Annotated in this window: 52 protein-coding genes and 1 pseudogene (2 of these 53 cut by a window edge); 14 read left to right on the forward strand and 39 right to left on the reverse strand. The window is 71.2% G+C overall.

Annotated elements, in window-relative coordinates:
• The 3 genes in view from QFZ58_RS13080 to QFZ58_RS13090 are tightly spaced (at most 43 nt apart) and all read left to right on the forward strand, a layout consistent with a single transcriptional unit that may run on beyond the window.
• A protein-coding gene (locus QFZ58_RS13080; protein WP_307125097.1) for a magnesium transporter MgtE N-terminal domain-containing protein crosses the window boundary here: on the forward strand, positions 1–437 show its 3' end. Its footprint begins 838 nt before the window's first position; only the last 437 of its 1,275 coding nucleotides appear in the window; its start codon lies off the left edge, out of view; the stop codon is at positions 435–437.
• Entirely contained in the window at positions 427–987 is a 561-nt protein-coding gene (locus QFZ58_RS13085; protein ID WP_307125098.1) for a DUF1003 domain-containing protein, read from the forward strand. The genes QFZ58_RS13080 and QFZ58_RS13085 overlap by 11 nt, the downstream gene beginning before the upstream one ends.
• 43 nt (positions 988–1,030) lie before the next feature.
• Positions 1,031–2,164 carry an Mrp/NBP35 family ATP-binding protein gene (locus QFZ58_RS13090; RefSeq protein ID WP_307125099.1) on the forward strand — a complete coding sequence of 378 codons (1,134 nt, stop codon included), beginning with the start codon at positions 1,031–1,033 and terminating at the stop codon, positions 2,162–2,164.
• Between the two features lie 121 nt (positions 2,165–2,285).
• On the opposite strand, the gene QFZ58_RS13095 is transcribed toward QFZ58_RS13090, so the two are convergent.
• From QFZ58_RS13095 to sigE, 5 genes are all read right to left on the reverse strand, one after another.
• A complete protein-coding gene (locus QFZ58_RS13095; protein WP_307125100.1) occupies positions 2,286–2,966 on the reverse strand; it encodes a hypothetical protein in 681 nt (226 codons plus the stop codon).
• Positions 2,967–3,123: 157 nt separating this feature from the next.
• The gene (locus QFZ58_RS13100) at positions 3,124–3,567 is read right to left on the reverse strand and encodes a sec-independent translocase (protein WP_307125101.1); all 444 of its coding nucleotides are present in this window, start codon (positions 3,565–3,567) and stop codon (positions 3,124–3,126) included.
• A gap of 128 nt (positions 3,568–3,695) precedes the next feature.
• Positions 3,696–5,627, reverse strand: a complete 1,932-nt coding sequence (locus QFZ58_RS13105) for a trypsin-like peptidase domain-containing protein (RefSeq protein ID WP_307125102.1) — start codon at positions 5,625–5,627, stop codon at positions 3,696–3,698.
• A 93-nt stretch (positions 5,628–5,720) separates the two neighbouring features.
• Positions 5,721–6,680, reverse strand: coding sequence for an anti-sigma factor (locus QFZ58_RS13110; protein ID WP_307125103.1), 960 nt, complete (start codon positions 6,678–6,680; stop codon positions 5,721–5,723).
• Positions 6,677–7,438, reverse strand: a complete 762-nt coding sequence (gene sigE / locus QFZ58_RS13115; RefSeq protein ID WP_307125104.1) for an RNA polymerase sigma factor SigE — start codon at positions 7,436–7,438, stop codon at positions 6,677–6,679. Before sigE ends, QFZ58_RS13110 begins: the two co-directional genes overlap by 4 nt.
• A 179-nt stretch (positions 7,439–7,617) precedes the next feature.
• Between sigE and QFZ58_RS13120 the strand changes: the two genes are divergently transcribed.
• Positions 7,618–8,283, forward strand: coding sequence for an O-methyltransferase (locus QFZ58_RS13120; protein WP_056793956.1), 666 nt, complete (start codon positions 7,618–7,620; stop codon positions 8,281–8,283).
• 114 nt (positions 8,284–8,397) lie between these two features.
• Here the strand turns inward: QFZ58_RS13120 and QFZ58_RS13125 are convergent, their stop codons facing one another.
• Positions 8,398–8,565, reverse strand: coding sequence for a DUF3117 domain-containing protein (locus QFZ58_RS13125; protein WP_003966491.1), 168 nt, complete (start codon positions 8,563–8,565; stop codon positions 8,398–8,400).
• 335 nt (positions 8,566–8,900) lie between these two features.
• On the opposite strand from QFZ58_RS13125, the gene QFZ58_RS13130 reads away from it, so the two are divergent.
• Entirely contained in the window at positions 8,901–9,701 is an 801-nt protein-coding gene (locus QFZ58_RS13130; protein ID WP_307128848.1) for an enoyl-CoA hydratase/isomerase family protein, read from the forward strand.
• Positions 9,702–9,725: 24 nt separating this feature from the next.
• Here QFZ58_RS13130 and QFZ58_RS13135 read toward each other — a convergent pair whose 3' ends face one another.
• Together QFZ58_RS13135 and QFZ58_RS13140 are read right to left on the reverse strand one after the other, a co-directional pair.
• Positions 9,726–10,307: a DNA-3-methyladenine glycosylase I gene (locus QFZ58_RS13135; RefSeq protein ID WP_307125105.1), complete on the reverse strand. Its 582-nt coding sequence runs from the start codon at positions 10,305–10,307 to the stop codon at positions 9,726–9,728.
• Positions 10,304–10,696 carry a cell division protein DivIVA gene (locus tag QFZ58_RS13140; RefSeq protein ID WP_307125106.1) on the reverse strand — a complete coding sequence of 131 codons (393 nt, stop codon included), beginning with the start codon at positions 10,694–10,696 and terminating at the stop codon, positions 10,304–10,306. The genes QFZ58_RS13135 and QFZ58_RS13140 overlap by 4 nt, the downstream gene beginning before the upstream one ends.
• 167 nt (positions 10,697–10,863) lie before the next feature.
• Here QFZ58_RS13140 and folP point away from each other — a divergent pair, with 167 nt between their 5' ends.
• Positions 10,864–11,736 carry a dihydropteroate synthase gene (gene folP / locus QFZ58_RS13145; RefSeq protein ID WP_307125107.1) on the forward strand — a complete coding sequence of 291 codons (873 nt, stop codon included), beginning with the start codon at positions 10,864–10,866 and terminating at the stop codon, positions 11,734–11,736.
• Between the two features lie 515 nt (positions 11,737–12,251).
• On the opposite strand, the gene QFZ58_RS13150 is transcribed toward folP, so the two are convergent.
• The gene (locus tag QFZ58_RS13150) at positions 12,252–13,037 is read right to left on the reverse strand and encodes a TIGR00730 family Rossman fold protein (RefSeq protein WP_307125108.1); all 786 of its coding nucleotides are present in this window, start codon (positions 13,035–13,037) and stop codon (positions 12,252–12,254) included.
• Between the two features lie 85 nt (positions 13,038–13,122).
• Positions 13,123–14,202, reverse strand: a complete 1,080-nt coding sequence (gene dapE / locus QFZ58_RS13155) for a succinyl-diaminopimelate desuccinylase (protein WP_307125109.1) — start codon at positions 14,200–14,202, stop codon at positions 13,123–13,125.
• A gap of 62 nt (positions 14,203–14,264) precedes the next feature.
• Here dapE and QFZ58_RS13160 point away from each other — a divergent pair, with 62 nt between their 5' ends.
• Positions 14,265–15,170: a hypothetical protein gene (locus tag QFZ58_RS13160; RefSeq protein ID WP_307125110.1), complete on the forward strand. Its 906-nt coding sequence runs from the start codon at positions 14,265–14,267 to the stop codon at positions 15,168–15,170.
• A 308-nt stretch (positions 15,171–15,478) separates the two neighbouring features.
• On the forward strand, positions 15,479–15,853 hold the full coding sequence (locus tag QFZ58_RS13165) for an ATP-binding protein (RefSeq protein ID WP_307125111.1): 375 nt from the start codon (positions 15,479–15,481) through the stop codon (positions 15,851–15,853).
• Positions 15,854–16,057: 204 nt separating this feature from the next.
• Here the strand turns inward: QFZ58_RS13165 and QFZ58_RS13170 are convergent, their stop codons facing one another.
• Together QFZ58_RS13170 and fdxA are read right to left on the reverse strand one after the other, a co-directional pair.
• Positions 16,058–17,161, reverse strand: coding sequence for a bifunctional succinyldiaminopimelate transaminase/glutamate-prephenate aminotransferase (locus tag QFZ58_RS13170; protein ID WP_307125112.1), 1,104 nt, complete (start codon positions 17,159–17,161; stop codon positions 16,058–16,060).
• A 110-nt stretch (positions 17,162–17,271) separates the two neighbouring features.
• Entirely contained in the window at positions 17,272–17,592 is a 321-nt protein-coding gene (fdxA, locus tag QFZ58_RS13175) for a ferredoxin (protein WP_018956287.1), read from the reverse strand.
• Between the two features lie 117 nt (positions 17,593–17,709).
• On the opposite strand from fdxA, the gene QFZ58_RS13180 reads away from it, so the two are divergent.
• Positions 17,710–18,723 (forward strand): GNAT family N-acetyltransferase, encoded by a 1,014-nt coding sequence (locus tag QFZ58_RS13180; RefSeq protein ID WP_307125113.1) that lies wholly within the window; start codon positions 17,710–17,712, stop codon positions 18,721–18,723.
• 28 nt (positions 18,724–18,751) lie between these two features.
• On the forward strand, positions 18,752–19,606 hold the full coding sequence (locus tag QFZ58_RS13185; RefSeq protein WP_307125114.1) for a transglutaminase-like domain-containing protein: 855 nt from the start codon (positions 18,752–18,754) through the stop codon (positions 19,604–19,606).
• 52 nt (positions 19,607–19,658) lie between these two features.
• Here the strand turns inward: QFZ58_RS13185 and QFZ58_RS13190 are convergent, their stop codons facing one another.
• From QFZ58_RS13190 to QFZ58_RS13215, 6 genes and pseudogenes are all read right to left on the reverse strand, one after another.
• The gene (locus QFZ58_RS13190; RefSeq protein ID WP_307125115.1) at positions 19,659–20,096 is read right to left on the reverse strand and encodes a VOC family protein; all 438 of its coding nucleotides are present in this window, start codon (positions 20,094–20,096) and stop codon (positions 19,659–19,661) included.
• A 3-nt stretch (positions 20,097–20,099) separates the two neighbouring features.
• Positions 20,100–20,221: pseudogene (locus QFZ58_RS13195) on the reverse strand (DNA-binding response regulator); the annotation flags it as partial.
• 68 nt (positions 20,222–20,289) lie between these two features.
• Positions 20,290–22,155 (reverse strand): hypothetical protein, encoded by a 1,866-nt coding sequence (locus tag QFZ58_RS13200; protein WP_307125116.1) that lies wholly within the window; start codon positions 22,153–22,155, stop codon positions 20,290–20,292.
• Positions 22,156–22,585: 430 nt separating this feature from the next.
• Complete coding sequence (locus tag QFZ58_RS13205) at positions 22,586–23,047, reverse strand: DUF6113 family protein (RefSeq protein ID WP_307125117.1); 462 nt, start codon at positions 23,045–23,047, stop codon at positions 22,586–22,588.
• Positions 23,044–23,961, reverse strand: coding sequence for an N-acetyl-1-D-myo-inositol-2-amino-2-deoxy-alpha-D-glucopyranoside deacetylase (gene mshB, locus QFZ58_RS13210; RefSeq protein ID WP_307125118.1), 918 nt, complete (start codon positions 23,959–23,961; stop codon positions 23,044–23,046). Before mshB ends, QFZ58_RS13205 begins: the two co-directional genes overlap by 4 nt.
• An 86-nt stretch (positions 23,962–24,047) precedes the next feature.
• Positions 24,048–24,242 carry a hypothetical protein gene (locus QFZ58_RS13215; protein WP_014154257.1) on the reverse strand — a complete coding sequence of 65 codons (195 nt, stop codon included), beginning with the start codon at positions 24,240–24,242 and terminating at the stop codon, positions 24,048–24,050.
• Positions 24,243–24,408: 166 nt separating this feature from the next.
• Here QFZ58_RS13215 and QFZ58_RS13220 point away from each other — a divergent pair, with 166 nt between their 5' ends.
• Complete coding sequence (locus tag QFZ58_RS13220; RefSeq protein ID WP_307125119.1) at positions 24,409–26,535, forward strand: alpha/beta fold hydrolase; 2,127 nt, start codon at positions 24,409–24,411, stop codon at positions 26,533–26,535.
• 7 nt (positions 26,536–26,542) lie between these two features.
• On the opposite strand, the gene QFZ58_RS13225 is transcribed toward QFZ58_RS13220, so the two are convergent.
• The 16 genes from QFZ58_RS13225 to QFZ58_RS13300 form a co-directional block, all read right to left on the reverse strand.
• A complete protein-coding gene (locus QFZ58_RS13225) occupies positions 26,543–27,679 on the reverse strand; it encodes a hypothetical protein (protein WP_307125120.1) in 1,137 nt (378 codons plus the stop codon).
• 206 nt (positions 27,680–27,885) lie between these two features.
• Entirely contained in the window at positions 27,886–29,079 is a 1,194-nt protein-coding gene (locus QFZ58_RS13230; protein ID WP_307125121.1) for an ABC transporter ATP-binding protein, read from the reverse strand.
• On the reverse strand, positions 29,069–30,046 hold the full coding sequence (locus tag QFZ58_RS13235; RefSeq protein WP_307125122.1) for an ABC transporter ATP-binding protein: 978 nt from the start codon (positions 30,044–30,046) through the stop codon (positions 29,069–29,071). Before QFZ58_RS13235 ends, QFZ58_RS13230 begins: the two co-directional genes overlap by 11 nt.
• A 13-nt stretch (positions 30,047–30,059) precedes the next feature.
• Complete coding sequence (locus QFZ58_RS13240) at positions 30,060–31,052, reverse strand: ABC transporter permease (protein ID WP_307125123.1); 993 nt, start codon at positions 31,050–31,052, stop codon at positions 30,060–30,062.
• A complete protein-coding gene (locus QFZ58_RS13245) occupies positions 31,045–31,968 on the reverse strand; it encodes an ABC transporter permease (RefSeq protein WP_307125124.1) in 924 nt (307 codons plus the stop codon). The genes QFZ58_RS13240 and QFZ58_RS13245 overlap by 8 nt, the downstream gene beginning before the upstream one ends.
• Before the next feature lie 92 nt (positions 31,969–32,060).
• The gene (locus tag QFZ58_RS13250; RefSeq protein ID WP_307125125.1) at positions 32,061–33,689 is read right to left on the reverse strand and encodes an ABC transporter substrate-binding protein; all 1,629 of its coding nucleotides are present in this window, start codon (positions 33,687–33,689) and stop codon (positions 32,061–32,063) included.
• A gap of 178 nt (positions 33,690–33,867) precedes the next feature.
• Positions 33,868–35,007, reverse strand: coding sequence for an ABC transporter ATP-binding protein (locus tag QFZ58_RS13255; protein ID WP_307125126.1), 1,140 nt, complete (start codon positions 35,005–35,007; stop codon positions 33,868–33,870).
• On the reverse strand, positions 35,000–36,058 hold the full coding sequence (locus QFZ58_RS13260; protein ID WP_307125127.1) for an ABC transporter ATP-binding protein: 1,059 nt from the start codon (positions 36,056–36,058) through the stop codon (positions 35,000–35,002). The genes QFZ58_RS13255 and QFZ58_RS13260 overlap by 8 nt, the downstream gene beginning before the upstream one ends.
• An 11-nt stretch (positions 36,059–36,069) precedes the next feature.
• Entirely contained in the window at positions 36,070–37,023 is a 954-nt protein-coding gene (locus tag QFZ58_RS13265; RefSeq protein ID WP_307125128.1) for an ABC transporter permease, read from the reverse strand.
• Positions 37,016–37,945, reverse strand: a complete 930-nt coding sequence (locus QFZ58_RS13270; RefSeq protein WP_307125129.1) for an ABC transporter permease — start codon at positions 37,943–37,945, stop codon at positions 37,016–37,018. The genes QFZ58_RS13265 and QFZ58_RS13270 overlap by 8 nt, the downstream gene beginning before the upstream one ends.
• A gap of 120 nt (positions 37,946–38,065) precedes the next feature.
• Positions 38,066–39,685, reverse strand: a complete 1,620-nt coding sequence (locus QFZ58_RS13275) for an ABC transporter substrate-binding protein (RefSeq protein WP_307125130.1) — start codon at positions 39,683–39,685, stop codon at positions 38,066–38,068.
• 436 nt (positions 39,686–40,121) lie between these two features.
• A complete protein-coding gene (gene typA, locus QFZ58_RS13280) occupies positions 40,122–41,996 on the reverse strand; it encodes a translational GTPase TypA (protein WP_307125131.1) in 1,875 nt (624 codons plus the stop codon).
• A 369-nt stretch (positions 41,997–42,365) separates the two neighbouring features.
• The gene (locus QFZ58_RS13285) at positions 42,366–44,609 is read right to left on the reverse strand and encodes an ABC transporter family substrate-binding protein (protein WP_307125132.1); all 2,244 of its coding nucleotides are present in this window, start codon (positions 44,607–44,609) and stop codon (positions 42,366–42,368) included.
• Between the two features lie 217 nt (positions 44,610–44,826).
• The gene (locus tag QFZ58_RS13290; RefSeq protein ID WP_307125133.1) at positions 44,827–45,378 is read right to left on the reverse strand and encodes an isochorismatase family protein; all 552 of its coding nucleotides are present in this window, start codon (positions 45,376–45,378) and stop codon (positions 44,827–44,829) included.
• 50 nt (positions 45,379–45,428) lie between these two features.
• Positions 45,429–46,835 (reverse strand): MFS transporter, encoded by a 1,407-nt coding sequence (locus QFZ58_RS13295; RefSeq protein WP_373428659.1) that lies wholly within the window; start codon positions 46,833–46,835, stop codon positions 45,429–45,431.
• A gap of 113 nt (positions 46,836–46,948) precedes the next feature.
• A complete protein-coding gene (locus tag QFZ58_RS13300; protein WP_307125134.1) occupies positions 46,949–47,416 on the reverse strand; it encodes a MarR family winged helix-turn-helix transcriptional regulator in 468 nt (155 codons plus the stop codon).
• Positions 47,417–47,625: 209 nt separating this feature from the next.
• Between QFZ58_RS13300 and QFZ58_RS13305 the strand changes: the two genes are divergently transcribed.
• A complete protein-coding gene (locus QFZ58_RS13305) occupies positions 47,626–49,386 on the forward strand; it encodes a TPM domain-containing protein (protein WP_307125135.1) in 1,761 nt (586 codons plus the stop codon).
• 45 nt (positions 49,387–49,431) lie between these two features.
• Positions 49,432–50,142, forward strand: a complete 711-nt coding sequence (locus QFZ58_RS13310) for a PspA/IM30 family protein (protein WP_307125136.1) — start codon at positions 49,432–49,434, stop codon at positions 50,140–50,142.
• Between the two features lie 58 nt (positions 50,143–50,200).
• Here QFZ58_RS13310 and QFZ58_RS13315 read toward each other — a convergent pair whose 3' ends face one another.
• The 5 genes from QFZ58_RS13315 to QFZ58_RS13335 all read right to left on the reverse strand — a co-directional run bounded on the left by QFZ58_RS13315 (position 50,201) and on the right by QFZ58_RS13335 (position 55,635).
• On the reverse strand, positions 50,201–52,777 hold the full coding sequence (locus tag QFZ58_RS13315) for a SpoIIE family protein phosphatase (protein ID WP_307128850.1): 2,577 nt from the start codon (positions 52,775–52,777) through the stop codon (positions 50,201–50,203).
• 191 nt (positions 52,778–52,968) lie between these two features.
• On the reverse strand, positions 52,969–53,454 hold the full coding sequence (locus tag QFZ58_RS13320; protein ID WP_307128851.1) for an ATP-binding protein: 486 nt from the start codon (positions 53,452–53,454) through the stop codon (positions 52,969–52,971).
• A gap of 139 nt (positions 53,455–53,593) precedes the next feature.
• On the reverse strand, positions 53,594–53,998 hold the full coding sequence (locus QFZ58_RS13325; RefSeq protein WP_307125137.1) for a (deoxy)nucleoside triphosphate pyrophosphohydrolase: 405 nt from the start codon (positions 53,996–53,998) through the stop codon (positions 53,594–53,596).
• A 98-nt stretch (positions 53,999–54,096) separates the two neighbouring features.
• Complete coding sequence (locus QFZ58_RS13330; protein WP_307125138.1) at positions 54,097–54,279, reverse strand: SPOR domain-containing protein; 183 nt, start codon at positions 54,277–54,279, stop codon at positions 54,097–54,099.
• Positions 54,280–54,882: 603 nt separating this feature from the next.
• Positions 54,883–55,635: a GntR family transcriptional regulator gene (locus tag QFZ58_RS13335; RefSeq protein WP_307125139.1), complete on the reverse strand. Its 753-nt coding sequence runs from the start codon at positions 55,633–55,635 to the stop codon at positions 54,883–54,885.
• 232 nt (positions 55,636–55,867) lie between these two features.
• Here QFZ58_RS13335 and QFZ58_RS13340 point away from each other — a divergent pair, with 232 nt between their 5' ends.
• Positions 55,868–56,387 carry the 5' end (the start) of a glycoside hydrolase family 18 protein gene (locus tag QFZ58_RS13340; protein WP_307125140.1) on the forward strand. Its footprint extends 839 nt past the window's final position, so 520 of the gene's 1,359 nt are visible here — the first part of the coding sequence; the start codon lies at positions 55,868–55,870; the stop codon falls past the right edge of the window.

Here is a 56,387-nt window from a genome sequence, read left to right on the forward strand (position 1 = left end):
CGGCGGGCGGGCTGATGACGACCGAGCCGATCATCCTGCGGCCCGACGCGACCGTGGCGGACGCGCTGGCCCGGGTCCGCCAGCAGGACCTGTCCCCCGCGCTGGCCGCCCAGGTGTACGTCTGCCGGTCACCCGACGAGACCCCGACCGGCAAGTACCTGGGCACGGTGCATTTCCAGCGGCTCCTGCGCGATCCGCCGTACACGCTGGTCAGCTCGATCGTCGACAGCGATCTCGTGCCGCTGGCCCCGGACACCCCGCTGCCCGCCGTGACCAGCCATCTGGCCGCCTACAACATGGTCTCGGTGCCCGTGGTCGACGAGAGCGGCTCGCTGCTCGGCGCGGTGACCGTCGACGACGTGCTGGACCACCTGCTGCCGGACGACTGGCGGGAGACCGACTTCCAGGGCGAGGAGGGGATCGCGGGTGGCCGCTGAGGACCGTGCCAAGGCCGGACCGTCGGGTGCCTCGGGCATCGTGCGTCCTCCCCGCCCCCGGCTCGACCAGCCGAAGGCCCCGCGGCGCCGGCTGCTGCCGGAGTACGACCCCGAGGCGTTCGGCCGGTTCTCGGAGCGGATCGCCCGCTTCCTGGGCACCGGACGGTTCATCGTCTGGATGACCCTGATCATCATCCTGTGGGTGGTGTGGAACATCTTCGCCCCGGAACACCTCCGGTTCGACGAGTACCCGTTCATCTTCCTGACCCTGATGCTCTCCCTCCAGGCCTCGTACGCGGCACCGTTGATCCTGCTCGCGCAGAACCGCCAGGACGACCGGGACCGCGTCACCCACGAGCAGGACCGGAAGCAGAACGAGCGCTCGATCGCGGACACCGAATACCTCTCACGGGAGATCGCGGCGCTGCGGATGGGCCTCGGGGAGGTCGCCACCCGGGACTGGATCCGCTCGGAACTGGAGGCGATGATGAAGGACATGGAGGAGCGCCGGGTCCTCTTCCCGGTGGAGAGTGACGAAGGCGACCGCTGAAGGGCTACCCACGCGTAGGCACCGGCGCCGTACCATCGTCGGTATGGCTACGGAAGACGCGGTGCGTGAAGCACTGGCGACAGTGAACGACCCGGAGATCCACCGACCGATCACCGAACTGGGCATGGTGAAATCGGTCGAGATCGATCCTGACGGTGTAGTCGCTGTCACCGTGTATCTCACGGTCTCCGGCTGCCCGATGCGCGAGACGATCACCAAGAACGTGACCGACGCGGTGGCCCGTGTCGAGGGCGTGTCACGGGTCGAGGTCACCCTCGACGTGATGAGTGACGAACAGCGCAAGGACCTCGCCTCCTCGTTGCGCGGTGGCACGGCGGAGCGCGAGGTGCCGTTCGCCAAGCCCGGCTCGCTGACCCGGGTCTACGCGGTCGCGTCCGGCAAGGGCGGCGTCGGCAAGTCCTCGGTGACCGTGAACCTGGCGGCGGCGATGGCGGCCGACGGACTCAAGGTCGGTGTGGTGGACGCGGACATCTACGGGCACAGCGTTCCCCGGATGCTCGGCGCGGACGGCAAGCCCACCCAGGTCGAGAACATGATCATGCCGCCGTCCGCGCACGGCGTGAAGGTCATCTCGATCGGCATGTTCACCCCGGGCAACGCCCCGGTGGTGTGGCGCGGACCCATGCTGCACCGCGCGCTGCAGCAGTTCCTCGCCGATGTGTACTGGGGTGACCTGGACGTCCTCCTGCTCGACCTGCCGCCGGGCACCGGTGACATCGCGATCTCCGTCGCACAGCTCGTGCCCAACGCCGAGATCCTGGTCGTCACGACGCCCCAGCAGGCCGCGGCGGAGGTCGCCGAGCGGGCCGGATCCATCGCCGTGCAGACGCACCAGAAGATCGTCGGTGTCGTCGAGAACATGTCGGGCATGCCGTGCCCGCACTGTGACGAGATGGTCGACGTGTTCGGCTCGGGCGGCGGGCAGCGGGTCGCCGACGGACTGACGAAGACGGTCGGCGCCGAGGTGCCGGTCCTGGGCTCGATCCCGATCGACGTACGCCTGCGTGAGGGCGGCGACGAGGGCAAGCCCGTCGTCCTGTCCGACCCCGACTCCCCCGCCGGCGCGGCACTGCGGTCCATCGCCGAGCGGCTGGGAGGCCGTCAGCGCGGCCTGTCCGGCATGTCGTTGGGGCTCACGCCGCGCAACAAGTTCTGAGAGCGGTGCACACGGGAAGGGGCGGTCTCCGCGGAGACCGCCCCTTCCCGTGTGCGCGAGGCGCGTCGCCCGGTCGCGCCGTCGCCCGGCCGCCGTACGACGCCCGGCCGCCGTACGACGCTCAGTGGCCGTACGACGCCCGGTCGCCGTACGACGCGATGTCGCCGATCACCGAGAAGCCCAGGCCGTAGGCGCTCATGCCGCGCCCGTACGCGCCGATGTACACCCCGTCCGGGGCCGAGCCCGCGAGCACCCAGCCGAACTCCGACTCGCGGTAGTGGAAGTCCACCGGCACGCCGTCCACCGGGAGCGACAGCGACGACCAGGGTGCCTGACCCAGGTCGTCGGCGAGCTCGAAGGCGGTCTCGGTCTGCTGGTCCAGCCATTCGCCGCGCAGGATGTGGTCCATCTGAGGGGGCCAGGTGTAGGCCAGCAGGGACGAGCCGGCCAGCCACGCCGCGGAGGAGACCGTGGTGGCCTCCAGCACTCCCGTACCGTCCCCGCTGTGCCGCACCGGGCTGTTGCCCACGGTCACGACCACCGCGAAACGCGACCTCTCCGCGCCCGCGTCGGCCCGCACCACGGGCTCCTCGCCGTGCCCGGTGGATCCGTGCTGCACCGTGCCGTCCGCCGCGGCGGCGACGCTCATGAGCCAGCGCGGGCCGGTGTAGGCCTCGTCCAGCCCGTACCAGGGGAACGGCGCCTTGAGATAGCCGTCGACATCACGCCGGGCCGTCGGCGCTCCCTTCGCGGTGACTGCGCGGGACGCACCGTCCGTCCCTACCCGACTCGTCGTCTCCACTGCCCGGCCGCCTCCTCGATCTGTCGATGATCCGGAGCGGGCCGCCCGCTGGGACGTGGGCGACCTCGGTACCGGACAGATGGAGAATAGCCATACCGTCCGCACGAGCCGGGATTGACCGGCCCCGGGTGGGCGGACGAGTCGGGACGGACGGGCCTCAGGTGGCGTCTGCGTCGAAGGGCGGCCGCTCGTCCCCGGCCGGCTGCGCGGGCTTCTTGAGGAGGTCGGGCGTGGCGCCCGCGGACGCCACGCCGTCAGCCGACGGCGCACTCTCGCGGCCGTTCACCGCATCGGTGACCTCCGCCATTTCCTTGCGCAGGTCGAAGCTCTCGCGGATCTCCCTGAGACCGAGGTCGTCGTTGCCGTCCGAGAGCTGCTTGCGGATGAACGTCTTCGGGTTGAGGTCCTCGAACTCGAAGTCCTTGAACTGCGGACCGAGCTCGGAACGGATGTCCTCCTTGGCGCTGTCCGAGAACTCACGGATCTTCCGGATGGTGCGCGTGACGTCCTGGATCACCTTCGGCAGCTTCTCGGGGCCGAAGACGAGCACGGCAAGAACCACGAGCGTCAGCAGCTCGAGTGCGCCTATGTCGTTGAACACCTTGCTGCTCCTCGTGTCCTCTGCGTGTTCCCTGCGTTCTCGCGGTTCTCCGCCGCCAGGTCGTCAAGGGCCCGGACCGGCTCCACGGTACCCGGCCGAGCTGTCCCGGCGGTACCTTCCGGTGTCCGTCAGGTGCCGCTCGCCGAGCCCAGCGTCAACGTCATGGACAGCTCTTCGCCGTCGCGGGTCAGCCGGAGGGCCAGCCGGTCGCCCGGCCGGTGGGCCCGGATCTTGACGATGAGCTCCTCGCCGCTGTGCACGCGCCGGCCTTCCACCTCGGTGATGACGTCGCCCGCCCGGATGCCCGCGTCGTCGGCGGCCCCGCCCTCGGTGACCGCGGCGCCGCCCTCCGCTCCCTTGCCGCCGACCTTGGCTCCGTCGCCGGTGTACTCCATGTCGAGCGTGACGCCGATCACCGGGTGGGTGGCCTTGCCCGTGTTGATCAGCTCCTCGGCGACCCGCTTGCCCTGGTTGATCGGTATCGCGAAGCCGAGGCCGATGGAGCCCGACTGGCCGCCGTCGGGACCGGAGCCGCTGTCGGCGGCGCGGATGGCGCTGTTGATGCCGATGACCCGGGCGTCGGCGTCGACGAGCGGGCCCCCTGAGTTGCCGGGGTTGATCGGGGCGTCGGTCTGCAGGGCGTCGACGTAGCTGACGTCGGTGCCGTCGCCCTTCTCACCGCCCGCGGTGATGGGGCGCTGTTTGGCGCTGATGATGCCCGAGGTGACCGTGTTGGACAGGTCGAAGGGTGCGCCGATGGCCACGACGGGGTCACCCACCTGCACGTTGTCGGAGTTGCCGAGTGGCAGGGGCTTGAGCCCGGAGACTCCTCTCACCTTGACGACGGCCAGGTCGTAACCGCTGTCCTTGCCGACGACCTCGGCGGGGGCGGTCTCTCCCCCGCTGAAGGTGACGGTGATGTCGCCGGAGGAGCCGGCCGGGGCGACCACGTGGTTGTTGGTGAGGATGTGGCCCTTGTCGTCGAGGACGAAGCCGGTGCCGGTGCCGGACTCCGCGGAGCCACTGACGTGCAGGGTGACGACGCTGGGCAGCGCGCTGGAGGCGATGCCCGCGACGCTGTCGGGCGCGCGGTCGCCGTTGTCGCGGTCGGCCTGGGGCAGTTCGACGGTGGTCAGCCCGCCGTTGCGCTCGACGTAGGAACCGATCCCTCCGCCGATCCCGCCCGCGACGAGAGCGAGCAGGACGGCACCGGCCAGCGCGGAGCCCCGGCGGCTCCGGCGAGGCCGGATCGCGGTCCCGGGAGGCGGGCCGGAGTGGCGCAGCGGCTGCTGGGGCGCGCCCCACGGGTCGTAGCGCACCCACTGCGAGGGGGCCTGCGGCTGCCCCTGGGGCTGCTGGTACCCGCTGGGCCGGGGCAGGTGTTGCTGAAGCGGGTGCGGCTGCGCCGACGGCGTGGAGCCCGGGGCCGCGAACGCCTCACCAGGTATGTGGGCCGCGTACGCCTCACCGGGTATCTGTGCGGCGTACGCCTCACCGGGCGCCGGGACGGCGGTTTCCGGGGCGGGCGGGGGCGCCGTCGGCGGGTGGCCGTTCGCCCCCGGGTAGGACGGGGGCACGGGGGTGCCGTGGGCGGGGGTGGGCACCGGGCGCTGCACGGGCGGTGCCGGGGCCCAGGGGCCCGGGCCGCCGTAGGGCGGGGTGCTGTATTCGTCGGGCGCGTGCCGCGGCTGCCGTCCCGAGCCAGGCACCGGCGGCTCCCCGGCCGAGGGAGCGGGGACCAGCGGCCCCCCGGCCGGGTGCGCGGGGAGGGACGACTGCGCGGCGGAGTGCGAGGCGGGCGGGAGCGACTCCCCGGGGCGGTCCGGGAATGCGAGCGGCTCCTCGGCCCGCAGCGGCGCGGGGATCTCCTCGGCCGGCAGCGGCGCGAGCACCTCGTCGGCGGCCTCGGCGGCCGCTCGTGGTTCCGCCGCCATGTCATGGACGGCGGCGCTCTCCTGCGCGACGGGTTCCGCGTCCGCACGTTCGGCGGGGCGGTTCCGTCCTGCGGGGGGACGGCTCCACCACTTCGCCTTCGGCCCGCTGGGCTTCCCGTCGTCCATGCTCTCCCCGCCACTGGCCTCTGCACGCCCCCACAGGGGCGTTCCTGCCGCGAATTCAATCAGGTTCGCGAATCCGCGCGCAGGCGTCCCCGGTCAGCGCAGAGGGGAAAGCGGTATCACCCGGTCGCGGGGCGCCTGCGAGGCGGAGGCCGTCGCGGAGGGCACGGCCGGTCTCGGGTCCGCGCCTCCGCCGAGGGCTGCCGTGAACAGCGGGCCGGCGTCGGTGGGACGTATCAGCGGCGGAACCGACACGTTCAGCACGGGAAAGGCGAGGGTGTGGCCGGTGAGGGCCGTGGTGCTCAGCAGGGAAGGCGCGGCGGCGAGCACCGGCCCGGTGGGCGGGGACGACGCGCCCGGACCGCCACCGGCCGAGAGTGAGCCGCCGCCGCTCCGGCTGGCCACGGCGCCGGCACGCCCGGTGCGTGCGTCGGCGTCGAGCGGGGTCACGCTGGTGCCGGCGCCTTCCGCGCTGAGCGGTGCCTCGGGGCCGTAGTCGAGCGGCAGGGTGCCACCGAGCGCGATGGCCGCAAGGGAGACGGCACCGGCCGCGGCGAACGCGAAGCGCCGGGCACGCCAGGGGGAACGGTCGGCTTCGCGGCCGACCCCGTGGACACGGAAGACGGAATCCGGCGGGCCGCCGGGCAGCACGGCGGTCGAGGCGTGAGCGGTGGGGAGGTAGCCCAGGCCCTTCAGGGGCGAGGATCCCGCGCCCAACTCCGCACGCCCGCCGGGGTGCTGCAGGACGGGGAAGACCCCGTCCCCGAAACGCCTGCCGCCCGCGAAGGGGTCGCCCCGGTCGTCGTCGCTACCGCCTGTGCCCCCGGGAAGGCCCTGCAGGCGGGCGAGGAAGCCCTCGGAGGGGGAGGGAGGCGCCGCGGTGGCGAAGGCGCTCTTCAGCCGTCGCTGGGCGTCGGCCTCCGCCTTGCACCTGGAACAGGTCGCCAGATGGGCGAGGACCCGCTCCCGGGCATCGTGTTTGAGCTCACCGTCGACGAGCGCGGCGAGCCGGTCCCCCAGGTGCTGCTCCGCGGGGGTCGGACCTGTGCCACTCACGCCGATCCGCCCTCCCCTGCCAGGACCGCGTCCGCCAGGGAACGCTGCTCGGCGCGGGCCTCGGGCGAACGGTGCTGCAGTGCCTTGCGCAGGTGGGAGCGGCCGCGGTGGATGCGGCTGCGCACCGTACCGAGCTTGACGCCGAGCGTGGCGGCGATCTCCTCGTACGAGAGACCCTCGATGTCGCAGAGCACGACCGCGGCACGGAACTCGGGCGCGAGGGTGTCCAGCGCCTGCTGCACGTCCGCGTCGAAGTGCGTGTCGTTGAAGACCTGCTGGGGGGAGGGCTCGCGGCTCGGCAGACGCTCCGCCGCGTCGTCGCCGAGCGAGTCGAAGCGGATCCGCTGCTTGCGGCGGACCATGTCCAGGAAGAGATTCGTCGTGATCCTGTGCAGCCAGCCCTCGAAGGTGCCGGGCGTGTACGTCGACAGCGAACGGAAGACGCGGACGAAGACCTCCTGCGTGAGGTCCTCGGCGTCGTGCTGATTACCCGTCAGTCTGTAGGCGAGGCGGTACACGCGACCGCTGTGGGTGCTGACGATCTCTTCCCATGAGGGCGGGGTCCACGCCTGAGAATCCGCATCAGAGGCGAAGGTCGCGGTCGGTGCGGAAACGTCGGAAGAACGGTCAGCAATGTTGGTCACGGATTTCGGCTCACCCGCCGACCTGAGAAAGCGCCGCAGCACTCCTCCCCGATCCACAGGCGCAGCCGCACCTCCCCTATCGGCTCTGGTGGTGTCCAGTGGAGCCCCTACCATAGCCACCTCGCCCGTTAGCTCCGGATAAGCCTTTATTCCCTGCTGGTGCCCGGTCTCCCGGGGGCCGAGGGGCACCTTCCCGTCCCCGGTCACGGGGCCCGGTCCAGGTGTTTTCCCTCGCTCCTTCCTAACGCCCGGTCCCATCTGCGGGTTCCCGGGTCCAGCCGATACAGTCACCGTTGCGCCAACTACGGGGACAGGAGAGGGTCATTACCGCCAACCGGCAGACGAGCTGGGCGTTCGCCGACGCCTTTGTCGCCGAGGAAGAAGCTCTGCTCTGGGCCCGGGACCGGGCTCACGAGACAGGGCTCCGTTCGGTGTCCCCGGGCACCGGCGCCGCTCTGCGCCTGCTCGCGGCGACCGCGGACGCCAAAGCGGTGGCCGAGATCGGCACGGGGACGGGCGTGTCGGGCATCTACCTGCTCCAGGGGATGCGCCCGGACGGCGTACTGACCACCGTCGACCCGGAACCGGAGCGTCAGCAGTTCGCCCGCGAGGCGTTCCGGGCGGCCGGCTTCGCCACGAACCGCTCCCGGTTCATTCCGGGGCGTGCCCTCGACGTCCTGCCTCGGCTCGCGGACGGCGGGTACGACCTCGTCTTCTGCGACGGCGACCGGCTCGAGAGCATGGACTGCCTCGCTGAATCGTTGCGCCTGCTGCGGCCGGGCGGTCTGGTCTGTTTCGAGGGCGTCTTCGCGGACGGCCGCACGATCGACTCCGCCGCACAGCCGGCCGAGGTGCTGCGCCTGCGCGAACTGCTGCGGGCCGTGCGGGAGAGCCAGGAACTCATGGCGACGCTGCTCCCGGTGGGCGACGGGCTGCTGTGTGCGGTACGGCGCGGCTGAGGCCCGGGTGCCCGCCGCCCCGCCGGGGAGCGGCGGACCGTCCGGCTCCGGACGCACCACTGCCCCGGCACGGGATCCGTGCCGGGGCAGTGGTGAAGTGTGGGCGCCTCCGCCTCAGCCGACGACCTTCTTCAAGGCGTCGCCGAGTGCATCGGCCTCGTCCGGAGTCAGCTCGACGACAAGCCGACCGCCGCCTTCGAGCGGAACGCGCATGACGATGCCCCGCCCCTCCTTTGTCACCTCGAGCGGGCCGTCGCCCGTCCGCGGCTTCATGGCCGCCATGCTCGTTCCCCTTCCTGAAACCAGCTCATCGCAACCGGCGGCTCCATGACAGGCGCTGCCTCACCGGCGTCGAACACAATGCTTCCTCCGCATTATCCCGCATCGAAGACCCCGATGACCAACATCGGTCGGCATCGCTTGCGCAACGCGCTCTGCCAAAACCACCCAATTCGGCGATCCGGCTGCGATACTGCGCCGCCTCCGCCCCTCAGCCGAGAGCCAATCGTTAGACGCAGGTCACATATACCGTCCCGCCGGCGTCGGCCATGCTTGCGTGGACAGGCACAATGCCGGAGCCGTAAGGAGACCCAGCGATGGCCGACCTGGCCGACACCATGGCTGACGCCGTGCTCACCGACGTGAGCGACGGGCTCGCGACGATCACGATCAACCGCCCCGACGCGATGAACGCCATGAACACCGCGGCCAAGGTCGCGCTCCGCGACGCGCTGCGGGCCGTCGCGGACGACACCGCCGTACGGGCGGTTCTGCTGACCGCGACCGGGCGCGCCTTCTGCGTGGGCCAGGACCTGAAGGAACACGTCTCCAAGCTCGCCGAGTCACGCGGAGCGGAGGGCGGCAACGCCCTGAGCACCGTGCGCGAGCACTACAACCCGATCGTGCGGGCGATCACCGAGATGGAGAAGCCCGTGGTCGCGGGCGTCAACGGGGTCGCGGCGGGAGCCGGTTTCGGATTCGCCCTCGCCGCCGACTACCGCGTGGTCGCCGACACCGCGGCCTTCAACACGTCCTTCGCGGGCGTGGCACTGACCGCCGACTCGGGCGTCTCCTGGACCCTGCCTCGCCTGATCGGCGCGAGCCGCGCCGCCGACCTGCTGTTCTTCCCTCGTTCGATCTCCGCACAGGAGGCGTACGAACTGGGCATCGCGAACAAGGTCGTCCCGGCGGCCGACCTGGCCGGCGAGGCCCTGGCGGTGGCCCGCGCGCTGGCGGAAGGGCCGACGGTGGCCTATGCGGCGCTCAAGGCCTCCATGGCCTACGGCGCGGGACACACGCTGGCCGAGTCGCTGGAGAAGGAGGACGAGCTCCAGACCCGTGCTGGGGCGTCGCAGGACCACACGATCGCGGTCGAGGCCTTCCTCGCCAAGCGGCGGCCGAAGTACCTCGGCGCGTGACGGCGGCGTGGCCCGGGGCAGCCGCTACCGGCCGCCCCGGGCCACGCAGTCGGCCAGATGGTCGTCGACCAGGCCGCACGCCTGCATCAGGGCGTACGCGGTCGTGGGGCCGACGAACCGGATGGACCGCTTCTTGAGCTCCTTGGCCAGCGCCGTGGACTCCGGGGTGACGGCCGGAACGTCTTCGAGGGTGCGCGGAGCGACCCGGCCGGCCGGGTCGGGGGCGTACGACCAGACGAGTGCGTCGAGCTCTCCCTCGCCCCAGCCGGCCAGCACCCTGGCGTTGGCGAGCGTCGCGTCGATCTTCGCGCGGTTGCGGATGATGCCGGCGTCGGCGAGGAGCCGCTCCTTGTCGGCGTCGGTGAACTCGGCCACCGCGGAGATCTTGAATCCGGCGAAGGCGCTGCGGAAGCCCTCGCGGCGGCGCAGGATCGTCAGCCACGAGAGTCCGGACTGGAAGGCCTCCAGGCAGAGGCGCTCGAAGAGGGCGTCGTCGCCGTGTACGGGGCGGCCCCACTCGGTGTCGTGGTAGGCGAGGTAGTCCTCCGTGGACAGGCCCCAGGGGCAGCGCAGACCGCCGTCCGGTGCGGGCCGGGAGTCGCTCATCGCTCGTCCTCCTCGGCCTGCCGGCCGTTCTCACCCCTGAGGGGCTCTCCCGGCCGTTTGAACAGATCGGGACCGCCCGTCGCGGTCGCCTGAGCCCCGGCGAGGGCGGACTCCAGCTCGGCGATGCGGGCGTCCCGCTCGGCGAGCTCGGCGCCGAGCCTGCCCAGCGCCTCGTCCACGTCCGTCATGCGGTAGCCGCGCACCGCCATGGGGAGCCGCAGGGTTTCGACGTCGGCGCGGCCGACCGGGCGGTTCGTCGGCAGCGGGTCGGTGAGCCGCTCGGGCTCGACGTCCTGCAGCACCGCACTTCCGCCTCCGCCGACCACCGCCAGTGTCACCGCGGCCACCACCACGGCCATCGTGAGCAGCAAGAACCAGAACACGTGCATCTCCCCGGGAGCGGAAACCTGTCCGGTCAGATCGTGCCATGCGCCACTGACGGTTAGGGTCGTTCGTTCGGGTCGGGCCGGGCGGGGCCTGCGTGGTCCCGCCCGGGCCGGGCACGGTCCGGACGACGGCCTAAGGTCGCAGGCGACCTACCTAGGAGGAACAAGGCATGCCAAGCGGGGCGCTCAGGCTGGGGCGGCGGGAGTTCGGGCCGCACGAACCGGTGATCATGGCCATCGTGAACCGGACCCCCGACTCCTTCTACGACCAGGGGGCGACGTTCCACGACGAGCCCGCGCTCTCCCGGGTCGAGGAGGCCGTCGCGGAAGGCGCCGCGATCATCGACATCGGCGGGGTGAAGGCCGGTCCCGGCGAGGAGGTGTCGGCCCAGGAGGAGGCCCGCCGGACGGTGGGCTTCGTCGCGGAGGTGCGCCGCCGCCACCCGGACGTGGTCATCAGTGTCGACACATGGCGGCACGACGTGGGCGAGGCCGTCTGCGAGGCCGGGGCGGACGTGCTGAACGACGCGTGGGGCGGTGTCGACCCGAAGCTGGCGGAGGTCGCCGCGCGGTACGGAGCGGGCCTCGTGTGCACGCACGCGGGCGGCGCACAGCCGCGTACCCGGCCGCACCGGGTGACGTACGACGACGTGATGGCGGACATCCTGCGGGTGACCGTGGGCCTTGCCGAGCGGGCCGTGGCGCTCGGCGTCAGGCCGGACGGGATCATGATCGACCCCGGTCACGACTTCGGTAAGAACACCCGGCACTCGCTGGAGGCGACGCGCCGGCTCGACGAGATGACGGCCACGGGCTGGCCGGTGCTGGTCTCGCTCTCCAACAAGGACTTCGTCGGGGAGTCGCTGGACAGGCCGGTGAAGGAACGGGTGATCGGGACGCTCGCGACGACGGCCGTGTCGGCGTGGCTGGGCGCCCAGGTGTACCGGGTGCACGAGGTGGCGGAGACCCGGCAGGTTCTGGACATGGTGGCGTCCATCGCGGGCCACCGGCCCCCCGCGGTGGCACGGCGGGGGCTGGCGTAGGCCCGGACGGGCGAAGAGGGGCCGGAGCGGGGCAGGGGTGGCGGACGCGGAACGTGGCGCGGGGTCACGGACGCCTGCCCCCACCGCCTCCGTACCGGCGCCCCGCCCCGGCCCCGGCCGGGCGGACCGGCCCCCGGCCTCCCGCCCGGATCACGCCGGACGCGTGCCCCGGCGCCGCACCCGCTGGATCAACAGTCGCCTGCCGTGAACAGTCAGCCGGGCATTACGGTGAGACACGAAGACCTCCGGTGCGGTGCAGTCCTAGACAGCTCCACCACACCGGAGGTCTTCGCCTTTGATCAAGACCCCCGTGTCAACAACGCTCGTGATCAATACACCTAGGGCGTGTTTCGAAAGGAGCGTCGTCTGCCCGAAGGGCAGGCCCGGGGGCGTCTGGTGCGTGCGATCGCAAGGCGGAGGGTCGCCCCGATACCGGGTGTATCGGGGTGATCCCGACAACGCGGCGAGCGTGCGTGCCAGACGCCCCCGGGCAGGCGGGACTTTCGAAACACGCCCTAGCGCCCGACTTCCTTCGTCACGAGCCGGACCGCCTCGTCCACGTCGTCCGTCACGTGGAACAGCATCAGGTCCGTGTCGGACGCCTTGCCGCCCGCGACCACCGTGTCCCGCAGCCAGTCCACCAGTCCGCTCCAGTACGCCGTACCGAACAGCACGATCGGGAAACGCGTCACCTTGCCCGTCTGCACGAGCGTCAGCGCCTCGAAGAGCTCGTCCAGCGTGCCGAGGCCGCCCGGCAGGACGACGAAGCCCTGGGCGTACTTGACGAACATCGTCTTGCGGACGAAGAAGTAGCGGAAGTTGACGCCGATGTCGACATGTGGATTCAGGCCGGACTCGAACGGCAGCTCGATACCGAGACCGACGGATACGCCCTTGGCTTCTCTCGCCCCCTTGTTCGCCGCCTCCATGGCCCCGGGACCACCGCCCGTGATGACCGCGAACCCGGCTTCGACCAGCGCCCTGCCGATCCGCACGCCCGCCTCGTACTCCGGTCCGCCGGCCGGTGTGCGGGCGGAGCCGAAGACGCTGATGGCGCTCGGCAGCTCGGCCAGCGCGCCGAAGCCCTCCACGAACTCCGACTGGATCCGCATGACCCGCCACGGGTCGGTGTGCACCCACTCGGAGTCGCCCTCGGAGTCCAGCAGCCGCTGGTCGGTCGTGCCCGGCTGCACCTGGTCCCTGCGGCGCAGAACCGGGCCCATCCGCTGTTCCTCGGGCTGTACCGCGCCCTCAGGGACCTGCGCGCCCTCGGGGATCCGTGCGTCCTCCGGGTTGCCCATGACCTGCTCCCTCCGCCGACCTGCGATGTGCGTGTGTCGCCTCAGCGTAGAGCGGCGGAGGTTACACGCAGGGGAATGCCGTGCGTCAGCTGGTGAGCCAGGAGCGGAGGCGCTCCTCGCAGTGCGTGATCCGCTCGACGGCCACGTGCTCGTCCCGCTTGTGCGCGTAGATCGGGTCGCCGGGGCCGTAATTGACCGCGGGGATGCCGAGCGCCCCGAACCGGGAGACGTCCGTCCAGCCGAACTTGGGCCGTGCCGTGCCGCCGACCGCCTCCATGAACGCCTTGGCCGCGGGGTGCGAGAGGCCGGGCATCGCCGCGCCGGAGTGGTCGTCGACGGTGAACTCGGCGACGCCGCAGTCCGCGAAGACCTCCTGGACGTGGGCCTCGGCCTGTTCGGGCGTGAGGTCGGGAGCGTAGCGGTAGTTGACCACGACGGTGCAGGCGTCCGGGATGACGTTGGTGGCGACGCCGCCCTCGATGCCCACGGCGTTGAGTCCCTCGCGGTACTCCAGGCCGTCGACGACCGGGCGGCGCGGCTCGTAGGCGGCCAGCCGGGCCAGCACCGGCGCCGCCGCGTGGATGGCGTTGGACCCCATCCAGCCGCGTGCGGAGTGCGCCCGCTCCCCCTCCAGCCGCAGGTGCATCCGGAGCGTGCCCTGGCAGCCTCCCTCGACCTCTCCGTCGGACGGCTCCAGGAGGACGGCGAAGTCTCCGTCCAGCCAGTCCGGGTGCGCGTCGGCGACGTGGCCGAGGCCGTTGAGGTGGGCGGCGACCTCTTCGTTGTCGTAGAAGATGAAGGTCAGATCGCGGTTGGGCTCCGGCACCGTCGCCGCGATCCGCAGCTGGACCGCCACGCCCGACTTCATGTCCGAGGTCCCGCACCCCCACAGCACGCCGTTCCCGTCGAGCCGCGACGGCACGTTGCCGGCGATCGGGACGGTGTCGATGTGACCCGCGAGGACGACGCGCTCGGCGCGGCCCAGCCGCGTCCTGGCGACGACGTTGTTGCCGTACCGGTCGACGGTCAGGTGCGGCAACGGGCTCAGGGCGGCCTCGATGGCGTCGGCAAGGTCCTTCTCCTGCCCGCTGACCGACGGGAAGTCTACGAGCCGGGCGGTGAGTTCCGGGCCGTCCAGGGCGAGGTCGAGCGCGTGTCCGTACATGACCACGAGCCTAAGCGACTTGGGGTACCGGCCCCGGCCCTACCCTCCAGTACGGTGGCTCCGTGCCTTGGACCGCCTCTCCCACCCGCCGCAGCCGCCTCATGCGTACCGCGGCCGCCTTCGCCGTGCTCGTGGCCCTGGCCGGCTACGTGGCCGTCCAGTACGTCACGGGCCGCGAGGGGGCGCCCCACTGCACCGTGCGCTCCGCCGACGGGGGCGAGGGGCGCACGTACGAGTTGAGCCCCGAGCAGGCCGCCAACGCCGCGACGATCTCCGCCGTGGGCACCACCCGCAAAATGCCCGAGCGCGCGGTGACCATCGCGCTGGCCACCGCACTGCAGGAATCCGCGCTGCGCAACATCGACCACGGCGACAGGGACTCGCTCGGCCTCTTCCAGCAGCGCCCGTCACAGGGCTGGGGCACTCCCGCGGAGATCCTCGACCCGGTCCACGCGTCCGGGGAGTTCTACGCGCACCTGGCCGAGGTCCCCGGTTATTCGCGGCTGCCCCTGACCGTCGCTGCGCAGCGGGTGCAGAAGAGCGGGTTCCCGCAGGCGTACGCCAAGCACGAGCCGGATGCCACACTGCTGTCCGCCGCGCTGACGGGCCGCGCCCCGGCCGCCCTGACCTGCTCGCCCACGACGGCGACCGCCGCCGGCCCGGGGGACGCGGCCGAGGTGCGGGCCGATCTGGTGCGCTCCTTCGGGAAGGACGTGCTCCCCGCCACGGGGACGGCGGGCGCCGCGTCCGCGGGCACGGTCTCGGTACCGGTCCCTTCGGCCATGGAGGCCGGTGGCGGAGCCTCCCGGCGCGGCTGGGAGCTCGCCCACTGGGCGGTCGCCCGCGCGGGCACGTTGCGGATCGAGGCGGTCTCGTACGCCGGGCGGGTGTGGACGGCGGACGCGGGCTGGCGGACGGAACGTAAGGAATCGGGCACCACCACGGTCCGGATGAAGCTCGCTCAGTAGTACGGGACGTCATCCGTACGAGCCATCCGTTCGTGCACCCACAGCCGTCCGCGCCGGTGCTCCCCCGGTCCCGCCGGATCAGGCTCGTTCCCTTGCGCGACAGCAGAAGTGACGGTTCATCAGGTGACCGCTCCGCACGTCACCCACTCGGCTCCCCCTCGTGCGGATTATCTGACGCATTACCCAGTCTTTACCTCGGCGGCCCGCAACCTTCCCCGCCCCCGGACCGGTTGTTCAGTGCGTCCGATCACCGGACGGGCAGATTCCCATCTGCCGTGAACCCGTAGAAGTCCCGTCGAAGGAGCATCATGTCCCTCCCCCTGACCCGCCGGATCGCCCGTGCCGCGCTGCTGATCGCCGCAGGTGCTGCCCCCGTGGTCGGTGCGGCCGGCGCCGCGGGTGCCGCGGGGCTCCCGCAGACCCCCGCCCTCGGCGGCCTGACCTCGCTCGACGGCGCGGGTGTCACCGGCACCCTGGACTCCGCCGCGAAGCAGGGCGCCGACGTGGCGAACCAGACCGGCGGCAAGTTCGTCGGCACCACCCTCCCGGCCGCCGGCAACACGGCCGGCAGGACCGTCAAGAAGGCCGGCACCGCGGCGGAAGGCCGGCTGGCGAGCGACTCCCTGCCCACCGGCGGACTGCCCACCAAGGGTCTTCCGACGAGTGGCCTGCCGATCGGCTGAGCCACCGGCGCACGAGGGGGCCCGGGGAGTGCGCACTCCCCGGGCCCCCTCGGCGTGGCGGCCGGCGATCGAAGCGACTCACGACCGGTCGCTCCCGCCGGATCCGGTCACACCGGTCACACCGGTCACAGCGAACGAAGCGCCGGATGAAACCGGTCACAGCGAACGAAGCGCCGGACGAAACCGGTCACACCGGTCGACGCACTAGGACAGCCGCTTGACCGCCGCGTCCACCCGCTCGTCCGTCGCCGTCAGCGCCACCCGTACGAAGTGCTCCCCTGCGGGGCCGTAGAAGTCGCCCGGTGCCACGAGGATGCCCAGCCCGGCCAGGTACGCCACGGTCTCCCAGCAGGGCTCGTCGCGCGTGGCCCACAGGTAGAGGCTCGCCTCGCTGTGCTCGATCCGGAAGCCGTGGGCCTCCAGCGCCGCCCGCAGGGCCGTACGCCGCCGCGCGTACCGCGCACGCTGCTCGGCCACGTGCGTGTCGTCGCCCAGCGCCGCCACGGTGGCCGCCTGGACCGGCGCCGCGGTCATCATCCCGCCGTGCTTGCGGATCTGGAGCAGCTCGCCGAGCACGGCCGCGTCGCCGGCGACGAAGGCCGCGCGGTAGCCGGCCAGGTTGGACCGCTTGGAGAGCGAGTGGACGGCCACGACGCCCTCGTAGGTACCACCGCACACGTCCTGGTGGAGCACCGAGACGGGGTCGGCCTCCCAGCCGAGCTCCAGGTAGCACTCGTCGCTGAACACCAGGACACCGTGCTCACGCGCCCACGCGACGATCCGGGTCAGCTCGTCCTTCGCCAGCACGCGGCCTGTGGGATTGGACGGCGAGTTGAGCCAGAGCAGCTTGAGTCCCGCCGGGTCCAGCTCGGTCGGGTCGTCGTAGACGACCGGCTCGGCGCCGCAGAGCCGGGCGCCGACCTCGTACGTCGGGTAGGCGAGCCGGGGGTAGGCCACCTTGTCGCCCGCACCGAGTCCGAGCTGGGTGGGCAGCCAGGCCACCAGTTCCTTGGAGCCGACGACCGGCAGGACGTTCTCGTGCGTCACGGCGACCGCGCCGAGCCGGCGCTCCACCCAGCCCGTCAGCGCGTCCCGCAGGGCCGACGTGCCCCACACCGTCGGATAGCCGGGGCTGTCGGCTGCGGCGACGAGCGCCCGCTGGATCAGTTCGGGCACCGGGTCCACGGGCGTGCCGACGGACAGGTCCACGATGCCGTCCGGGTGGGCGGCGGCCGTCGACTTGTAGGGCGCGAGCTTGTCCCAGGGGAAGACGGGCAGACGGGAGGAGACGGGGGCTGCTGCAGACACGGAACTCTGCTTTCTCATACGGGCTTTCGCGGGGGACACGGGCCGGGAAACACCTCGGTCCCGCACGGGGAAGAGCCGTACGGGACCGGGCGGCGCTCGTGGTGCCGCTGCTACTGGTTCTGCGGCGGCAGAGCGGCGATGAACGCGTGGTCGCGCTCGATGAGGCCCAGCTTGGACGCGCCACCCGGCGAGCCGAGGTCGTCGAAGAACTCGACGTTCGCCTTGTAGTAGTCCTTCCACTCCTCCGGGGTGTCGTCCTCGTAGAAGATGGCCTCCACCGGGCAGACCGGCTCACAGGCTCCGCAGTCGACGCATTCGTCCGGGTGGATGTACAAGGACCGCTGGCCCTCGTAGATGCAGTCGACGGGGCACTCTTCGATGCAGGCCTTGTCCTTTACGTCGACACAAGGCTGCGCGATGACGTAGGTCACGCTGTCGTTCCTCCTCGGTAGGGCGTTGGCTCTCGCGCGGGAGCGCGGCGTCGTCGATGCCCGCCCCTAGTATCTCCGTTCCGGGGCACGATCCGAACAGGAGGGGCAAACAGAGCTGTGGAATTCACCATCGGCGGACGACTCGAGGTTCGCATGACGCCTGCTGACGTGGGCAAACGCGTGTCCGTACGGCGCGTCGTCGATGCCTCCGAGGCAGGGGCGAAGTTCACCGACACGGTCGGGGTTCTCACATCGTGGGACAACGGCGTCCTGTCCATCACTCCGAAGAACGGCGAAACCGTCCGCATCGCGGAATCGTCGCTGGTCGCGGGCAAGGTCGTTCCCGCCGCCCCCGCCCGCCGGCGTGGCCCTGCCGCCTCCTCCGACGAGCTGGCCCACGTCACCGCACGTGCCTGGCAGCCCGTGGAGAGCGAACCGCTGGGTGACTGGCAGCTGCGCGCCGCCGGCGGATTCACCCGCCGCGCGAATTCCGTGCTCCCGCTCGGTGATCCGGGGATGCCGCTCGGCGAGGCACTGCGGCGGGTCCGGCAGTGGTACGGGGAGCGGGGCCTGCCCGCCTACGTCCAGACCTCCACGGGCGGTGAGGGCACGCAGGAGCGGCTCTGCGCGGACCTGGAGGAGTGCGGGTGGCGGCGCGAGGTGTCGGCCGAGGTGCGGATCGCCGCGCTGGCGCCGCTCGGTGACCGGGACGCGGACGTCCGGGCCGTGCGGACCGCCCGTACGGCGGACGAGGCGTGGCTCTCGCGGTACCGGCGCTTCGGCGCCCCGGGGCACACTCCGGGCGCCCATGTGCTGAAGGTGCTGGGCAGCGGCCCCTCGGTGTGGTTCGCCACCGTCCCGGGTGACAGCCCCGGACAGGCGCCCGCCGCGATCGGCCGGTGTGTGGTGGACGGCCGCTGGGCGGGCTTCATGGCCGTCGAGGTGGGTCCCGAGTACCGGCGCCGTGGTCTCGCGACGGCCGTGATGACGGCGCTGGCCCGCAAGGCGCTTCAGGAGGGCGCGTCCGCTGCCTGGCTCCAGGCCGAGACGGACAACGAGGGGGCGCTCGCGCTGTACGACGGCATGGGGTTCGCCGTCCACCACCGCTACCACCACTTCCGCTCCGCGTAGCGTAGACACCGGCAGGGAAACGTCAGACATGAGCACTCAGAATCCCGGCACGGCCGGGCACCGGCGGCGGTTCGCCGACGAGGCGCGCGCCGAACGGCCCGATCTCGCACTCCTCTGTCTGCTGGTGGGCGCCGAGGCGGGAGAGGTCGAGCCGGGCTCCGCCACCGACCCGTACGGCATCGACGCGGCGCAGATCGAGCTCGACCGGCTGGCCGGACTGCTTCCCTACGGGGTGCGTGGGGCCGGGGCGTGGGCGTCCGCGCTCGCGGAGCTGCTCGGTGGGCGGTGCGGGTTCGCCGGTGGGCCCGGGGATTACCAGAGGCTGGAGTCGTCGCTGCTCCAGCAGGTGCTCCGGCGCCGCAGAGGGCTGCCGATCCTTCTCGCCGTGGTGTGGATCGAGGTCGCGCGGAGGGCGGGCGCCCCGGTGTACGGGGTGGCGCTGCCCGGCCACTTCGTGGTCGGTTTCGGTGACCCCGAGGAGCGGGTGCTGGCCGACCCGTTCGCCGGCGGCGCCCCGCTGAGCGGCGAGGACGCGGAGCTGCTGGTGGCGGGGGCGACCGGAGGTCGGCTGGAGGCGTCGATGCTGGTGCCCGCCCGGCCGCTGGAGACGGTGCTGAGGATCCTGAACAACATCAGGGCCTGGGCCGCGGCCCGCCCCGAGCGCACGGACGTGTCGCTGTGGGCGCTCGAACTGTCGTTGCTGCTGCCCTCGCACCCGGCCAGGCTCCGCTACGAGCGGGCGCAGCTCCTCGTGCAGCGCGGGGATTTCCTGCGCGGCGCGGCCGAGATGGAGGAGTACGCGGAGGTCGTCGACGGCATCGAACCGACGGCGGCGGCTGCCATCCGCCACCGCGCACAGGCCGCCCGCGCGCTGCTGAACTAAGGGCGGGGTCCCGCCGTACGTCCGGGGGCGCGCCCGCCCGCAGTGCGCCCGCTCACAGGACGCAGAACTCGTGGCCCTCCGGATCGGCCATCAGCACGTGGTCGGGCCTTCCCCCCGCCGGCTCCTCCCGGACCACCGTCGCGCCCGCGGCGGTCAGCCGCTCCACCGCGGCGACCACCCGGGGCCACCTGACCTCCCACGGGGTCTCACGGCCTCCTCCGGCCTGCACGTCCAGGTGCAGCCGGTTCTTCACCGTCTTGGGTTCCGGGACCTTCATGAAGGACAGGCTCGGTCCCAGGCCGTCCGGGTCGGACAGATAAGCGCCGTCGTCCCACTCGTCCTCCGGTACGCCGTGGTGGGCGAACCACTCCTCCCAGCTCCCGAACCCGGGCGGCGGGGGCTTTCGCACGTATCCCAGTGCCGACGCCCAGAAACTCGCCAGTTCGGCGGGATGGGCGCAGTCGATCGTCAGACTCCAGCGGGTGGACATGGTCTACAGCCGGCCTTTCTCACGGGCGACCCGCACGGCCTCCGCGCGGTTGCTGGAGGCCGTCTCCTGGATGGCGGTGGAGAGGTAGTTCCGCACCGTTCCTGCGAGAGGTGCAGGACGGCGGCGATCTCCGATGACGCCGCCCCCGTCCGGGAGCCGGGCGGGGGCGGTCGTACGGGCGTGGCGGGGCCGGTCAGCCTTCGCCGCCGAGGTCGATCGTGACGGTCCGCTCGGCCGGTGTCTTGCCGAGCAGCGCGCCCTGCATCGCGTGGGCCACGTCGTCGGCGCCGACCTGATGCTGCTTGCCGTCACCCTTGGTGATCATGATGCCGTCGAACACGCCGTCCAGCAGGGTCTCGATCGCCTTCTTGTCGTAGACCTCGACCAGCCGGCCGTCGACCGGCTTCATGGACAGGATCTGCGGCAGCGACCTGGCGGGGCCGAAGTCGATCTGCTTGCCCCCGGCCTTGATGGTGATCAGGCCGGACATCGCGGGCTCGGCGAACTCCTTCATCGCCCGGTCCAGTTCCGCCTGGCCGATGGTCGGTTCGGTGGTGGCGACCGGCAGTTCGACGACGGCCGGCTCGCCGGTCTGGACCTGCGCGCGGTAGGCGTCGCGTACGGAGATCATCGACCGGTTGACGTCGAGCGCCTTGCCGGTTTTGCCGGGGACGGCCACGGCCTTGTTCGGCTCGAACCTGATCGTCCCGTCGTTCGCGGAGCCGGAGATGCCCGCGAGGTCGGTCAGGGCGACGCCGAGCTTCTCCTCGTCGACCGGGATCACAGGATCGGCCGGACGCGTCCCGCCGAACAGGGAGCCGATCACCGACACGGGGTTGTAGTCGCTCCCCGCGGCACCGCGGACGGTCTCCTGGCTGTCCAGGGTCAGACCGGCCTTGTCCGGGGCGAGCTTCTCCTCCTTGCCGTCCACGGACAGCCGCAGAGGGGTGCGGGCACGCTTGCCGAGGGCGGCGTCGAGTGCGGCGACCGCCTCCTCCTTCGTCCCGCCGCCGATGTCGACGCCGAGGACGGTGGTGCCCTTGGGCACCTCGGAGTGGTTCATCAGCAGTCCCGCGCCGTAGGCGAGCGCGAACAGGACGAAGACGGCCGCCCCCAGGAGGACGAGCTTGGAACGGCCCTTGGCCGGGGCCGGCGCGGCCTTCGGCGCGGGCCTGGGCGCGGGCGCCGGCGCCGGGGCGTCCGGGCCTGCCGGCCCACCGCCTGACGGGCCGTCGGACGGCCTCCCCCCCAGAGGGGTCCGCGGGCCGCCCGGGGCGCCGGGGCCGCCGGGGAACGGCGAGCGGGACTCCGGCGGGACGACCGGGATACCACTGGTGAGCGTGTCACCGGAGACGTGACCGGCGGGACCGGGCGCGGGTGCGGCGGTCTGCGGCGTCAGGATCGCCGTGTCGTCGGACATCCGCGGCGGTACGCCACCGGGACCTGCCGGACCGCCGGGCCGGGGGCCGGACGGGCCGCCCAGGCCGGCGGGGCCGCCCAGGCCGGGAATGCCGTCGAGGTTCGGCGTCAGCGGGGAACTGCCGGTGACAGGGCCGGTGGTGGGGCCCGCCGGCCCCGGAGTGCGCGCGCCGGGACCCGGTGCGGGCGGCCGCGGGCCGCCGGGGCCGTCCGAGCCGAAGGCGTCGAGGGCACTGCCGCCCGGGCGGGCGGGACCCCGGTCGCCGGGGTGCTGCGAACCGTCCGGGCCGTACGGCGGGTCGGCGCGCGGCGGCGTCGGCGCGGGACCGGAGCCGCCGCCCGGGGTGGACGGGCCGCCGGAGACGGGCCCGCCGGCCGCGGCTGCGGGGGGACCGGCCGCGGGGGCCTTGCGCGGGGCGAACCAGTCGCTGCCGCTCTTCTCCCTGGCCGGCTTCTCGGCCGCGGCCTCGGAGGCCGGGCCACCGTCCCGTTCGCCGCCGTCGCGCGCGTCCGGGCCCGAACGGCCGCGCTCGCCCGCGCCCGGCGCTCCGCCGGACGGCGCCGCGGCCGCGCCGGGCCTCGGCGGGCTGCCGGTGCGCTCGGTGTCCGGCCGTCCGCCGGACGGGTCGGTGTCACTCATCGGCGTACGCATGACGACAGGCGGGATCGGACGGGATCCCGGGATGTTGATCCGGATACGCGTCGTCAGCGTCGTCTCGGTTCTGGGCTCCTCGGGCTGAGGCGGATCCGCAGGCTCCGGAGCCTCCTCCGGCCCGTCCTGGGACGGGTGCAACGACGGATACTGGCGTGATCCGTACGGCGGCGTACCCGAGGGGTACGCGGCTCCTCCGCGCCCCTGGGGCCCGGAGGACGAACTGTCAGTTTCACGACTCAAAGCAGGTTCTCCCGATTGGCTCCGCCGCCCGTACTTCCCCCATGCCGCAGGCCAGGGGACGGCTCGGCGCGCGCACCACCATACTGGCCGCCGCCGTAAGACTCTCCGCGCCCGGGCTGAACAAGGATGCACCCATGGCCGCCCACGGGGTCAATCCGGCAGTGGACATAACACATCACGCGCCGGTTCGACCGGCGCCGGTGGCCGAATACGGCAGCCTCGACAGGGTGGCGCACATCACAGCGGCGGCCATCCCGCCCAGCATGAAGAGCGTCAGGCCGAGTTCGTCCCCGAAGACGTAGTCACCCTCGGGCCGCCCGCCGAGCAGCACGATCAGGGCGAGGAGCCAGCCCGCCGCCGGTGCCAGCGCGCCGAGCTGGGTCCGGGTGAGCACCCGGCCCCCGTAGAACAGGCCGGCGGACGCCACCAGTGCGAGCAGCAGTCCGCCGGGGAACAGGGCGGCCTGGACGAGGGTGCCCGCCAGCCCGACTGCCGCGCCCAGCACGGCGAGGCCGAGGTACAGGGGAATCCGTGCGGGGTCGGGAACCGCGGCGAGGCCGGTGCCCGCGGGGCGCGCGGCCGGGGCGTCGCCGCGTGGCGACGGCGACGAGGCGCGCGGCCTCTGCTTGCTGCTCATGCCTGTGCTCCCGGTGCGGCCTCGGCGTCCGGCACGCCCGCGAAGAGGTCGTGCTCCCGGCCACCATCGTCCCCGCCGGCACGGCCGCGCACCAACTGGTAGTACTCGGTGGTGAAGACGGGCTGGCCCAGATTGTTCGAGAGGGCGAAGAACGGGCCCTCCACGGCGATCTGCGTGGCGTGTGCCCGCATGGCGGCGATCTTCGCCCCGGCGTACGGCGAGCCGTCGATCTCGGTGGTGATCTCCGCGTCGTCCACCACACCGGGTACGTCGTCGATCGCGGCGATTGCGGGAAACGCGTCGGGGGCGGTCTCCCGCAGCAGGGCGAAGCCCTCCTCGGCCACGGAGCGGGGCACCCGGTTCCAGTAGATCTTGGCGATGCCGTGCGGGTCACCGTCCGCGCCGCCGTACCCGGGGTCGGCGGCCAGTTCGGCCGCGCGCATCGCGACGCGGTGCGCCTGGATGTGGTCCGGGTGGCCGTAGCCGCCGTCGGGGTCGTACGTGATCAGGACCTGCGGGCGCACCGACCGGATGACCTCGACGAGGTGACCGGCCGCCTCGTCGAGGTCCGCGTCCCAGAAGGCACCGGGCCGGTGGTTCTGCTCGGTGCCCATCATCCCGGAGTCGCGGTACCGGCCGGGGCCGCCCAGGAAACGGTGGTCGGTGACACCGATCTCCCGCATGGCGGCGGCGAGTTCGCCGATGCGGTGGGCACCCAGGGTGCCGTCCCGGCCGGCTGCCAGGTGGGCCAGGTCCGGTGGGATGACCTCGCCCTCCTCGCCGAGTGTGCACGTCACCAGGGTGACGTGGGCGCCCTCGGCCGCGTATCTGGCCATGGTGGCGCCGTTGTTGATCGACTCGTCGTCGGGGTGCGCGTGCACCAGGAGCAGACGGCGGGCGGAGAGGTCCTTCATGGGACCAGCCTACGAGCCGTCCGCCCTTCGGTAAGACCGCCCCACGGGACCCGGGGGCATGAAGAGCCCGGGGGCGGGTACCCGGATCAGAACTTGATGCCGCCGATCATGCCTGCCACGTTGGACGTCACCTCCGAGATGGTCGGGGCGATCGACGAGCTCGCGAGATAGAACCCGAGCAACATGCAGACCACCGCGTGTCCGCCCTTCAGTCCGGATTTCCGGATCAGCAGGAAGACGACGATCGCCAGCAGCACCACCGCCGAAATCGAGAGTGCCACGGCGGTTCACCTCCATCAGTACGGTCGGGACAGGCAGCACACATGGAGCCAGCAGGTTCATACCCACCGAGCGCTACGGATCATAACTATCCGTGCCGACGCATTGATCGGGGCACAGCAGCACGAGGGGCGCACGGCGGGGCACGCGCGGGCTAGGTTCACAGCCATGACCTCGAAGAATCTGTCGTTTCCCCGCCAGCACGCCCGGACCCAGCGGTTCACTCTCGGCGCACCCCGCGCGTTCACCGTCTCACCGGATGGGACGCGGGTGGTCTTCCTCAGGTCGGCTTCCGGGACGGACCGGACGAACAGGCTCCAGGTGCTGGACACGCGCACCGGCGAGGAGCGGATCGCCGCCGACCCGGACGCGCTGCTGGGCGGTTCGAAGGAGAAGCTGTCGCCGCAGGAGCGGGCCCGCCGCGAGAGGCTCCGGGAGGGTTCGGCGGGCATCGTCGGCTACGCGGTGGACGAGGCGGTCGAGTTGGCGGCGTTCGCCCTGTCCGGGAAGGCGTACGTCGCCGAGCTGCGAGCGGGTACGGCGCGCGCCCTCCCCGTGCCCGGTCCGGTGCTCGACCCACGCCCCTCCCCCGACGGCCGGCGCGTCGCCTACGTCTCCCGGGGCGCGCTGCGGGTCGTGGGGGCGGAGGGCGAGGGCGACCGCGCGGTCGCCGAACCGGAGGACGGGCACACCTTCTACGGCCTCGCGGAGTTCGTCGCGGCCGAGGAGATGAGCCGCTACCGCGGCTTCTGGTGGTCGCCGGAGTCGGACCGTCTGCTGGTCGCCCGGGTCGACGACAGCGCCGTGGAGCGGTGGTGGATCGCCGATCCCGCGCACCCGGGGAGCAAGCCCGCCGAGGTCGGCTACCCGGCCGCGGGGACGGCCAACGCCGAGGTGCGGCTCTTCCTCATGGACCTGGACGGGGCCCGGACCGAGGTCGTCTGGGACCGGGCCCGCTTCCCCTACCTGGCCCGGGTGCACTGGTCCGCGCACGGCGCACCCCTGCTCCTGGTGCAGGCCCGGGACCAGCGCAGCCAGCGGTACCTGGTCGTGGACACGGTGAGCGGCACGACCCGTACGGTGCACGTCGACGAGGACGCGGTCTGGCTGGATCTTTTCGCAGGGGTGCCCGCGTGGGCACCCGACGGGCAGCTCGTGCGGATCGCGGACGAGGGCGGGGTACGGGTGCTGTCGGTCGGCGACCGGCCGCTGACCGGGGGCCGGCTGCACATCCGGGCCGTGCTGGACGTCGGCCCCTCTGACGTCCTGGTGTCGGCCACGGCGGGCGAACAGGCGGTGGACCCGGAGATCGGCGAGAGCCACGTGTACCGGGTCAACGAGCTGGGCGTCGAGCGCGTCAGCGAAGGCCCCGGAGTGCACTCGGCGGTCCGCGCGGGTGGCGTGACGGTGCTGGTCTCCGCCTTCCCGGACCGCCCGGGAACGTCCGTACGCGTGCTCCGGGACGGCAAGCGGATCGCCACCGTCGCCGGCTTCGCCCAGGAGCCGGTGCTCACGGCCCGCGTGCGCTTGACGGAAGGGGGCGCACGGCGGATTCCGTGCGCCGTGCTGCTCCCCACCGGCCACAAGGAATCGGACGGTCCCCTTCCGGTCCTGATGGATCCGTACGGCGGCCCGCACGGCCGCCGGGTCGTCGCCGCGCACAACTCGCACCTCACGTCGCAGTGGTTCGCCGACCAGGGGTTCGCCGTGATCGTCGCGGACGGCAGGGGGGCTCCCGGCCGTTCACCCGGCTGGGAGAAGGCGGTCAGGGACGACTTCGCCATCACCCTGGAGGACCAGGTCGAGGCCCTGCACGCCCTGGCCGAACGCTTCCCGCTGGATCTGTCGAAGGTGGCGATGCGCGGCTGGTCGTTCGGCGGCTACCTCTCCGCGCTCGCGGTGCTGCGGCGTCCCGACGTCTTCCACGCGGCCGTGGTGGGCGCTCCGGTGACGGACTGGAGGCTGTACGACACCCACTACACCGAGCGCTACCTCGGCGACCCGGCGAAGCAGCCCCAGGTGTACGCGGACAACTCCCTGGTGACGGACGAGGGGCTCTCCCGGCCCGCCGGCGAGGCACGGCCGATGATGATCGTCCACGGCCTGGCCGACGACAACGTCGTGGTCGCCCACGCCCTGCGGCTGTCGTCCGCCCTGCTGTCGGCGGGGCGCCCGCACGAGGTGCTCCCGCTGAGCGGCGTGACGCACATGACCCCGCAGGAGCAGGTCGCGGAGAATCTGCTGCTGCTCCAGGTGGACTTCCTCAGGCGGTCGCTGGGGCTGACCCGCGCCTGAGGCCGCGTCACCAGCCCGGCGGCGGCGACGCGGGCGGCGGGGGCCCGAACCCGCCGCCGGGCTGCCCGCCCTGGGGGTAGCCGTATCCGGGCCCCTGGCCGGGCTGCCCGGTCCCCGGGCGGCCGTAACCGGGCTCGTCCGGGGACGGATAGCCGTACCCGGGACCCTGCGGCGGGTAGCCGTAGCCAGGGCCTTGCGGGGGGTAGCCGTAACCGTCGTGGCCCTGGTCGCGGCCGTCGGCCTCCTCGAGCCCCCTGCGCGCCAGGGCGAGGAGCGCCGTCGCCCCGGTGAGGGCGAGGAGGAACGACGTCAGCACGACGAGCTGGTACTCGGTCCCCAGGTCGCCGAAGCGGTCCAGCAGCTGGTGGTGCTCGGCCCGGGCGATCCCGAACGCCCCCGACACCAGCAGGAATCCCGCGGCGATCATGCCGAGGGGACGGGCGTGGACGGCGCGGAAGAGCGCTGTGGACGCCACCACCAGGCAGATCAGCCCGAGCGCGACACCGCTCCAGCCGGGCGGGGCGCCGGTCAGCTCCACCCGGACGGTGCCGGAGCCGATGAACCAGCCGGGATAGAGCCTGGAGGGGAACGTGAGGAACTGGCGGACCTCCCAGGCGATCAGGACGGCTCCCGAGGCACCGAGCACCAGGAAGGCGGTGACCGCGGCTCCCCGGCCGGGCCGGGTGGGCCGCGGTTCGTAGCCGTCCGTGGGCTGCCGGCGGCCCGCGCTCCCGGTGACGATCAGCGCGAGCGCGGCGGCCAGGGTGACGAAGGTGCCGATCAGCGCGCGGGTCCTCAGCTCGTCGCCGTACCGGCCGTCCATCCAGGAGGCGCCGATGGTCCAGACACCGGGCAGCCGCAGTGCGAACGTGACCACGCCCGTGGCGACCAGCGCCGACGCGGCGACCCGGGAGCGCAGCGCGGCGAACGCGGTGAGGACCTGGACGACGAGCAGGACGAGATCGCCCTGCGACGTGGCGGGAAGCGCCTTCGGCAGGGCGTCGGTGTACCCGGCCCAGTAGCGCAGGAGATCCGGTGGATCGCCGACCGCCCGGAGGTCCCGCACGATCCAGCCCGCGGCGATGACGCCGAGCACGGCGCACAGCACCGCGCCGGTGGTCCTGGCTCCCCGTGTGAGTGTCACCCCAGCGATACTCCACCGCGGTCACCCGTTGGACAAGAGGACCTGTGGGGTGCGGCGGGAACGGGCGACCGGCCGGGGCGACGTGATGAACGCCCCGGCCGGTCCACGGCACCCGCACGGCCGTACGTTCTTCATGGTGGCGGGTTCGTATATCGGTGCGGGAACAGTCGAGTTGCCTCCGCGTTAACGCATGGGCCGCTCCGGCGTCAGAGCGTCTTCCCCTCGTCCCCTTCGCCCGGGTGGCGCGACGGCGCGTCCTCGGGCTCCGGGGTGGCCTGCAGCCCGCCCGGCGGGACCACCTGCTTGTCCTCGGCGAAGTGACAGGCGGAGTCGTGCCGTGCGGGCGTCCGCGTGTCCCGGAGGACCGCCGGTACGGCCAGCAGCGGCACCTCCAGCGCGCACCGCTCCTGCGCCTTCCAGCAGCGCGTGCGGAAGCGGCAGCCCGAGGGGATGTCGGCCGGCGAGGGGACGTCCCCGTGCAGGATGATCCGTTCGCGGTGCTCACGGGCCGCCGGGTCGGGCACCGGGACCGCGGAGAGCAGCGCCTGGGTGTACGGGTGCGTGGGGTGGTCGTAGATCTCCTCGTCCGTACCGATCTCGACGATCCGCCCGAGGTACATGACCCCCACGCGGTCGGAGATGTGCCGGACGATCGACAGGTCGTGCGCGATGAACAGGAAGCTCAGGCTGAACTCCGACTGCAGCCGGTCCAGCAGGTTGACCACCTGGGCCTGGACCGACACGTCGAGCGCGGAGACCGGCTCGTCCGCGACGATGATCTCCGGGTTGAGCGCGAGGCCGCGGGCGATGCCGATGCGCTGGCGCTGACCGCCGGAGAACTGGTGCGGGTACCGGTTGATGTACTCGGGGTTGAGCCCGACGACGTCCAGCAGGTCCTGCACCCTCTGCCGCCGGCTCCCCTTGGGCGCCACCTCGGGGTGGATCTCGTACGGCTCCCCGATGATGTCGCCGACCGTCATGCGCGGGTTCAGTGAGGTGTACGGGTCCTGGAACACCATCTGGATGTTGCGGCGCACGGCCTTCAGCGCACGGCCGGACAGCTTGGTGACGTCCTCGCCCTTGTAGCGGATCGCACCCCCCGTGGGCGGCTCCAGGTGCACGAGCATCTTGGCGACGGTCGACTTTCCGCAGCCTGACTCCCCCACGATGCCGAGCGTCTCGCCCGCCGCCAGGTCGAAGTCGACGCCGTCGACGGCCTTGACGGCGCCGATGTGCTTCTTGAAGAGGATGCCCCGGGTCAGCGGGTAGTGCTTGACCAGGCCGCGCACCTCCAGGATCGGGTCGCCCCCGGCGTGGGGCCGGGGGCGGCCTGGCTCCGGCCCCTCGGCCGGCGTGGAGCTCCCGGGGCCGCCGGCCCGCCTCACGTCGTCAGCGCTCATCGAGCGTCTCCTTCCAGAAGTGGCAGGCGCTCCGGCGTTCCTCGGACACGGTGTACAGCGGCGGCACGTCCGTACGGCAGACGTCCCGTGCCTGCGGGCAGCGGGGGTGGAAGGCGCACCCCGGCGGGATGTGCAGCAGGTTGGGCGGCAGCCCCTTGATCGCGTAGAGCTCCTGCCCCTTCTGGTCCAGTCGCGGGATCGAGCGGAGGAGGCCCTTGGTGTACGGGTGGGCTGGCGCCTGGTAGATGGCGTGGACGGGTGAGGTCTCGACGATCCGGCCGGCGTACATCACGGCGATCTTGTCGGCGACGTCGGCCACCACTCCGAGGTCGTGGGTGATGAGGATGAGCCCCATGCCGAGCTCGCGCTGCAGTTCCGCGAGGAGTTCCATCACCTGGGCCTGGACCGTCACGTCGAGGGCGGTGGTCGGTTCGTCGGCGATGATCAGCGAGGGTTCCAGCGCCATCGCCATGGCGATCATGATGCGCTGGCGCATGCCGCCGGAGAACTGGTGGGGGAAGTTCCCGATCCGCTGCTTGGCCGCGGGGATGCGCACCCTGTCCATCAGTTCGACGGCCTTGGCCTTCGCGTCCTTGCGGGACATCCCGCGGTGCACGACGAACATCTCGCCGAGCTGGTCGCCGACGCTGAGCACCGGGTTCAGCGAGGACAGGGCGTCCTGGAAGATCATGGCCATCTCCTGGCCGCGGACCTTGCGCCGTTCCTCGGCCTTGAGCTTCAGCAGATCGCGGTCCTTGAAGAAGATCTCGCCGCCGCTGATCTTCCCGGGCGGCATGTCGAGGATGCCCATGATCGCCTGCGCGGTGACCGACTTGCCGGAGCCGGACTCCCCCAGGACGGCGAGCGTCTCGCCCTCGGCCACCGAGTAGTTGACCCCGTTGACGGCCTTGGCCACCCCGTCCCGGGTGTGGAACTCCACGTGCAGATCGCGCACTTCGAGCAACATGGCAGCGGGCTCCTCAGCGCAGCTTGGGGTCCAGGGCGTCGCGCACCGCGTCGCCGAGCATGATGAAGGCGAGCACCGTGACCGCCAGGGCACCGGCGGGCCAGAGCAGCATGTGCGGCGCGTTGCGGATGTACTGGGAGGCGGCGGAGATGTCGATGCCCCAGGAGACGGCCGGCGGTTTCAGGCCGACGCCGAGGTAGGAGAGGGTCGCCTCCAGGGAGATGTAGGTGCCCAGTGCGATGGTCGCGACGACGATCACGGGGGCGATCGCGTTGGGCATGATGTGCCGCAGCATCATGCGTGAGTTGGAGGCGCCCAGCGCCCGGGCGGCCTGCACGTAGTCGTTCTGCTTGGCAGTGATGACGGAGCCCCGTGCGATGCGGGCGATCTGGGGCCAGCCCAGCAGCACGATGAAGCCGATCACGGGCCAGACCGTGGAACTCGTGACCACGGAGAGGAAGACCAGCCCGCCCAGGACCACCGGGATGCCGAAGAAGACGTCCGTGAGGCGGGAGAGCACCGCGTCCCACGCACCTCCGAAGAAGCCCGCGAGACCGCCCAGCACTCCGCCGAGCAGCGAGACGCCGAGCGTGGAGCAGACGCCCACGGTCACCGAGGTCCGCGCCCCGTAGACGGTGCGGGTGTAGACGTCGCAGCCCTGTCCGTCGAAGCCGAAGGGGTGGCCCGGCTGGGAGCTCTCCTGGGCCTTGGCCAGGTCGCAGTCGAGGGGGTCCTGGTCGGTGATCAGCGAGGGCCAGATCGAGATGATCACCAGGAAGAGGATGATCAGACCGGAGATGATGAAGACCGGGTTGCGCCGCAGGTCGCGCCAGGCGTCGGACCACAGGCTGCGCGGCTTGCCTCCGGGCCCGGTGCCTTCGGGGCCGCCGGGCGTCTTCTCCAGCGTGGTGCCCTCGTCCATGGCGAGGTCCATGGCTCCGCCCGCCCCGGCCCCCGAGATGGCTCCGCCCCCCGTCGCGTCGTCCCACGGCTGCTGCTCAGGCATAGCGGATCCTCGGGTCGAGTACGGCGTACAAGAGGTCGACGATCAGGTTCGCGGCCAGGAAGACGAGGACCAGGACGGTGACGAAACCGACGACGGTCTGGGAGTTCTGCCGCAGGATGCCCTGGTAGAGCTGGTAGCCGACTCCGTGGATGTTGAAGATGCGCTCGGTGACGATCGCCCCGCCCATCAGCGCACCCACGTCCGTGCCGATGAAGGTGACGACGGGGATGAGGGAGTTGCGCAGCAGGTGCCGCACGACGACCCGCCGCCGGGGCAGGCCCTTGGCCACGGCGGTACGGACGTAGTCGGCGCGGGCGTTCTCGGCGATCGAGGTCCGGGTGAGCCGGGTGACGTAGGCCAGCGAGACGGAGGCCAGGACCAGCCCGGGCAGGATCAGCTCGTCGACGGGCGCCTCCGGGGAGACGGACGGCTTGATCACGCCCCACTTCACCCCGAGGAGGAGCTGGAGCAGCAGGCCGGTGACGAACGTCGGCACGGCGATGACGACCAGGGTCAGGATCAGCACCCCGGTGTCGACGGGCCGCCCGCGGCGCAGTCCGGTGACGACGCCGAGGCTGATGCCGATGACGATCTCGAAGACGATCGCGATGACGGTGAGCCGGATGGTGATGGGGAAGGCGGTCGCCATCAGTTCGGTGACCTCCTGCCCGTTGAACGCGGTGCCGAAGTCCCCGGTGAAGATGTTGCCCATGTAGGTCAGGTACTGCTGCCAGACGGGCTTGTCGAGGCCGAACTCCGTGCGCAGCTGGGCGGCGGTCGCCGGATCGCACTGGCGGTCGCCGCAGAGGCCCGCGATGGGGTCGCCCATCACGTTCACCATGAGGAAGATCAGCAGCGTGGTGCCGATGAAGACCGGGATCATCTGCAGCAGCCGCCGGATCACATAACGTCCCATGAAGGGCTCCGGGGGTCGGGGCGAACTGGCGGAGGGACGGATGCCGGGCGGCCGGTGCGCGGCTGCCGCACCGGCCGCCCGGTTTCAGCGGGTCACTTGACCTTGATCCGGTCGTACACCGGGACGCTGAACGGGTTGAGCGAGACGTTCTCGACCCGGTCCGAGTAGCCGGCGCTCCCGTTCTGGTACCAGAGCGGGATGACGGGCATCTGCTCGACGAGGACCTTCTCCGCGTCCTGGAAGGTGGTGACGGCCTGCGCCTTGTCGCTCTCGGCGTTGGCCTTGTCGACCAGGTCGTCGAACTTCTTGTTGCTCCACTTGCCGTCGTTGGACGAGGCGTTCGTGTAGTAGAGCGGCTGGAGGAAGTTCTGGATCAGTGGGTAGTCCATCTGCCAGCCCGCACGCCAGGCGCCCGTCAGCTTCTGGGTGGAGACCTGGCTGCGGAAGTCGGCGAAGGTGCCGACCGGCGCGCCGACGCAGGCCTTGTTGTTGCCCATGACGTTGTTGATGCTGTTGCAGACGGCGTCCACCCACTCCTTGTGGGAGCCGGTGTCGGCGTTGTACGAGACCTTGAGCTGGCCGCCGGGGATGCCGCCGCCCTCCTCGATCAGCTTCTTCGCCGCGGCCTTGTCGTACACGCACGGGGAGCCGCACAGGCCTTCCTTGAAGCCGCCCTCCTTGCCGAGGACCGGAGAGGTCCAGTCGGAGGCGGGGGTGCGCGTCTTCTGGAAGATCTGGCTCGTGATCTGCTCGCGGTTGATCGCCATCGACAGGCCCTGACGGACCTTGATCGCCTTCGGGGTGTCCCATGCCTTCACGTAGAAGGGGAAGGCGAGCGTCTGGATGATGCCGGCCGGGGTGTTGATGTACCGGTCACCCAGGTCCGCCCGGACGTTCTTGAGCTGCGAGGCGGGCACGTCGTCGACCAGGTCGAGGTTGCCCGCCGTCAGGTCGGTGTAGGCGGTGTTGTTGTCGGTGTAGACCTTGAGGTCGATACCGCCGTTCTGCGCCTTGTCCGCGCCGGGGTACTTGTCCCACCTGCGCAGGTTCATCGAGGAGCCCTTGGCGTAGTCCTCGATGGTGTACGGGCCGTTGCCCACCGGCTTGGAGAGCCAGGCGTCGTGGTCGGTGTAGAAGGTCTTGGGCAGCGGCACGAAGGCCGCGTAGCCGAGGGTGTCGGGCCAGAGCGAGAACTTCTGCGACAGCTGGGCCGTGAAGGTCGTGTCGTTGACGACCTTCAGGCCGGACAGCTTGTCCCCGGTGGCCGAGCCCGACTCGGGGTGGACCTTGTCGTAGCCGTCGATGTACTGGAAGAAGTACGCGTTCTTCTGGTTGTTCTTCAGCGCGGCGCCGTAGTTCCAGGCGTCCACGAAGGACTGCGCCGTGACCTTCTCGCCGTTGCTGAAGGTCCAGTTGTCCTTGATCGTGATCGTGAACTTCTGCGAGTCCGCCGACGTGATCTTCTCGGCGATCTCGTTCTTGGCCTCACCGGTCTTGGGGTCGTAACGCACCAGACCGCGGAACACCATGTCGAGGACCTTGCCGCCCTGCACCTCGTTGGTGTTGGCGGGCTCCAGCGGGTTCTGCGGGTCCCCCCAGGAGGAGCTCACGATCCCGTCGGCGCCACCACCGCTGCCGTCGCCCCCGCCGCCGCAGGCCGTCGCTGCCAGGGCTACGGCGACCGCGCATGCGGCCCACCTCACCTGTGTGGCTCCGCGCATGGAGTGCCTCCTAGGATTCCCTTGAGTAGCTCAATGCCCCATATCACCCCATGTGACGGTATGACGCATGTTCATGTCCTCCGTACGGGAACCGCGGACGCACGAAGGCGCCCGGCCCCTCCATGGGGCCGGACGCCTTCCGTTCGGCGCGTCGGTGAGCTGCGCCGCGTGCACCGGGCTAGCTGACCAGAACGGACTTCTCCTCGGCGAAGTGGCACGCCGACTCGTGCGCCGCGGGCGTGTCCGAGGCCTTGAAGCGCTCGGGTACGGCCAGCAGCGGCACCTCGGTGGCGCACTTGTCCTGGGCCTTCCAGCACCGCGTGCGGAAGCGGCAGCCCGACGGCGGGTTCGCCGGCGACGGGACGTCACCGGAGAGGATGATCCGATCGCGGCCCTCACGGGCATCGGGGTCCGGGACCGGGACCGCCGACAGCAGCGCCTGGGTGTAGGGGTGCGTCGGGTGGTCGTAGATCTGCGTGTCCGTACCGATCTCGGCCATCTTGCCGAGGTACATGACGCCGACCCGGTCGGAGATGTGCCGGACGATCGACAGGTCGTGCGCGATGAAGAGGTAGGACAGGTTGAACTCGTCCTGGAGCTTCTCCATCAGGTTGATGACCTGGGCCTGGACCGACACGTCGAGCGCGGAGACCGGCTCGTCGCAGATGATGATCTCCGGGTTGAGCGCGAGGCCGCGGGCGATGCCGATGCGCTGGCGCTGACCGCCGGAGAACTGGTGCGGGTACCGGTTGATGTACTCGGGGTTGAGCCCGACGACGTCCAGCAGGTCCTGCACCCTCTGCCGCCGGCTCCCCTTGGGCGCCACCTCGGGGTGGATCTCGAAGGGCTCCCCGATGATGTCGCCGACCGTCATGCGCGGGTTCAGCGAGGTGTACGGGTCCTGGAACACCATCTGGATGTTGCGGCGCACGGCCTTCAGCGCACGGCCGGACAGCCTGGTGATGTCCTGGCCCTTGTAGAAGACCTCACCGGCGGTGGCCCGCTCGAGGGTCATCAGGAGCTTGGCGACCGTGGACTTGCCGCAGCCGGACTCACCGACGATCCCGAGGGTCTCGCCCGCGTACAGGTCGAACGAGATGCCGTCGACGGCCTTCACGGCGCCGACCTGCTTCTTGAACAGGATGCCCTGGGTCAGGGGGAAGTGCTTGACCAGGTTGCGCACCTGGAGGATCGGCTCCCCCTGCGACACCGGGGCGTCGATGGCGGCCACGGCCTCCGCCTCGGTGGCCGCGTTGACCGTCCCCACCTCGGTGACGTTCGGGGTGGCGTCCACGGACTCCTTCTCGAGGTCAGCCATGGATCGTCTCCTTCCAGAAGTGGCACGCGCTGCCGCGGCCGGCCAGCTCGGTGCCGTCCCGCTCGGTCACCGGAAGCAGTGCCGGGACGTCCGTACGGCAGATGTCCTGCGCCATGGTGCAGCGCGGGTTGAAGGCACAGCCCGAGGGGACGTGCAGCAGGTTGGGCGGCAGCCCCTTGATCGCGTAGAGCTCCTGCCCCTTCTGGTCCAGCCGCGGGATCGACTCCAGAAGACCCTTGGTGTACGGATGCGCGGGGCGCTTGTAGATCTCGTGGACCGGGGCGGTCTCGACGATCCGGCCCGCGTACATCACGGCGATCTTGTCGGCGACGTCGGCGACGACGCCGAGGTCGTGCGTGATCAGGATCAGGCCCATGTTGAAGTCGCGCTGGAGCTCCGCGAGCAGGTCCATGACCTGTGCCTGGACGGTCACGTCGAGCGCCGTGGTGGGCTCGTCCGCGATGATCAGGTCTGGTTCCAGGGCGAGCGCCATCGCGATCATGATGCGCTGGCGCATACCGCCGGAGAACTGGTGCGGGTAGTCGTTGACCCGCTCCTTCGCCGCCGGGATGCGCACCCGGTCCATCAGGCCGATGGCCTTGGCCTTGGCGTCCTTCTTGGACAGGCCCTGGTGCACACGGAACATCTCGCCGAGCTGGTAGCCCACGGAGAGGACCGGGTTGAGCGAGGAGAGCGCGTCCTGGAAGATCATCGCGATCTTCCGGCCGCGGATCTGCCGGCGTTCCTCGTTGGACATCTTGAGCATGTCCTGGCCGCGGAAGAGGATTTCACCCTTCGGGATGCGGCCCGGAGGCATGTCCAGGATGCCCATGATCGCCTGCGCGGTCACGGACTTGCCGGAGCCGGACTCGCCGAGCACGGCGAGGGTCTCGCCCGCGCTGACGTTGTAGTTGACCCCGTTGACGGCCTTGGCCACGCCGTCACGGGTGTGGAACTCCACGTGCAGATCGCGGACTTCGAGCAGCGGACCGCTCTCGTCCTCGGAACCACGCGGAGCAGGAACATCCGCCGTCTTGTCGATGATGGTCATGTACGCCTCCCTCAGCGCAGCTTGGGGTCGAGGGCGTTGCGTACCGCATCGCCGAGCATGATGAACGCCAGGACGGTGATCGACACCATGACCGACGGAATGATCAGTACGAAGGCCGCGTTACGCAGCTGCTCCTGGCCGGAGGAGATGTCGACACCCCACGAGACGGTCGGTTCGGCGAGACCGATGCCCAGGAAGGACAGGGTGGCCTCGGCCGAGATGTAGCCGCCGAGCGCGATGGTCGCCACGACGATCACGGGCGCGATCGCGTTGGGCAGGATGTGACGGAGCAGGATGCGGGTGGTCGAGGCGCCGAGCGCCTTGGCCGCCATCACGTAGTCGGCCTGCTTGATCGTCAGGACGGAACCGCGTGCGACGCGGGCGATCTGGGTCCAGCCGAGGAAGGCCAGGGCCAGGATGACGACCCAGACGTGCCGCTCCTCGAACGAGGTCAGGACGACCATGGCACCGAGGATGAACGGGACGCCGAAGAAGATGTCGGTGACCCGGGAGAGCAGCGTGTCGATCCAGCCGCCGAAGTAGCCGGCCAGCATGCCGACCACGGTGCCCAGGACGGTGACGAGCGCGGTGACGACGACGGCGACCATGATCGAGGCACGGGCGCCGTAGACGACACGCGCGTAGATCGAGCGGCCCTGGATGTCGTAGCCGAACCAGTCCTCCTGGAAGAAGTTCCCCCACTTGGGCTTCTGCAGGTAGTGGTGGGCCAGGTCCGCGTAGCGCGGGTTCGCGGACGTGAACAGGCCCGGGAACACCGCCATCACCAGCAGGAAGACGATCAGGATGGCCGATATGACGAACAGCGGGCTGCGCCGCAGGTCGTGCCAGGCGTCCGACCACAGGCTGCGGGGCTTGCCCGCGTCACCCGCCTTGGTCTCGGGGGCCTGTACGGCCGCGCCCTCGACGGTCGGGTCCGGAGTGGTTTCCTTGAGCACCTCAGGCATAACGGATCCTCGGGTCCAGGACCGCGTAGAGCAGGTCGACGAGCAGGCTGGTGACGAGATAGACGATGACGATCAGCGTCACGATGCCGACGACCGTGGCGCCCTCGCGGTGCTGGAGCGCGCCGAACACGGCCCGGCCGACACCCTGGACGTTGAAGATGCCTTCCGTCACGACCGCACCGCCGAGCAGCGCGCCGAGGTCGGTGCCGAGGAAGGTGACCACGGGGATCATCGAGTTGCGCATGAGGTGCACCCCGACGACGCGGCGTCGCGGCAGCCCCTTGGCCACAGCGGTCCGCATGTAGTCGGCGCGCAGGTTCTCCGCCACCGACGTACGGGTCAGCCGTGCGACGTAGGCGAGTGACAGCGACCCGAGGACGACAGCGGGAAGGAACAGCTCGCTCCAGTTCGCTTCCGCGCTCACGTTGGGATCGACCCAGCCGAGCTGGAAGGCGAAGAAGTACTGGCCGAGGAAGCCGAGTACGAACGAGGGCACCGAGATGAGCAGGAGCGTCAGGATGAGCAGACCGCGGTCGCGAAGGGTGTCGGCCTTCAGACCGGCGAAGACGCCCATGGAGATGCCGACGAGGACCGTGAAGAGGAAGGCAAACAGAGCCAGCCGGATCGTGATCGGGAACGCGTCCGCGATGGTGTCGGCCACCGGTCGTCCACTGGCGATCTCCGTACCGAAGTCACCCTGGAACAGGCCCGTGAGGTAGTTCCAGTACTGGTGCCAGAGCGGCAGGTCGAGACCGAGGTCCTTCTTCATGGCCGCGATCTGTACCGGGTCGACGGTTTGTTCGCCTGCGAGCGCGCGCACGGGATCGCCGGGCAGCGCGTACATCATGGCGAAGACCAGCAAGGTGGACCCGAGGAAGACCGGGATCATCTGGAGCAGTCGCCGCGCGACATAACGCCCCATGTTTGCCTCCGATAGGGATAATGCAGCCCAGGGACCGCCCTCCGGATAGGGAGAGCGGCCCCCGGGACCTACTGCCTGGTGTGGGCGGCTGATGGCCGAGTGGGGGCCCTCAGGCGTGTGTTACTTGACGGTGACGTCCGTCATGACGTAGTCGCCGCGGTAGTCGATGGCGACGTTGTCGACCGACTTCGAGTAGCCGCCGTTGATCTTGTAGTTCCAGAGCGGGATCGCCGGCATCTTCTGCAGGACGAGCTTCTCCGCCTCCTGGTACGCCTTGATCGACTCGTCGAGGGACGCCGCGTTGTCGCCCTTCTTGAACGCCGCGTCGACGTCCTTGTCGGAGAACCGGCCGTTGTTGGCCTCGGCGGTGGTGCCGTACAGCTCGCGCATGAAGTTGACGTTCAGCGGGTAGTCGGCCACCCAGCCACCGCGGTACATCGACTTGACCTGGTTGTTGTCACGCGCTTCCAGGTCGGTCTGGAAGTCCGGCTTGGCGTCCGGGATGCAGTCGACCCCGGTCGAGTTGCGGATGGACTCGCAGACAGCGGTCACCCACTCCTTGTGGCCGCCGTCGGCGTTGTACTGGATCCAGAGCTTGTTGTCCGGAACGCCGCCGCCTTCCTTGATGAGCTGCTTGGCCTTGGCCGGGTCGAACTTGAACACGTCGGTGTCCAGGTGCTGGTTGCCCGCGACGCCCGGGGGCGTGAAGCTGGTGGCGGGCTCACGGGTGCCGTTGAGCACGGTCTTGGTGATCGTCGCGCGGTCGATACCCATCGACAGACCCTGGAGGACCTTCGGGTCGATGCCCTTGAAGGTCTTCGAGTAGAACGTCGGGACGATCGACTGCACGGCCGCGTACGGCTGGTCGACCACGCGGTCACCGAGGTCCGTCTTGTACTTCGGCAGGTCCTTCGGGCCGATCTGACGGATCATGTCCAGGTTGCCGGACAGGAGGTCCTGGTACGCGGCCTCGACGGTCGCGTAGTTCTTGAACAGGAGGCCCTTGTTCTTGGCCTTGTTCGGGCCCTGGTAGTCAGGGTTGGCCTTGACCTGGATGAGCTTCTTGTGGTCCCACTTCTCGAAGACGTAGGGACCGTTGCCGACCGGCGCCTGGCCGAACGCCTTGGTGTCCTTGTAGAACACCTCCGGCAGCGGGGCGAAGGTGTAGTAACCGAGCTTGTACTCGAAGTACGGGACCGGCTTGTCGAGCTCGATCGTGAAGGTCGTGTCGTCGACCGCCTTCAGACCGGACATCTCCGTGGCCTTGGGGTCACCCTTCTCCGGGTGGACGTCCGCATAGCCCTTGATGTCCTCGAACCAGAAGGAGTTCTGCTGGGCGTTCTTGACGTTGGCGTACCAGTTCCACGCCTTGATGTAGGACGCGGCGGTGACCGGGGTGCCGTCGTGGAACTTCCAGCCGGGCTTGAGCTTGACCGTCCAGGTCTTGTTGTCCTCCGACTTCACGGACTCGGCGTTCGTGTAGACGATCTTGCCCTCGCCGTCGAACTCCAGGAGCTGGGTGAACAGCGCCTGGATGACGTAGCTGCCGAGCGACTCGTTGGTGTCGGCCGGGATCAGGGGCTTCTGCGGCTCGCCGACGTCGACGGAGACATAGCCCTCGGGCTTGCCCTTCTCCTTCGAAGCCGAGTCGCTGTCGTCACTGCCGCCGCCACAGGCGGTCGCGGCCAGGGCGATGATTGCCGCTCCCGCGACCCACTTGGCGCTCTTGGCACCGCGCATGGGTTTCCTCCTCATGAGTCCACTTTTGACTACAAGAGGGGCACTGCAGAGATCCACCGACACCCCTGACGGTGATCGTTTCCAGTGCCCCGAGTGTGCTCGTGAGTCCGCACTCCCCACAGTGCGTCGACCCATTGACCCGAGCTCAATGGAGCCAACTATTAAGGAACACCGGGCTGTAAACCACACTTAAAGGGTCTCGGTTTGACAACATCAGGAAGGCATGGTTGCCCGAAATCCGGACAAAGTGATCCCAGACAGACACCCCCGAAACGGACCGTTAACACATGTTCCGGAGAGCGACGCCCGATAACCGGACACCTCGGTCAGAAAAACTGTTTGACGAAAGGCCCGGGCCCCCACAGTGTCTGCGGGGGCCCGGGCCTCGTGTCAGCAGCAGGGCCTGACGGTTCGTCGGCCGGAGCCGGCGGTCCGGTCAGCCGTTCTTCGCGCGCGAAGCCGTGCGGCCACGCTGCTTGGCGTCCAGGACGACCTTGCGGATACGGACCGTCTCCGGGGTCACCTCGATGCACTCGTCCTCGCGGCAGAACTCCAGCGACTGCTCCAGGGAGAGCCTGCGGGCGGGCACCACGTTCTCGGTGGTGTCCGCGGAAGCCGCACGCATGTTGGTGAGCTTCTTCTCCTTGGTGATGTTCACGTCCATGTCGTCGGCGCGCGAGTTCTCGCCGATGATCATGCCCTCGTAGACCTCGGTGCCGGCCTCGGTGAAGATGACACCGCGCTCCTGGAGGTTGACCATCGCGAACGGCGTCACCGTGCCCGAACGGTCGGCGACCAGGGAGCCGTTGTGACGGGTGCGCAGCTCGCCGAACCACGGCTCGTGGCCCTCGAAGATGGAGTGCGCGATGCCCGTGCCGCGGGTCTGCGTCAGGAACTCCGTACGGAAGCCGATGAGGCCGCGGGAGGGGACGATCCACTCCATGCGGACCCAGCCCGAACCGTGGTTCGTCATCGTCTCCATGCGGCCCTTGCGGGTCGCCATCAGCTGGGTGATGGCACCGAGGTGCTCCTCGGGGGAGTCGATGGTCATGCGCTCGATCGGCTCGTGCGTCTTGCCGTCGATCTGCTTGGTGACGACCTCCGGCTTGCCGACCGTCAGCTCGAAGCCCTCACGGCGCATCTGCTCGACCAGGATCGCCAGCGCGAGCTCACCACGGCCCTGGACCTCCCAGGCGTCGGGGCGCTCGGTGTCCAGGACGCGGAGCGAGACGTTACCGATCAGCTCGCGGTCCAGACGGTCCTTCACCTGACGGGCAGTGACCTTGTGGCCCTTGCCGCCCTTGCCGACGAGCGGCGAGGTGTTCGTGCCGATGGTCATGGAGATGGCCGGCTCGTCGACCGTGATCAGCGGGAGCGCGATCGGGTTCTCCGGGTCGGCCAGGGTCTCGCCGATCATGATGTCCGGGAAACCGGCGACGGCGCAGATGTCACCGGGGCCCGCCTTCTCGGCCGGCTTGCGGGTGAGGGCCTCGGTCATGAGGAGCTCGGTGATGCGCACGTTGGAGATCGTGCCGTCACGCTTGATCCAGGCGACCGTCTGGCCCTTGCGCAGCTCGCCCTGCTCGACGCGGCACAGCGCGATGCGGCCGAGGAAGTTGTCGGCGTCGAGGTTGGTGACGTGGGCCTGGAGCGGAGCCTCTTCGTCGTACTCGGGAGCCGGGACCGTGGAGAGGATGGTCGTGAAGAACGGCTCCAGGCTGTCGCTGTCCGCCGGGACGGTGCCGTCCTCGGGCTTGGTCAGCGACGCGACGCCGTCACGGGCGCAGGCGTAGACGATCGGGAACTCGATCTGGTCCTCGTCGGCGTCCAGGTCCAGGAAGAGGTCGTAGGTCTCGTCGATGACCTCGGCGATCCGGGAGTCCGGGCGGTCCGTCTTGTTGATGCAGAGGATGACCGGCAGCTTGGCCGTCAGCGCCTTGCGGAGCACGAAGCGGGTCTGCGGGAGCGGGCCCTCGGAGGCGTCGACCAGCAGGACGACCGCGTCCACCATCGACAGACCGCGCTCGACCTCGCCGCCGAAGTCGGCGTGGCCGGGGGTGTCGATGATGTTGATCGTGATCGGGTCCCCGCCGTCCTTGGGGTGATACTTCACCGCCGTGTTCTTGGCGAGGATCGTGATGCCCTTCTCACGCTCCAGGTCGTTCGAGTCCATCATGCGTTCGTCGAGGTTCTCGGCCGCGTGCGCCGCGAAGGCGCCCGCCTGCTTGAGCATGGCGTCGACCAGCGTGGTCTTGCCGTGGTCGACGTGGGCGACGATGGCTACGTTACGGATGTCGTGGCGCGTGGGCATGGGTGGCTTGCGCTTCTCTCGCTCGGGGATCAGGCGTCTCAGTCGGTCTCGAGTCCTCGTACGCCCGCCGGGCGGACACGCCACGGCTAGTCCAATGGTACGGGCCCGGCGCGTCCGGAGCTTCCCGGCCCGGTGTGCGAGACCGGTCACCAGCCACTGTTCAGCCGGTATTCAGCTGGTATCCAGCCATCATCCGGCCGGTGGGGGCCGGCCGGGAAGGGGGGTGCGGGGGGTGAGCGGCCCGGGTCTGGGCGGACAACACCTTGCCCGCCGGGGACTCCGGCGGGCAAGGGAATTGAGCTGATTCTGAGGTTCGAATACGGCTTTGACCTGCTACTTCTTACGATTCGCGGCAGATCCTGCCCCTTGTCACTTCGTGAATCCGATGTCCTCGTAGCGAGGCGCGGCGAAGCCGAAAGCGCCGACGTTCGCCAGTTTCTTGTCGACGGCGACCAACTGTGGCCGCTGATACAGCGGAATCGATCCGGCTGCGGCCCAGATCCGTGCGTCCGCCTGCTTCAGCAGCTCCCTCGAGGCGTTCGCGTCCAGTTCGGAGACGGCACGGTCGAAGAGCTGGTCGATGTGGTCCGACCCCACCCGGGTGTAGTTCTGCTCGACGAGCAGCGAGCCGTCGGTGGCGGGCTCCGGCTTGGCGAAGATCGGGCGGCCGTCGGTCGCGGGGTAGGCGGTGGCCGGCCAGGAGTAGAGGGCCAGGTCGTAGTCGCCGGAGGCGATGTGGTCCGCGAAGTAGCTCTCGTCGGAGACCTTGGTGATCACCGTGCCGACACCGATGGTGTCCAGCATCTCGACGATCTTGGCACCGACACCGCGCAGCGACTGCGAGCCGGGTCCGGACGGGAGGACGAAGCGCAGGGTGAGTGGCTTTCCGTCCTTGCCGAGGCGGCCGTGGAGGGAGGCCGGGGCGGGAGCGGCGGTGCCGGCGGGGGCGTAGGCGCCCTGGGCGCCTCCGTGCCGGCTGTCACGGGCGGCGACCTTGACGGCGGTGCCGTCGGCGCCGGCCGGGGCGGGGCGGTCGCCCGGCTTCTCATCGCCGACGATGTACAGCCCCTCGTCGCGGGAGGCCTTGTCGTCCTTCTCCTCGGCGGCCTTCGCGCTGTCCTCGGCCTTCTCGTCCTCGGCCTTCTTCTCCGTCCCCTCGGTCTTCTTCCCGTCCTCTGTCTTCTTGTCCGTCTCCTTCTTCTTGTCGGCCTCGCTGCCCGCCTTGGTGTCCTTGGGCTTCTCCACGGCCCCGCCCGGGGTCCAGCCCGCGTCCGCCAGGAGCGCCTGTGCCTCCTTGGTGTCCTGGTCGCCCAGCGCACCACTGCCGTCCTTGTACGCCGGCTGCCCGGCCAGGGCCAGGTGGCTGCCGGGCGGCTTCGCGGGCAGACCCAGCGGCTTGAGCACCGTGTCGGCGAGTTCCTGGCGGTTCAGGGCCCGGGCGATCGCCCGGCGCACCCGGTCGTCGGAGAGGGGCCCGGTCTCGCCGTTCAGCGCCAACTGCGTGTACGCGGGCTCCAGGGACTTGCGTACGGCGAAACCGGCCAGGGACTTCTGCTCCGCGGCGTACACGGCGACGGCCTCACGGTTCGCCGCCCGGGCGGCCTGGGCGGTCTCGGCGGCCTCCTCGTCCGATCCGTGGGCCAGCGCCCAGGAACGCAGGGCGGCTGCCGGAGTGGTGTCCGAGCCCGGGCCGTGGGCGGGCGGCTGCCCGTTTCCGCCGCGGTAGCGGGCCGCGCGCGCGACGGTGTTCGCCGTGGCCGAGTCGATGTCGGCGATGTCCACCGTGCCCTCGGTCAGTACGTCGGCACGCTTCTTCGGATCGACGGCCCGGAAGACGAGCGAATCGAGTTTGGCCTCGTCGCCCCACCAGCGCGGGTTCCGGTCCAGCGTGACCGTTCCCTCGTCCTTGTTCACGTCGCGCAGGCGAAACGGTCCTGCGGTGTTCTTGAGGGCGGCCCTGGCGCCGTCGTTGAAGGTGCCGGGCGACCCCGTCACCTCCTTCGGGTACAGCGGTGAGAAGAGAGCGCGCCAGTCCCCGTACGGCTTGGAGAACGTCACCCTGACCTGGAGGTCGTCCTTGCCGCGCTCGATCTTCTCGATCCGCTCGTAACCCGCGTTGCGCGCGGTCCAGAAGGCCGTGTCCCTGCCGTTCAGCGCGCGCCACTGGGCGACGAAGTCCGGGGCCCCGACCTCCCGGCCGTCGCTCCACACGGCCTGCTGGTTGAGCTTGTAGAGGACGACCTGCTTCGGCTCCCGCTCGATGACCTTCGCCGACTCCAGGTAGTCGGGGTTGAGCCGGGGCTCGCCGCGTGCGTCCAGCGGGAAGAGGGAGGGCAGCAGGGCACCGGTGATCCGCGTGGTCGCACCGTCGGCGTCGGCCTGGAAGGCGTTGAGGGTGGCGGGCACCGCGTCGATCGCCCAGGTGGCCGTCGAGCCTGCGGCGACCTGCTCCCGGGGTGCCGGGGCGATGTCCTGCGGGACGGCGACGGCTACGGGTCCCTCGCCGGCCGAGGTGCAGCCCGCCAGTACCGGGATGGTGAGCACGCCCGTCGCCAGGAGCGCGACGGAGCGGCGCTTTCGGGCCTTCCCGCGTGGGACGCCGACGTGGGCCATGGCTGATACCTCCGGGGCCGGCCCGGCCCACCCGTACCGGAATGGACCGGATTATGCGTTTAGGTGGCATTTGCAGTTGATCACACTGGTTCGCTGATCCACTGAACGCACCTCCACGCGCGAGGGCACGCCGACGCGGCCGGTGGGGCCACGGACGTCACCCGTGCGGCCCACCGTCGCGCTCGTTCCACGGCCGGGCGGGGGATCCCGGCCTCCCTCAGCCCAGCAACTCGACGATGGCGTCCGTGGTCCCGGTCTCGCCGAGCCGCGGGAAGATCCTCTCGACGCTGTTGCGGTGGGCGTCGCCGTCCATGTCCGTGACCGCGTCGGTGGCGACGGTGACGTGGTAGCCGTGCTCATGGGCGGCGCGGGCCGTGGACTCGACGCCGATGCTGGTGGCGATGCCGCTCAGCACGACCTGGGTGATGCCCCGGCGCCGCAGCTGGAGGTCGAGCTCGGTGCCGTAGAAGGCGCCCCACTGCTGCTTGGTGATGACGATGTCGTCCTCGTGCGGGCCGAGCTCGGGCACGATGTCGGCCCAGTCGGCGGCGGGCCGGCCCGACGGGGCGGGACCCTCGTTGCGGCCGGGGGCGCCTCCCGTCACGCGTACCAGGAAGACCGGGAGTCCCTTGGCCCGGAAGGCCTCGGCGAGGGTGGCGGAGCGGGCGACGACATCGGAGGCCGGATGCACGGTCGGGAGGCCGACGATGCCCTTCTGCAGGTCGACGACGACGAGCGCGGACCTGGGGTCGAGTGTGGTGGCGGTCATGTGCGTACTCCTTGTGCGGGGGTGTGAGGGGGGCAAGAGGGCGGCGGCGCTCAGCTGTGCGCCCGCAGGGCCCGGTCGGTGACGGTCAGGACGAACAGCAGTACTCCGAGGGCGGCGGAGACCGCCGCCATGAGGTGCAGCCCGCTGTCGCTCGCCGCGTCCGCGTAGGCCAGGGCGATCAGGCTCGAGGCGGCGATGGCGCCGAGGTACTGGGCGGTGCGCTGGAGCCCCGCGGCGGACCCGATGCTCTCGGGTGGCGCGTAGGCCTGGACGGCCGCCTGGTTGCTCGTACCGATGAGTCCCTGCGGGATGCCGAAGCACGCTCCGGCGAGCAGCAGGACGGCGAGCGGGGTGTCTCCGGAGAGGAACACCAGGACTGCCGATCCTGCGGTGAGCAGCACACAGGCAAGGGTCAGCGGCGCCCGTAGGGTCCGTGTGCGGGCGCCGAGCAGCGAGCAGAGGAGCGCGGTGAGCGACATCGGCAGCATGAGCAGCCCCGTGTGGCCGGAGGAGTAGCCCCGGGCCTCCTCCAGCCACTGCGTGTAGCCGTACATCACGCAGTAGATCAGCAGGTAGCTCAGTCCGTGACGCAGGTAGGTGCGGAGCAGGGCGCCGTTCCCCGCGAGCATCCGCACGTCGATGAACGGCTGCGGGCTGCGCAGCTGCCACCGCAACAGGGCGGCGGTCAGCACGGCCAGGGGGGCCAGCAGCCACCACCGGGGGTGCGCGAGGCCGAGCAGGAAGAAGACGAGCACGGTCAGCGCGGCGGAGAACAGGCCGATGCCCAGCGGGTCCGGCGAGAGCTTCGGCGCGCGCCGGCCCGCGCCCGGCTCGCGGGGCGGGTCGGCGGGGATCCAGCGGAGGGTGACGGCGAACGCGAGGAGGGCGACGGGCACGTTGACGGCGAAGATGCCCCGCCAGCCGACGACCGTGACGAGCAGCCCGCCGAGCGCCGGCCCGACGGCGGCGCTGCCCAGCGCCGCGAAGGAGAGCCGCGCCAGTACAGGGCGGGGGGTGATCCGGCCGACGCGTCGCGACTCGTCGCGGAGCACGGCCATGGCTGCCGGATAGGCCGCCGACGTACCGATGCCGAGCAGCAGCCGGGAGACGATCAGCAGGCCGAAGCCGGGAGCGAGCGCGCCGACCAGCCCCGAGGCCGTCACGACCACGAGACCCGCCAGGAAGACCCGCCGGGGGCCGATGACGTCGGCCAGCTTGCCGAGGACGGGCTGGGCGACGGCGCTGGCGAGGTAGAGGACGGAGATGAGCCAGGCGGTGTCGGTGGCGCCGATGCCGAAGGCGTGCCCGATGGCCACCAGCGCCGTGGAGATCATGGTGGTGTTGAGCGGGTTGAGCAGGGAGCCCATCAGCAGGGGCGCGGTGAGGCGGGCGCCGAACCCGCGGACGTCCACCGGGTCCGCTCCGGTCGCGGCACCGGGCCGGGGCGGCGCGGGCAGGCGGCCGGAGTGTGGTCCCGGCCGTTCGTCCCCGCTTCCTGCCGGTGGCACCCGGCCGGCCGCCGACGGGTCCGCCTCCGGAGCTCCGCGGATCACGTCCGCGTCCCTGCGGGTCACGTGTCGACCAGCCTGCTGATGAGCGCGACGGCCTCCGCCACCGTCCGGCGCTCCTCGCCGTCCAGTTCCTCGGCGATCGCGACGGCCAGCCAGCCGCGCTTGGCGGCCCGCACCTCGGCCAGCGTGGTGCGCCCGGCGTCCGTGACGGAGACCACCGACTTCCGGCCGTCGAGGGGATCGGGTGCCCGGGCGACGAGCCCCTGGCTCTCCAGCGCACCGAGGGTCAGCCGCATCGACTGGGGCCGCACCAGTTCGGCGCGGGCCAGCACCGCGGTGGTGGCCGGCCCGCCGTCGTGCAGTCGTGCCAGCACGGAGCGCTGCGAGGGGGTGAGCAGGCTCTCCGCCGACGTGCTGCGCAACCGCCTCAGCAGCCGGCCCACCACGCCCGCGAGCTCCGTCGCCACGTGTTCGGCGGTCGGGTCGGCGGGGCTCCGCTCCTGGGCGCCGGGGGTGTCGCTGGACATGCTTCCACCGTAAAGATGTACAGGCCACCTTGCAAGGTGGCCTGTCTTTTCGCCGGAGAGACCCCACGCAGCACCATGAGCTCCCGGTGGGCGGGCAGCGCGTCGTGCCCACCGGCTCCCCGCCGCCCGTGCAGGGCGGAGTGAGCCGGCCGAAGGGGACGGGGGGCGCCGGGTCGCGGGCACCGGAGGGCGGACATACCCTCCCGAATGTGACACCGCCTGCGAGCCGTACCCCGATATCCCGGCTTTCGGCACCCGGGAGTCTCCTGGTCGCCACGCTGACAGCACTGTGCTGGATCTGCCTGCCGGCTGTCCCGGTCGCCCGCGCCGACGACCCCGTCGCCCTCTTCCGCGACGGGCAGGTCACCGGCAGGGTGGGTGCGCTCGGCGACCCCGCGCCGTCGCTCACTCCGGGGGCCGCGGACCCCCTGGCGGGCGACGACTCCGGCGGCGGCGCCGTGAACCTGATCGTGCCCGTGGCCGTGGTGGTCGCCGCCGGGTTGGTCGCCGCGTACGCCTTCACGCGCCGCAGGCGGCGGGCGAGGACCCGGACCACTCCGGCGGCGGGCCGCCGGGGCGGCACGGGAGCGGCCGGGCCGGTGACCCCGCTGCCGGAACTCGACGCCCGGGCCGGAGCCGATCTGGTCGACACGGACGACGCCGTGCGCACCAGCGAGGAGGAGCTCGGCTTCGCCACGGCGCAGCTCGGCGAGGAGGCCGCGGCACCGTTCGCCCAGGCCCTCGACCGTGCCAGGAGCGAGCTGACGGCGGCCTTCCGTCTGCGTCAGCAGCTCGACGACGCCTTCCCCGAGGACGACGCGACTCGGCGCCGCATGCTGGACGAGATCGTCCGCCGCTGCGCGGACGCCAACGGCCGCCTGGACGCGGTCACCGAGGACTTCGACCGGCTGCGCGCACTCGAGCAGAACGCGCCGCAGGCCGTGGCCACCGCGGAGACCGCACTCCGCGAGCTGACGGGGCGCGTGTCCACGGCGGAGGCGACTCTCGGCGGGATGCGGGAGCGGTACGCCGAATCGGCCGCAGCGCCCATGGCCGGCGATGCCGCACAGGCACGGGACCGGCTGAACTTCGCGACGAGCAGCCTCGGCCAGGCGCGCCAGGCCGTGGACGGCGGCGCCGCCGGCAAGGCCGCGGTGTACGTGCGCGCCGCCGAGGGGGCGATCGCGCAGGTGTCCACCCTCGTCGACGCGGTGGAGTGGAGGGCCGCGGAGCTGGCAGAGGCGGCCGGAAGGCTCCCGGCCTCCCTCACCGGGACGAAGACGGACCTGGCCGAGGCCCGAGGGCTGCTCGAAGGCACCGCCGAGGGGGTGCCGACCGCTGATCTGCACAGCATGATCGCCCGCGCCGAGTCGGTGCTGGCCGATGTGGACCGGGATCTGCGGGCGGGTCCGTACGACCCCGTCGACGCGTTGCGCAGGGTGGAGGAGGCGGACGCGGCACTGGACGGGGCCCTCGCCGGCGCCCGCGAGCGGGAGCACGGCACGATGCGGGCACCCTCCCTGCTCGATCGGTCGATGCTCACCGCCCGCTCGTCGATCCGCGCCGCCGCCGACCACATCGCCACCAACCGGGGAGCGGTCGGCAGTCGGGCGCGTACCCGGCTCGCGGAGGCGCGGCGGAGGTGGCAGCGGGCCGCGGAGCTGGCCGAGGCGGACGATCCGCAGGGCGCCCTGGCCGAGGCCCAGCGGGCGGACGCGCTGGCCGCGCAGGCGCGGGGCCTGGCCGAGCAGGACGTGCGGGCCTACCTCGACCAGCACGGCCCGGGTGGTTCGTACGGGGGCGGCGGCACCGGGGGTGCCGTGCTGGGCGGCATCCTCCTCGGCGGACTCCTCGGCGGCGGAGGTGGCGGGCCGGGCGGCGGGTTCGGTGGCGGCGGGTTCGGTGGCGGGCCGGGCAGCTTCGGCGGTGCGGGCACCCGTGGCCGAAGGGGAGGGGGAGGCCGCTTCTGACCGACGGCTCGTGACGGGACGTTCCGGACAAGGAGACAAGACGCCATGCCCAAGCAGACGATTCTCGGCCGTGTCGCCCAGCTGGCACGGGCCGACGTCAACGCCCTTCTCGACCAGGCGGAAGACCCCCGGAAGATGCTGGACCACCTGATTCGCGAGTACACCGGCAACATCGCGGAGGCGGAGGAGACGGTGGCCGCCACCGTCGGCAACCTCCGGCTGATGGAGGAGGACCACCGGGAGGACGTCGACTCGGCCCGCGAGTGGGGTCAGAAGGCCCTCGCGGCCAGCAGGAAGGCCGACGAGCTGCGCGCCGGCGGCGCCGGTCCCGGCGCCGACAGGTTCGACGCTCTCGCGAAGGTCGCGCTGGGACGGCAGCTGCAGGCGGAGCAGGAGGCGAGGACGGCCGAGCCGACCATCGCCTCGCAGACCGTGGTGGTGGACAGGCTTAAGGCGGGCCTGGACCGGATGAGGGTGAAACTGTCCCAGCTCACGTCCAAGCGCGACGAACTCGTCGCGCGTGCCGCGTCCACCCAGGCGCAGAACCGGATGATGGACGCCGTCAGGAACATCGGCGTCCTGGACCCGGCGAGCGAGCTCAGCCGGTTCGAGGACAAGGTGCGGCGCGAGGAGGCCAGGGTGGTGGGCAAGCAGGAACTCGCCGCGTCGTCCCTGGACGCCCAGTTCGAGGAGCTGGAGAGCCTCGGGGCCGGCGCGGAGATCGAGGCCCGCCTCGCGGCACTCAAGGCGGGTTGAGACGGGTGGCTTCCGACCGGGCCACCCACGCGACGGGCGGGCGCCGGCCCCTTGCCTGTCAGTACATGCTCAGCAACTGCTCGACCGAGGGTTCGGCGGCCGGTTCCCCGTCGGGCAGCGCGAGCTCGAACCACACCGTCTTGCCGCGCGGGGTGCGGCGCGATCCCCAGGCCGCGCTGAGCAGTCCGACCAGTTGCAGCCCGCGCCCGCCCTCGTCGGTGTCGCGTGCGCGGCGGCGCCGCGGCTGGACGAGCCCGGCGTCCCACACCTCGCAGACGAGCGTGCGGTCGCGCAGGAGCCGGAGCCGGATCTCGCCCTCGCCGTAGCGCAGGGCGTTGGTGACGAGCTCGCTGACGAGCAGCTCGGTGGTGTCCACCAGGTCGTCCAGGTCCCACGCGGTGAGCTGGGCGCGGGCGAGTTCGCGGGCCCGGCCCACGGAGCGCAGCTCGCGCGGAAGCCGCCAGTCACCCACCGCGTCCGCGGGGAGCCCTTGGATACGGGCCATCAGCAGGGCGATGTCGTCCTCGCCGTGACTGGTGTCGAGGGTGGTCAGCACGTGGTCGCAGACGTCCTCCAGCGGCTGCGACGGTTCCGCGAGCGCACGCCGGAAGGCCTCCAGGCCCTCGTCGAGCGGGTGGTCGCGGGACTCGACGAGTCCGTCGGTGTAGAGCGCGAGGAGGGAGCCCTCCTTGAGCTCCACCTCCACCTCCTCGAAGGGTTCGCCGCCGACGCCGAGCGGCATGCCCGGCGGTACGTCGAGGAGCAGGGCCGGCTCGCCGGGTTCGACCACCGCGGGCGGGAGGTGGCCCGCGTTGGCGAAGGTGCACCGGCGGGTGACGGGGTCGTACACCGCGTACACGCAGGTTGCCAGATAGACCTCGGAGAGGTCCGCCTCACGTGACTTGTGGGCGGCGCGCGAGGGCCACTGCGCGCCCCCGCCCCCGCCCCCGCCGAATCCGTCGCTGCGCTCTCCGCCTCCCGGGGTGCCGAGGCCGCGGGCGACCTCGTCGAGCGCGGACAGCACCTCGGCGGGTTCCAGGTCCAGGAGCGCCAGGGTGCGTACGGCGGTGCGGAGTTCGCCCATGGCGACGGCGGCCCTCAGCCCGCGGCCCATGACGTCACCGACGACCAGGGCCGTGCGGTGGCCGGGGAGCTCGATCACGTCGAACCAGTCACCGCCGACCTCGGTGGCCGTGTTGCCCGGCAGGTAGCGGCAGGCGATGTCGAGGCCTGCGGCCTCGGGGTCGCCCGGGGGGAGCAGGCTTCGCTGGAGTATGAGTGCCCGCTCGTGCTCGCGGCGGTAGAGGCGGGCGTTGTCGATGCAGACGGCGGCACGGGCCGCGAGCTCCGTGGCCAGCGCCCGGTCCCGTTCGCCGAAGGGCTCGCTGCCCTTGGTGCGGGAGAACTGGACGAGGCCGACGACGATGTCGTGCGCGACCATCGGCACGGCGAGCGTGGAGTGGACGAAGCCCCGGTCGTCCCCGGGTACGTCCGTGACGCGCCCGGTGCGCAGGGCGACGGCGCAGGGCGAGTGGAACGGGTAGTGGTGGACCGCGCCCAGTGCCGGGGGCCCCGTGTCCCCTCCGGATCCCGTGGAGGTGCCCGGCAGGACCTCCGGCAGCGCGTCGGACACGGCACTGGCCTGCGCCACCCGGCGCAGCTCGGCCGAGCCGCTGCCGGACTTTTGGTGGTAGCGGCCCCAGCTGCCCGGTGCGGACTCCTCGCCGGTCAGCAGCCCTTGGTAGAGGTCCACGGAGGCGAGGTCGCAGAAGCCGGGCACGGCCACGTCGAGCAGTTCCCGGGCGGTGGTCTCCAGGTCCAGGGAGTTACCGATGCGGGCGCTGGCCTCGTTGAGCAGGGCGAGGTTGCGGCGGGCGCTGGCCGCCTCACGGGCGGCGATGTGCCGTTGGGTGACGTCGGTGGCGAGTCCGGCGATGCCGATGGGCCGCCCGGAGCCGCTGTGCACCCGGTAGAGGTTCATGGACCAGTGGCGCCGGTCGGCGGAGCCGGGTGCCGTGCCGACGAGTTGGAGGTCGGTGACGGCGTCCCCCGTCTCCAGGACGCGCGCGAGGGTGGCGGAGAGCCGGTCGGCCTCCGGCCGCGCCAGGTAGTCCGCGACCGTGCGGCCGCGGTGGTCCTCGGCCGTTCCCCCGAAGACGGTGGCGAACCGCTGGTTGGCCCGCACAACGGCGAAATCGGTACCGAACAGGACAAACCCGAAGGGAGATTGGCCGAATATCGCCTGTGAGGCCGCCAGGTCCGTCTCGATGCGCCGCAGCGCCCTGACGTCCACGACGACACAGAGCGCGGCCCGTTCACCGGCCCCGGTCTCGCTCGGCATGACATAGATCTCGGCGAGGCCGTGGGCACCGTTCTCGCCCGGCATCCGGAACGGCACGAGGCCCGTCCACTCCTTGCCGTCGAGGATCTCCCCGACCCGCCGGCGGGCATCGGCCCGCAGCTCGGCGGGCATGAACGCCTCGACCGGATCTCTGCCCACGGCGTCGCGGGAGGCCATGCCGAAGAGACCGGCGGCCCGCCGGCTCCACTGCTCGATCAGCCCGTCGGGCCCGATCGAGAAGGAGGCGACCCTGATGTGGTCATAGATCGAGCCAGGCGGGCTGCTCTGCCACATGACGTCGCCCGCTGTCCCAGGTATCTCGCTCACGCGACCGTCCCCTCCAGCTCACACACCGGACCGGTCCTGCCCGCAGTATTCAGCACTACGGGCCCCATCGGCACGGCGTTCACGATCACAGCACGGTCTCAGTCCCTTTCAGCCAGGTCCTGCCCGACCTCCGGTGATCGCTGTGTGTCCCCCCACTCCTAACCAGGCAGAGGCAGCTCGAACCACACCGTCTTGCCGCTCTTTCCGAACCGGGTCCCCCACCGGCGCGCAGAACAAGCCACGAGCTGCAGTCCCCGCCCGGTCTCGTCCTCGGGCCCGGCAGTGCGTTCGGTGGGCGGATCCGGCAGCGGATCGGAGACTTCCACCAGCAGCCCCGGCCCGTCGGCGTCCGCGTCCGGGCCCGCGTCAGGGCCCGCTTCAGGGGGCGCACCGGTCCCGCGGCCGGGCCTGGGGCCGTCGGGATGCGGCCGCACCAGCCGGACCCCGATGGGGCCGGAGGCGTAGCGCAGGGAGTTGGTCACCAGCTCGCTGACCAGGAGGACGGCCACGTCCCCCACCGCGTCGTCGAGTCCCCAGTGGTGCAGTGCGTCGCGTACGGCGTGCCTGGCGCTGCGCACCGAGCCCGGCACCGCCGGAAAGCTCCACTCGGCGCGCTCGCCTTCGGTATCGGTCACGCCGATCACTTCCCAGGGCAGGCAGCGGGGACGCACCCCCATCCGTAGGGGTTATTCGGCACATACCCGATATTCCGGACAACCTATCGCGGGAGGCGGAGGGTGGGGGCGTACGGGCGTACGGCTCCCCCGGGCGGCGGCCCGGGCTTCAGGTGCGCGTGGCCGCCCGCAGGCGGCGTACCGCTTCGGCCACGGCGGGGCGGTCCTGGTCCAGCCAGTCGACGGTGTCCGCTTCGTCCGGCGCGAGCCACCGCAGGGCGTCGTGATCCTCCAGCGGGCGGGGTTCGCCCGAGATCAGGCGGACCGTCCACACGTGGAGCACGTAACCGGGCTTCAGCGGCCACTCGCCGTCGATGCGCTCCAGCGGTTCCGTCTCCACGCCGAGTTCTTCCCTGAGCTCACGGACGAGCGCCTGCTCGCCGCTCTCTCCCGGTTCCAGCTTCCCGCCCGGGAGTTCCCAGCGGCCGGCCAGCTCCGGCGGGGCGCTTCGGCGCGCGGCCAGGAGCCGCCCTTCGTCGTACACGGCCCCGGCCACCACCACGGAATCGTTCATGGGGCGGAGCGTAGCCGCCCGGGCGCCGGAGACTTCCACGCCCAGCGGCCACGCTCCGGCACCGGCGGGTGGGCCCGGGCGCCCGGAGCGCCGTACGCCTACGGGTGCGCGCTCTGCCCGACGCGTTCCACCCAGTACAGCTGCTTGTGTCCGTGCCGGTCCAGGTCGTCCGCGATCCTCTGCGCCTCGTCCTGTGTCGCATAACGGCCGACGCGGTACCGGTTGCCGTTGTCGTCCTGCCTGATCACCAGCCAGGGGAGCACGGCACCACTGTCGGTCATCGCGCTCCTCCCCAGCATGTCGCCCCTCTCCCTGCCGGCGTGCACGTCTCTAAGGATCCCCAGGAAACCGCAGTACGCATATGCCCGAGCGTACGCCTGACCTTCACTCAGCGGATGCGTGTTTACACAAAGAGATACGCATCCGGCCATACCTCAGGGGGCGCATCCGTCCGGATGCGCCCCCTCCTCGGTCGCCATCGGCATCGGTCGGCCGTCACCCGCACCAGGGGCACCGGCGTCACCGAGCGTGGCCCCGCGACCGTCGAGGACCACCCGCACCCGAGGGAAGGTGGCGCGTGGCGCAGGGAGCAGTCCTCCCGGCCCTCGCCGGCCGCCGGCTTCGCGCGACCGTGCCGGGGCACCCCCCTGGCCACCCCGGTTGCGGCGCCGCACCCTGAACCGGCGTCGCGACGTCCGCCATGGGTGACTTCCCGCTCACCGGTTCCATGTGCGGGCGGCGAACGAGACGCCTCGAACGGGCCGTGACGTGCCGTCACGGCCGAGGGTCACCGGCCGCCCGAGGTCACCGGCAGTGCGTCAACTCCGCACGGGGCGCGGCGGGCAGGCCATCGCCCATGACCGCCGACACAGGCGCCCCACCGGTCACCTGACGGGCAGATGGTAGGCGATTCGGTAGCGGTCGGCGGGCACGATCACATCAGCCGTCTCCACTGCTCGCCCCGACGCGTAGTACGTCCGGCCGATCACCATCACCACGTGGCCGGGTACCCCGCCGAGCGTCAGGAGCTCCTCCGCCAGCCCCGGGCGCGCGCCGACCTCCTCCGCGACGTTGTCCACGACGACGTCGATCGCCGCCATCCTCTCCACCACCCCGCAGCCACCCAGCGGACCCTCCTCCGGCAGCATCACCGGCGTACGCCCCGTGACGGCCAGCGGTTCCCAGGAGGTGGAGAGCATCACCGGCTCACCCGCCTCCCGGAAGACGTACCTCGTGCGCATCACCCGGTCCCCCGGCTCGATGCCCAGACGCCCGGCGATCTCCGGCCCGGCCTCCTCCTGCTCGCTGCGGGACTCCCAGGTGCCCCGCACACCCTGGTCCGTCTGCTCCTGGCGGAAGGGGCTGGCCCCGCCCTCCGGGCGGTAGCCGGACCGGGCGATCCGGCGCGGCACCGGGCGCTCGCGCACGTACGTGCCCGAGCCCGACCGCCCCTCCACCAGCCCCTCAGCCATCAGGACCTTGCGCGCCTCCAGGGCGACCGTGTCCGAGACCCCGTACTGCTGGCGGATGCGGGCCTGGGACGGCAGGCGGGTATGGGGCGGCAGCGCTCCGTTCACGATCTTCTCCCTGAGATCGCTCGCCACGCGCAGATAGGCGGGCTGCTCACCGAAAGGCACAGGCCACTCCCAACAGGTTGACAGACAGCAACAGCCTGGCAACGGTGGGTTGAGAATCGCAAGCACGGGCCATGGTTTCACTCGATGTGATGATTCGGCGCCGACCAGCGCATGTGGTCCGGCGCGTCAACGGACTATTGACCAGATTTGGTCCAGACCAATAACTTCCCAGTGCACAGCACGGCTCCCGCTGCCCCTCCCGCATCGGATTCACGCACAGGAACGAGCCCTCATGCGCCGAAGAAATCTGTCCGGACTGACCACCGCCGCCTGCGCCCTCATGCTGCTGGCCGGCCTCGCCCCCGCGTCCGCCGCCGACTCGGGGCGTGAAGCGAACCGCCACAGGAGCCACCACGAGCGCGCGTACAGGACCGTCGGCTACTTCACGCAATGGGGCGTCTACGGGCGCGACTTCCAGGTCAAGGACCTGGAGACGAGCGGCACGGCGGCCAAGCTGACCCACGTCAACTACGCCTTCGGCAACGTCAGCGCCGAAGGGAAGTGCTTCACCGGCAATGTGCCCGGCGAGGCGGACGCCTGGGCGGACTACGCCCGCCCGCTCGACGCCGCCGGCTCGGTGGACGGCGTGGCCGACACCGACAGCCAGCCCCTCGCGGGCAACTTCAACCAGCTGCGCGAGCTCAAGGCCGCGCACCCCGGTCTCAAGGTGATGATCTCGCTGGGCGGCTGGAGCTGGTCCACCCACTTCTCGGACGCGGCGCGCACCGCGGCCTCCCGCAAGGCGCTCGTCT

The sequence above is a fragment of the Streptomyces sp. B1I3 genome, assembly GCF_030816615.1.
Taxonomy (GTDB): domain Bacteria; phylum Actinomycetota; class Actinomycetes; order Streptomycetales; family Streptomycetaceae; genus Streptomyces.

Bases quoted from the DNA above. Each gene is read 5' to 3' on its own strand.
- QFZ58_RS13090 (WP_307125099.1), top strand. From the start codon at position 1,031: ATGGCTACGGAAGACGCGGTGCGTGAAGCACTGGCGACAGTGAACGAC.
- QFZ58_RS13105 (WP_307125102.1), bottom strand. From the start codon at position 5,627: ATGGACGACGGGAAGCCCAGCGGGCCGAAGGCGAAGTGGTGGAGCCGT.
- sigE (WP_307125104.1), bottom strand. From the start codon at position 7,438: ATGGTAGGGGCTCCACTGGACACCACCAGAGCCGATAGGGGAGGTGCG.
- QFZ58_RS13125 (WP_003966491.1), bottom strand. From the start codon at position 8,565: ATGGCGGCCATGAAGCCGCGGACGGGCGACGGCCCGCTCGAGGTGACA.
- QFZ58_RS13130 (WP_307128848.1), top strand. From the start codon at position 8,901: ATGGCTGACGCCGTGCTCACCGACGTGAGCGACGGGCTCGCGACGATC.
- QFZ58_RS13135 (WP_307125105.1), bottom strand. From the start codon at position 10,307: ATGAGCGACTCCCGGCCCGCACCGGACGGCGGTCTGCGCTGCCCCTGG.
- QFZ58_RS13140 (WP_307125106.1), bottom strand. From the start codon at position 10,696: ATGCACGTGTTCTGGTTCTTGCTGCTCACGATGGCCGTGGTGGTGGCC.
- folP (WP_307125107.1), top strand. From the start codon at position 10,864: ATGCCAAGCGGGGCGCTCAGGCTGGGGCGGCGGGAGTTCGGGCCGCAC.
- QFZ58_RS13150 (WP_307125108.1), bottom strand. From the start codon at position 13,037: ATGGGCAACCCGGAGGACGCACGGATCCCCGAGGGCGCGCAGGTCCCT.
- dapE (WP_307125109.1), bottom strand. From the start codon at position 14,202: ATGTACGGACACGCGCTCGACCTCGCCCTGGACGGCCCGGAACTCACC.
- QFZ58_RS13165 (WP_307125111.1), top strand. From the start codon at position 15,479: ATGTCCCTCCCCCTGACCCGCCGGATCGCCCGTGCCGCGCTGCTGATC.
- QFZ58_RS13185 (WP_307125114.1), top strand. From the start codon at position 18,752: ATGAGCACTCAGAATCCCGGCACGGCCGGGCACCGGCGGCGGTTCGCC.
- QFZ58_RS13190 (WP_307125115.1), bottom strand. From the start codon at position 20,096: ATGTCCACCCGCTGGAGTCTGACGATCGACTGCGCCCATCCCGCCGAA.
- QFZ58_RS13200 (WP_307125116.1), bottom strand. From the start codon at position 22,155: ATGAGTGACACCGACCCGTCCGGCGGACGGCCGGACACCGAGCGCACC.
- QFZ58_RS13205 (WP_307125117.1), bottom strand. From the start codon at position 23,047: ATGAGCAGCAAGCAGAGGCCGCGCGCCTCGTCGCCGTCGCCACGCGGC.
- mshB (WP_307125118.1), bottom strand. From the start codon at position 23,961: ATGAAGGACCTCTCCGCCCGCCGTCTGCTCCTGGTGCACGCGCACCCC.
- QFZ58_RS13220 (WP_307125119.1), top strand. From the start codon at position 24,409: ATGACCTCGAAGAATCTGTCGTTTCCCCGCCAGCACGCCCGGACCCAG.
- QFZ58_RS13230 (WP_307125121.1), bottom strand. From the start codon at position 29,079: ATGAGCGCTGACGACGTGAGGCGGGCCGGCGGCCCCGGGAGCTCCACG.
- QFZ58_RS13235 (WP_307125122.1), bottom strand. From the start codon at position 30,046: ATGTTGCTCGAAGTGCGCGATCTGCACGTGGAGTTCCACACCCGGGAC.
- QFZ58_RS13240 (WP_307125123.1), bottom strand. From the start codon at position 31,052: ATGCCTGAGCAGCAGCCGTGGGACGACGCGACGGGGGGCGGAGCCATC.
- QFZ58_RS13245 (WP_307125124.1), bottom strand. From the start codon at position 31,968: ATGGGACGTTATGTGATCCGGCGGCTGCTGCAGATGATCCCGGTCTTC.
- QFZ58_RS13250 (WP_307125125.1), bottom strand. From the start codon at position 33,689: ATGCGCGGAGCCACACAGGTGAGGTGGGCCGCATGCGCGGTCGCCGTA.
- QFZ58_RS13255 (WP_307125126.1), bottom strand. From the start codon at position 35,007: ATGGCTGACCTCGAGAAGGAGTCCGTGGACGCCACCCCGAACGTCACC.
- QFZ58_RS13260 (WP_307125127.1), bottom strand. From the start codon at position 36,058: ATGACCATCATCGACAAGACGGCGGATGTTCCTGCTCCGCGTGGTTCC.
- QFZ58_RS13265 (WP_307125128.1), bottom strand. From the start codon at position 37,023: ATGCCTGAGGTGCTCAAGGAAACCACTCCGGACCCGACCGTCGAGGGC.
- QFZ58_RS13270 (WP_307125129.1), bottom strand. From the start codon at position 37,945: ATGGGGCGTTATGTCGCGCGGCGACTGCTCCAGATGATCCCGGTCTTC.
- QFZ58_RS13275 (WP_307125130.1), bottom strand. From the start codon at position 39,685: ATGCGCGGTGCCAAGAGCGCCAAGTGGGTCGCGGGAGCGGCAATCATC.
- typA (WP_307125131.1), bottom strand. From the start codon at position 41,996: ATGCCCACGCGCCACGACATCCGTAACGTAGCCATCGTCGCCCACGTC.
- QFZ58_RS13285 (WP_307125132.1), bottom strand. From the start codon at position 44,609: ATGGCCCACGTCGGCGTCCCACGCGGGAAGGCCCGAAAGCGCCGCTCC.
- QFZ58_RS13290 (WP_307125133.1), bottom strand. From the start codon at position 45,378: ATGACCGCCACCACACTCGACCCCAGGTCCGCGCTCGTCGTCGTCGAC.
- QFZ58_RS13300 (WP_307125134.1), bottom strand. From the start codon at position 47,416: ATGTCCAGCGACACCCCCGGCGCCCAGGAGCGGAGCCCCGCCGACCCG.
- QFZ58_RS13310 (WP_307125136.1), top strand. From the start codon at position 49,432: ATGCCCAAGCAGACGATTCTCGGCCGTGTCGCCCAGCTGGCACGGGCC.
- QFZ58_RS13315 (WP_307128850.1), bottom strand. From the start codon at position 52,777: ATGTGGCAGAGCAGCCCGCCTGGCTCGATCTATGACCACATCAGGGTC.
- QFZ58_RS13325 (WP_307125137.1), bottom strand. From the start codon at position 53,998: ATGAACGATTCCGTGGTGGTGGCCGGGGCCGTGTACGACGAAGGGCGG.
- QFZ58_RS13330 (WP_307125138.1), bottom strand. From the start codon at position 54,279: ATGACCGACAGTGGTGCCGTGCTCCCCTGGCTGGTGATCAGGCAGGAC.